This window comes from Citrobacter sp. Cf125, from assembly GCF_030333935.1.
In the GTDB taxonomy this organism is placed as follows: domain Bacteria; phylum Pseudomonadota; class Gammaproteobacteria; order Enterobacterales; family Enterobacteriaceae; genus Citrobacter; species Citrobacter freundii.
Map to the genome: position 1 here is coordinate 57,672 of NZ_JAOWEY010000003.1, position 57,671 is coordinate 115,342.

At 52.5% G+C, this 57,671-nt stretch carries 49 protein-coding genes and 1 pseudogene (2 of these 50 cut by a window edge); 17 read left to right on the top strand and 33 right to left on the bottom strand.

The window, feature by feature from the left end; all coding sequences use genetic code 11:
* A protein-coding gene (gene fdhF / locus OGV89_RS00260) for a formate dehydrogenase subunit alpha (protein ID WP_080602221.1) crosses the window boundary here: on the top strand, window positions 1-1,478 show its 3' portion. Its footprint begins 670 nt before the window's first position; only the last 1,478 of its 2,148 coding nucleotides appear in the window; its start codon lies off the left edge, out of view; it ends in the stop codon at window positions 1,476-1,478.
* A gap of 103 nt (window positions 1,479-1,581) precedes the next feature.
* Entirely contained in the window at window positions 1,582-2,271 is a 690-nt protein-coding gene (yjcO, locus tag OGV89_RS00265; RefSeq protein ID WP_003031775.1) for a Sel1 family TPR-like repeat protein YjcO, read from the top strand.
* Window positions 2,272-2,375: 104 nt separating this feature from the next.
* On the opposite strand, the gene gltP is transcribed toward yjcO, so the two are convergent.
* From gltP to nrfA, 7 genes and pseudogenes are all read right to left on the bottom strand, one after another.
* Window positions 2,376-3,689, bottom strand: coding sequence for a glutamate/aspartate:proton symporter GltP (gene gltP / locus OGV89_RS00270; RefSeq protein ID WP_003031773.1), 1,314 nt, complete (start codon window positions 3,687-3,689; stop codon window positions 2,376-2,378).
* Window positions 3,690-4,033: 344 nt separating this feature from the next.
* Window positions 4,034-4,645, bottom strand: a complete 612-nt coding sequence (gene nrfG / locus OGV89_RS00275) for a heme lyase NrfEFG subunit NrfG (RefSeq protein WP_049003568.1) — start codon at window positions 4,643-4,645, stop codon at window positions 4,034-4,036.
* Window positions 4,645-6,871 (bottom strand): annotated as a pseudogene (gene nrfF, locus OGV89_RS00280) (heme lyase NrfEFG subunit NrfF). The gene nrfG and the pseudogene nrfF overlap by 1 nt, the downstream one beginning before the upstream one ends.
* A gap of 8 nt (window positions 6,872-6,879) precedes the next feature.
* Window positions 6,880-7,836 (bottom strand): cytochrome c nitrite reductase subunit NrfD, encoded by a 957-nt coding sequence (gene nrfD, locus OGV89_RS00285; protein ID WP_003031764.1) that lies wholly within the window; start codon window positions 7,834-7,836, stop codon window positions 6,880-6,882.
* On the bottom strand, window positions 7,833-8,504 hold the full coding sequence (gene nrfC / locus OGV89_RS00290; protein ID WP_003031761.1) for a cytochrome c nitrite reductase Fe-S protein: 672 nt from the start codon (window positions 8,502-8,504) through the stop codon (window positions 7,833-7,835). The genes nrfD and nrfC overlap by 4 nt, the downstream gene beginning before the upstream one ends.
* The gene (nrfB, locus tag OGV89_RS00295) at window positions 8,501-9,067 is read right to left on the bottom strand and encodes a cytochrome c nitrite reductase pentaheme subunit (RefSeq protein ID WP_003031758.1); all 567 of its coding nucleotides are present in this window, start codon (window positions 9,065-9,067) and stop codon (window positions 8,501-8,503) included. The genes nrfC and nrfB overlap by 4 nt, the downstream gene beginning before the upstream one ends.
* A gap of 44 nt (window positions 9,068-9,111) precedes the next feature.
* Window positions 9,112-10,548, bottom strand: a complete 1,437-nt coding sequence (nrfA, locus tag OGV89_RS00300; protein ID WP_003844735.1) for an ammonia-forming nitrite reductase cytochrome c552 subunit — start codon at window positions 10,546-10,548, stop codon at window positions 9,112-9,114.
* A gap of 433 nt (window positions 10,549-10,981) precedes the next feature.
* On the opposite strand from nrfA, the gene acs reads away from it, so the two are divergent.
* From acs to actP, 3 genes are all read left to right on the top strand, one after another.
* A complete protein-coding gene (gene acs, locus OGV89_RS00305; protein WP_130715357.1) occupies window positions 10,982-12,940 on the top strand; it encodes an acetate--CoA ligase in 1,959 nt (652 codons plus the stop codon).
* Window positions 12,941-13,176: 236 nt separating this feature from the next.
* Entirely contained in the window at window positions 13,177-13,491 is a 315-nt protein-coding gene (locus OGV89_RS00310) for a DUF485 domain-containing protein (RefSeq protein WP_003031750.1), read from the top strand.
* A complete protein-coding gene (gene actP, locus OGV89_RS00315; RefSeq protein ID WP_003031747.1) occupies window positions 13,488-15,137 on the top strand; it encodes a cation/acetate symporter ActP in 1,650 nt (549 codons plus the stop codon). The genes OGV89_RS00310 and actP overlap by 4 nt, the downstream gene beginning before the upstream one ends.
* A 45-nt stretch (window positions 15,138-15,182) precedes the next feature.
* Here the strand turns inward: actP and OGV89_RS00320 are convergent, their stop codons facing one another.
* Both OGV89_RS00320 and OGV89_RS00325 read right to left on the bottom strand, forming a co-directional pair.
* Window positions 15,183-15,872 carry an LrgB family protein gene (locus OGV89_RS00320; RefSeq protein WP_003031745.1) on the bottom strand — a complete coding sequence of 230 codons (690 nt, stop codon included), beginning with the start codon at window positions 15,870-15,872 and terminating at the stop codon, window positions 15,183-15,185.
* Window positions 15,865-16,275, bottom strand: coding sequence for a CidA/LrgA family protein (locus tag OGV89_RS00325; protein ID WP_003031742.1), 411 nt, complete (start codon window positions 16,273-16,275; stop codon window positions 15,865-15,867). The genes OGV89_RS00320 and OGV89_RS00325 overlap by 8 nt, the downstream gene beginning before the upstream one ends.
* Before the next feature lie 101 nt (window positions 16,276-16,376).
* Here OGV89_RS00325 and OGV89_RS00330 point away from each other — a divergent pair, with 101 nt between their 5' ends.
* Window positions 16,377-17,267 carry a LysR family transcriptional regulator gene (locus OGV89_RS00330; protein WP_003844732.1) on the top strand — a complete coding sequence of 297 codons (891 nt, stop codon included), beginning with the start codon at window positions 16,377-16,379 and terminating at the stop codon, window positions 17,265-17,267.
* 69 nt (window positions 17,268-17,336) lie between these two features.
* Here OGV89_RS00330 and OGV89_RS00335 read toward each other — a convergent pair whose 3' ends face one another.
* From OGV89_RS00335 to soxR, 4 genes are all read right to left on the bottom strand, one after another.
* Window positions 17,337-17,828 carry an REP-associated tyrosine transposase gene (locus tag OGV89_RS00335; protein ID WP_286557973.1) on the bottom strand — a complete coding sequence of 164 codons (492 nt, stop codon included), beginning with the start codon at window positions 17,826-17,828 and terminating at the stop codon, window positions 17,337-17,339.
* A 138-nt stretch (window positions 17,829-17,966) separates the two neighbouring features.
* Complete coding sequence (locus OGV89_RS00340; protein ID WP_003031737.1) at window positions 17,967-19,613, bottom strand: Na+/H+ antiporter; 1,647 nt, start codon at window positions 19,611-19,613, stop codon at window positions 17,967-17,969.
* Window positions 19,614-19,770: 157 nt separating this feature from the next.
* Window positions 19,771-21,120, bottom strand: coding sequence for a guanine/hypoxanthine transporter GhxP (gene ghxP / locus OGV89_RS00345; protein WP_003031735.1), 1,350 nt, complete (start codon window positions 21,118-21,120; stop codon window positions 19,771-19,773).
* 724 nt (window positions 21,121-21,844) lie between these two features.
* Window positions 21,845-22,303: a redox-sensitive transcriptional activator SoxR gene (soxR, locus tag OGV89_RS00350; protein ID WP_003031733.1), complete on the bottom strand. Its 459-nt coding sequence runs from the start codon at window positions 22,301-22,303 to the stop codon at window positions 21,845-21,847.
* 86 nt (window positions 22,304-22,389) lie between these two features.
* Here soxR and soxS point away from each other — a divergent pair, with 86 nt between their 5' ends.
* Window positions 22,390-22,713 (top strand): superoxide response transcriptional regulator SoxS, encoded by a 324-nt coding sequence (gene soxS, locus OGV89_RS00355; RefSeq protein ID WP_003031731.1) that lies wholly within the window; start codon window positions 22,390-22,392, stop codon window positions 22,711-22,713.
* 2 nt (window positions 22,714-22,715) lie between these two features.
* On the opposite strand, the gene pdeC is transcribed toward soxS, so the two are convergent.
* Window positions 22,716-24,302, bottom strand: coding sequence for a cyclic di-3',5'-guanosine monophosphate phosphodiesterase PdeC (pdeC, locus tag OGV89_RS00360; protein WP_003841054.1), 1,587 nt, complete (start codon window positions 24,300-24,302; stop codon window positions 22,716-22,718).
* A 553-nt stretch (window positions 24,303-24,855) separates the two neighbouring features.
* Between pdeC and OGV89_RS00365 the strand changes: the two genes are divergently transcribed.
* Window positions 24,856-25,137, top strand: coding sequence for a YjcB family protein (locus OGV89_RS00365; protein WP_003844730.1), 282 nt, complete (start codon window positions 24,856-24,858; stop codon window positions 25,135-25,137).
* An 83-nt stretch (window positions 25,138-25,220) separates the two neighbouring features.
* Here OGV89_RS00365 and OGV89_RS00370 read toward each other — a convergent pair whose 3' ends face one another.
* Together OGV89_RS00370 and ssb1 are read right to left on the bottom strand one after the other, a co-directional pair.
* Window positions 25,221-27,530, bottom strand: coding sequence for an autotransporter family protein (locus tag OGV89_RS00370; RefSeq protein WP_003844729.1), 2,310 nt, complete (start codon window positions 27,528-27,530; stop codon window positions 25,221-25,223).
* 481 nt (window positions 27,531-28,011) lie between these two features.
* Window positions 28,012-28,536 carry a single-stranded DNA-binding protein SSB1 gene (gene ssb1, locus OGV89_RS00375; RefSeq protein ID WP_003826621.1) on the bottom strand — a complete coding sequence of 175 codons (525 nt, stop codon included), beginning with the start codon at window positions 28,534-28,536 and terminating at the stop codon, window positions 28,012-28,014.
* A 251-nt stretch (window positions 28,537-28,787) separates the two neighbouring features.
* On the opposite strand from ssb1, the gene uvrA reads away from it, so the two are divergent.
* Complete coding sequence (gene uvrA, locus OGV89_RS00380) at window positions 28,788-31,610, top strand: excinuclease ABC subunit UvrA (RefSeq protein WP_106902790.1); 2,823 nt, start codon at window positions 28,788-28,790, stop codon at window positions 31,608-31,610.
* Window positions 31,611-31,725: 115 nt separating this feature from the next.
* Here the strand turns inward: uvrA and OGV89_RS00385 are convergent, their stop codons facing one another.
* From OGV89_RS00385 to dnaB, 5 genes are all read right to left on the bottom strand, one after another.
* Complete coding sequence (locus OGV89_RS00385; RefSeq protein WP_003031719.1) at window positions 31,726-32,082, bottom strand: MmcQ/YjbR family DNA-binding protein; 357 nt, start codon at window positions 32,080-32,082, stop codon at window positions 31,726-31,728.
* Between the two features lie 127 nt (window positions 32,083-32,209).
* Window positions 32,210-32,923, bottom strand: a complete 714-nt coding sequence (gene aphA / locus OGV89_RS00390) for an acid phosphatase AphA (RefSeq protein ID WP_003826615.1) — start codon at window positions 32,921-32,923, stop codon at window positions 32,210-32,212.
* 248 nt (window positions 32,924-33,171) lie between these two features.
* Entirely contained in the window at window positions 33,172-34,365 is a 1,194-nt protein-coding gene (tyrB, locus tag OGV89_RS00395) for an aromatic amino acid transaminase (RefSeq protein WP_200003219.1), read from the bottom strand.
* A gap of 128 nt (window positions 34,366-34,493) precedes the next feature.
* Window positions 34,494-35,573: an alanine racemase gene (alr, locus tag OGV89_RS00400; protein ID WP_003844721.1), complete on the bottom strand. Its 1,080-nt coding sequence runs from the start codon at window positions 35,571-35,573 to the stop codon at window positions 34,494-34,496.
* 16 nt (window positions 35,574-35,589) lie between these two features.
* Window positions 35,590-37,005, bottom strand: a complete 1,416-nt coding sequence (gene dnaB / locus OGV89_RS00405) for a replicative DNA helicase (RefSeq protein WP_003826610.1) — start codon at window positions 37,003-37,005, stop codon at window positions 35,590-35,592.
* A gap of 64 nt (window positions 37,006-37,069) precedes the next feature.
* Between dnaB and OGV89_RS00410 the strand changes: the two genes are divergently transcribed.
* Window positions 37,070-38,053 (top strand): quinone oxidoreductase, encoded by a 984-nt coding sequence (locus tag OGV89_RS00410; protein ID WP_003841359.1) that lies wholly within the window; start codon window positions 37,070-37,072, stop codon window positions 38,051-38,053.
* A gap of 301 nt (window positions 38,054-38,354) precedes the next feature.
* Here OGV89_RS00410 and pspG read toward each other — a convergent pair whose 3' ends face one another.
* From pspG to OGV89_RS00425, 3 genes are all read right to left on the bottom strand, one after another.
* Window positions 38,355-38,597, bottom strand: coding sequence for an envelope stress response protein PspG (pspG, locus tag OGV89_RS00415; protein WP_003031713.1), 243 nt, complete (start codon window positions 38,595-38,597; stop codon window positions 38,355-38,357).
* A gap of 133 nt (window positions 38,598-38,730) precedes the next feature.
* Window positions 38,731-39,729: a tRNA dihydrouridine(20/20a) synthase DusA gene (gene dusA / locus OGV89_RS00420; protein ID WP_003841361.1), complete on the bottom strand. Its 999-nt coding sequence runs from the start codon at window positions 39,727-39,729 to the stop codon at window positions 38,731-38,733.
* Between the two features lie 107 nt (window positions 39,730-39,836).
* Entirely contained in the window at window positions 39,837-40,325 is a 489-nt protein-coding gene (locus tag OGV89_RS00425; RefSeq protein ID WP_003031710.1) for a cupin domain-containing protein, read from the bottom strand.
* A gap of 115 nt (window positions 40,326-40,440) precedes the next feature.
* Between OGV89_RS00425 and zur the strand changes: the two genes are divergently transcribed.
* Entirely contained in the window at window positions 40,441-40,959 is a 519-nt protein-coding gene (gene zur, locus OGV89_RS00430; protein ID WP_003031709.1) for a zinc uptake transcriptional repressor Zur, read from the top strand.
* Window positions 40,960-41,007: 48 nt separating this feature from the next.
* Here the strand turns inward: zur and OGV89_RS00435 are convergent, their stop codons facing one another.
* The 4 genes from OGV89_RS00435 to OGV89_RS00450 form a co-directional block, all read right to left on the bottom strand.
* On the bottom strand, window positions 41,008-41,217 hold the full coding sequence (locus tag OGV89_RS00435; RefSeq protein WP_003031706.1) for a CsbD family protein: 210 nt from the start codon (window positions 41,215-41,217) through the stop codon (window positions 41,008-41,010).
* 136 nt (window positions 41,218-41,353) lie between these two features.
* Window positions 41,354-42,673: an MATE family efflux transporter DinF gene (gene dinF / locus OGV89_RS00440; RefSeq protein ID WP_003841363.1), complete on the bottom strand. Its 1,320-nt coding sequence runs from the start codon at window positions 42,671-42,673 to the stop codon at window positions 41,354-41,356.
* 70 nt (window positions 42,674-42,743) lie between these two features.
* Entirely contained in the window at window positions 42,744-43,352 is a 609-nt protein-coding gene (gene lexA / locus OGV89_RS00445) for a transcriptional repressor LexA (protein WP_003031703.1), read from the bottom strand.
* Between the two features lie 109 nt (window positions 43,353-43,461).
* Window positions 43,462-43,830, bottom strand: coding sequence for a diacylglycerol kinase (locus OGV89_RS00450; RefSeq protein ID WP_003826594.1), 369 nt, complete (start codon window positions 43,828-43,830; stop codon window positions 43,462-43,464).
* 171 nt (window positions 43,831-44,001) lie between these two features.
* Here OGV89_RS00450 and plsB point away from each other — a divergent pair, with 171 nt between their 5' ends.
* Window positions 44,002-46,422 (top strand): glycerol-3-phosphate 1-O-acyltransferase PlsB, encoded by a 2,421-nt coding sequence (plsB, locus tag OGV89_RS00455; protein ID WP_003841366.1) that lies wholly within the window; start codon window positions 44,002-44,004, stop codon window positions 46,420-46,422.
* Window positions 46,423-46,476: 54 nt separating this feature from the next.
* On the opposite strand, the gene ubiA is transcribed toward plsB, so the two are convergent.
* The 5 genes from ubiA to malK form a co-directional block, all read right to left on the bottom strand.
* Window positions 46,477-47,349 (bottom strand): 4-hydroxybenzoate octaprenyltransferase, encoded by an 873-nt coding sequence (gene ubiA / locus OGV89_RS00460; protein WP_003844715.1) that lies wholly within the window; start codon window positions 47,347-47,349, stop codon window positions 46,477-46,479.
* Window positions 47,350-47,362: 13 nt separating this feature from the next.
* Entirely contained in the window at window positions 47,363-47,860 is a 498-nt protein-coding gene (gene ubiC, locus OGV89_RS00465) for a chorismate lyase (protein ID WP_003844713.1), read from the bottom strand.
* A gap of 180 nt (window positions 47,861-48,040) precedes the next feature.
* Window positions 48,041-48,988 carry a maltose operon protein MalM gene (malM, locus tag OGV89_RS00470; protein ID WP_286557976.1) on the bottom strand — a complete coding sequence of 316 codons (948 nt, stop codon included), beginning with the start codon at window positions 48,986-48,988 and terminating at the stop codon, window positions 48,041-48,043.
* Between the two features lie 113 nt (window positions 48,989-49,101).
* A complete protein-coding gene (locus OGV89_RS00475; protein WP_003031683.1) occupies window positions 49,102-50,457 on the bottom strand; it encodes a maltoporin in 1,356 nt (451 codons plus the stop codon).
* 78 nt (window positions 50,458-50,535) lie between these two features.
* A complete protein-coding gene (malK, locus tag OGV89_RS00480; RefSeq protein ID WP_003031682.1) occupies window positions 50,536-51,645 on the bottom strand; it encodes a maltose/maltodextrin ABC transporter ATP-binding protein MalK in 1,110 nt (369 codons plus the stop codon).
* A gap of 360 nt (window positions 51,646-52,005) precedes the next feature.
* Between malK and malE the strand changes: the two genes are divergently transcribed.
* The 5 genes from malE to nhaC form a co-directional block, all read left to right on the top strand.
* Window positions 52,006-53,196, top strand: a complete 1,191-nt coding sequence (gene malE, locus OGV89_RS00485; protein ID WP_003031680.1) for a maltose/maltodextrin ABC transporter substrate-binding protein MalE — start codon at window positions 52,006-52,008, stop codon at window positions 53,194-53,196.
* Window positions 53,197-53,382: 186 nt separating this feature from the next.
* The gene (malF, locus tag OGV89_RS00490) at window positions 53,383-54,927 is read left to right on the top strand and encodes a maltose ABC transporter permease MalF (protein ID WP_286557978.1); all 1,545 of its coding nucleotides are present in this window, start codon (window positions 53,383-53,385) and stop codon (window positions 54,925-54,927) included.
* Window positions 54,928-54,941: 14 nt separating this feature from the next.
* The gene (gene malG / locus OGV89_RS00495; RefSeq protein ID WP_003031677.1) at window positions 54,942-55,832 is read left to right on the top strand and encodes a maltose ABC transporter permease MalG; all 891 of its coding nucleotides are present in this window, start codon (window positions 54,942-54,944) and stop codon (window positions 55,830-55,832) included.
* Window positions 55,833-56,134: 302 nt separating this feature from the next.
* Complete coding sequence (locus tag OGV89_RS00500) at window positions 56,135-57,313, top strand: MalY/PatB family protein (RefSeq protein ID WP_032948311.1); 1,179 nt, start codon at window positions 56,135-56,137, stop codon at window positions 57,311-57,313.
* On the top strand, window positions 57,306-57,671 hold the 5' portion of the coding sequence (nhaC, locus tag OGV89_RS00505) for a Na+/H+ antiporter NhaC (protein WP_032938203.1). It continues 1,086 nt past the right edge of the window; 366 of the gene's 1,452 nt are visible here — the first part of the coding sequence; the start codon lies at window positions 57,306-57,308; its stop codon lies off the right edge, out of view. The genes OGV89_RS00500 and nhaC overlap by 8 nt, the downstream gene beginning before the upstream one ends.

Genomic DNA, 57,671 nt, shown 5'->3' on the forward strand with positions numbered 1-57,671 from the left:
TCGCGCTGCTCAATGCCATGGGTCATGTCATCATCGAAGAAAAACTGTACGACCAGGCGTTCGTCGCCTCCCGTACGGAAGGATTCGAAGAGTACAGCAAGATTGTCGAAGGCTACACGCCGGAGTCCGTCGAAGATATCACTGGCGTTAGCGCGCAGGATATTCGTCAGGCTGCACGTATGTATGCCACGGCAAAAAGCGCGGCTATCCTGTGGGGCATGGGTGTTACCCAGTTCTATCAGGGCGTGGAAACCGTGCGTTCACTGACCAGCCTCGCAATGCTGACCGGCAACCTCGGTAAGCCAAGCGTGGGCGTTAACCCGGTTCGTGGTCAGAACAACGTTCAGGGCGCATGCGATATGGGCGCGCTGCCGGATACCTATCCGGGCTATCAGTACGTTAAGTTCCCGGAAAACCGCGAGAAATTCGCTAAAGCCTGGGGCGTGGAAAGTCTTCCTGCACATACCGGTTATCGCATCAGCGAACTGCCGCACCGTGCTGCGCATGGCGAAGTCCGCGCGGCGTACATCATGGGTGAAGATCCATTACAGACCGATGCTGAACTCTCCGCAGTGCGCAAAGGCTTTGAGGATCTGGAACTGGTCATCGTGCAGGATATCTTCATGACCAAAACCGCCGCTGCCGCAGACGTTATTTTACCGTCTACGTCATGGGGTGAGCATGAAGGCGTATTCTCCGCGGCTGACCGTGGCTTCCAGCGCTTCTTTAAAGCCGTTGAGCCGAAGTGGGATCTGAAAACGGACTGGCAGATTATCAGTGAAATCGCCACCCGTATGGGCTATCCGATGCACTACAACAACACCCAGGAAATCTGGGACGAGTTGCGTCATCTGTGCCCGGATTTCTACGGTGCCACTTACGAGAAAATGGGCGAACTGGGTTATATCCAGTGGCCTTGCCGCGACACCTCAGAAGCCGATCAAGGGACGTCTTATCTCTTCAAAGAGAAGTTCGACACCCCGAACGGCCTGGCGCAGTTCTTCACCTGCGACTGGGTAGCGCCAATCGACAAACTCACCCCAGAGTACCCAATGGTACTGTCTACGGTGCGTGAAGTCGGCCACTACTCTTGCCGTTCGATGACCGGTAACTGTGCGGCGCTGGCCGCGCTGGCGGATGAACCGGGCTATGCCCAGATCAACACCGCCGACGCAGAACGCCTGGGCATCCAGGACGAAGAACTGGTGTGGGTTAACTCGCGTAAAGGTCGGGTCATTACCCGTGCGGCAGTCAGCGATCGTCCAAACAAAGGCGCGATTTACATGACCTACCAGTGGTGGATTGGCGCATGTAATGAGCTGGTAACCGAGAACTTAAGCCCGATTACCAAAACGCCAGAGTATAAGTACTGTGCCGTTAACGTTGAACGCATTGCCGATCAGCGCGCTGCCGAGCAGTATGTTATTGATGAGTACAACAAGCTGAAAGCCAGTCTGCGCGAAAGCGCGATGGGTTAGTCCGTTTACGTACCTGTTCTGCAACAGCCTCCGCCCGGAGGCTGTTTTTTTATCCATACGATCTCTTTATACTGTTCATTCCGTACCCTAAATAAAACTCAAAATGAAACAACTCATTGCATTGATGTTCTTTATGACATTCTTTGCCCATGCCAGTGATACTGAGCCAGGAAGCCAGTACTTACAGGCCGCTGAGGCAGGGGACCGTCGCGCACAGTACTTTCTTGCCGATACCTGGTTCAGTTCGGGCGATTTGAGCAAAGCCGAGTATTGGGCGCAAAAAGCCGCCGACAATGGCGATGCCGACGCCTGCGCGCTCCTGGCGCAAATCAAAATTACGAATCCGGTCAGTCTGGATTACCCCCAGGCCAAAACGCTGGCGGAAAAGGCAGCCAAAGCGGGCAGCAAAGCAGGAGAACTCACCCTGGCGCGGATTCTGGTCAACACCCAGGCAGGACACACAGATTACCCCAAAGCCATTACCTTGCTGCAAAACGCCTCTGAAGATCTGGAAAATGACTCAGCCGTCGACGCGCAAATGCTGCTCGGGCTGATTTACGCCAACGGCGTGGGGATCCCCGCAGACGATGAAAAAGCGACGTGGTATTTCAAACGCAGCTCCGCCATCTCCCGCACCGGTTATTCCGAGTACTGGGCCGGAATGATGTTCTTAAACGGCGAGCAGGGTTTTATCGTGAAGAATAAACAGAAGGCGCTACACTGGCTGAATCTGAGCTGTATGGAAGGGTTCGATACCGGCTGTGAAGAGTTTGAAAAGTTAACAAACGGGTAATGGTTTGCATTGCCGGATGGCGGCATAAACGCCTTATCCGGCCTACAGTTCACCGTCTTCCGTAGGCCGGATAAGCGCAGCGCCATCCGGCAATCTTTCATTAATTAATGATTAGCGGTCTTATCAAATTTACCCAGCATCTCGCGCTCGTAAGCCAGCGCCTTCTTGCGGTCAAATTTATGCTCCCACTTGGCGATAACCAGCACCGCCAGCGCATTCCCCACCACATTCAGCGCGGTACGCGCCATGTCGAGGATACGGTCAACACCGGCAATAAACGCCAGGCCTTCCAGCGGGATCCCCACGCTACCAAGCGTAGCCAGCAGTACCACGAAGGAGACGCCCGGCACGCCCGCAATCCCTTTCGAGGTCACCATCAACGTCAACACCAGCACGATTTCCTGCCACAGCGACAGGTCGATACCATACAGCTGCGCAATAAAGATCGCGGCAATACTCTGGTACAGCGTTGAACCATCAAGGTTGAATGAGTAGCCGGTCGGCACCACAAAGCTGGTGATTGAAGCCGGTGCGCCATAGGCTTCCATCTTCTCGATAATACGCGGCAGTACGCTCTCGGAACTGGCGGTAGAGTAAGCCAGAATCAGCTCATCTTTCAAAATGCGGATCAGGATCCAGATGCTCAGACCGCAGATACGCGCCACAATCCCCAGCACCACCAGCGCGAAGAACAGGATGGCAAAATGTACCAACAGCACCAGTTTCGCCAGCGGCCACAGTGAGGCAAAACCGAAGTTCGCGACGGTCACAGCAATCAGCGCAAAAACACCGACTGGCGCATAACGCATCACCATGTGGGTCACTTTAAACATGGTTTCTGAAATCGAGCGGAACACAGTCACCAGCGGCTCGCGGTGGGTTGCTGGTAGTGAAGACAAGCCTAAACCAAACAGCACCGAGAAGAAGATAATCGGCAACATATCGCCTTTCGCCATCGACGCGACGATATTAGTCGGCACCAGCGACACAATCGTGCCCATCAGGCCATGCGCGTGGCTCTGCACTTCTGCGGTGGTATTTTGATATTTCGAAATATCCACGGTCGCCAGTTGCGACATATCAATCCCGGAACCCGGCTGGAACACATTCGCCAGCGTGATGCCAAGAATAATCGCTACGGTGGTGATCACTTCGAAATAGAGAATGGTTTTGGCGCCAATACGGCCCAGCTGTTTTGCATCACCCACCCCGGCAATACCAACCACCAGCGTGGAGATAACAATCGGCACGACGATCATTTTGATCAGATGGATAAAGATATCGCCCGCCGGAGACAGCAGGTTGACCACCAGCCATTCGCGGCTGTCGCTATGGTAATGCAGGTAACTCCCTAGCAGAATGCCCAGCACCATGGCGATTAGAATCTGCCATGCCAGGCTGACTTTCAAATTTTTCATAACAACGGACTTCCTCGATGGAGCGCTATTCCACATGCGGTGTGTGGGAATAGTACATACTGAAAGGGTATGAATTGTGTTGCGTTCGTTTATGGAGTTTTTTAACGCTTATTATCATTATCATCTGCATGGCATTCCGCGCAACCCTCTAAGAACAGGGCTTTTGGCTGAATTTATGCATAAAAATGCAATTTTATCGCGGTATTGATGAATAACTTTTTGTTATAAAAGAATTTTAATATGTTCAAAAATGAAGAAGTCATAGCGTGAGTTTTTTTCGCTCACCAGTTCGTTTGCCTGTTTTTTAAACAGGCAAAATGATACAAATCACAAATAAAACAAATTTATTTTTGCCGATTCTGCAACAACTTCGCCATATTAATAGAGTCAACGAGCTGTGCCCGGTTCACCCTCGGCGAGTTTAAATCCATAACTTTTTGCCAAACTGAAATAGCCTGGGCGTAGTCTGCCTGCATAAACGCATCTGAGGCTAACAACATCAGCGCGGTGACCTCTGCCGGGTCCAGCGCCAAGGCCTTATCAATCATCTCGCGAGTGGGCGGCGCCATATGTTGTCCGGCCTGGTAATACAATACCGTTGCCATCGCTGAATAGATCTCAGCATTTTCACCGCCGACACGCAGCGCCTGCTCGTAGGCCAGCAGCGCATTATGATACGCGTTTTGCCAAAGATAGTACTCCCCGAGTTGCGCCCATTTCACGCCGTCCCGTGGATTGGCTCGAATCTGCGATTGCAGCAAAAGCAACTGTTTTTCCTGAATATTTTCATCAGAGAAAGCATGTAAAGGGTCCGCCAGTCGCGTCTGCTCCTGACGAACCGCCTGCCATTTTGGCGTCAACAGGTAGCCTCCAATGCAGGCCACAACCATCAGTACCGCCGCAGCGGTCAGCCGCTTCACGGGCATTGGGCGTAACAGCGGCTCGCACTGGCTCATTATTCACCTTCCTCCGTATGCTGACGTCTTCTCACTCGCCAGACCACGACACCTACCAGCAACAACAACAGGCACGGCAACGCCCACAGCAGCAGCGTTTGCTCATTCAGCGGCGGATTATAACGAACGAAGTCACCGTAACGCTCGGTCATCCAGGTGGTTATCTCAGCTTCACTTTTCCCTTCCGCCACCATGCTATAAACCTGATGGCGCATACTGACCGCTACCGGCGCATTGGATTCCAGCAAATTTTGGTTTTGGCACTGTGGACAACGCAGTTGGCTGGCAATAGACAGCGCTTGTTCCTGCTGCTGCGGGTTGGCAAACGTCCATGTGTCCACAACCTGGGCATGCGTAGCGAAAGTAATGAAAAACAGGACGAGCGTTAAGAGTAATAACTTTCTGCCGGATGGCGCTGCGCTTATCCGGCCTACGGTTTGCGCACCTTGTAGGCCGGATAAGGCGTTTACGCCGCCATCCGACAACGCTGTGATTAATTTACGCATCGCGTTTCCTTCCTCGCCATCCGCTCAGCAGCGCGCCAAAGACCATTAATAGTCCCCCACCCCAAATCCAGCGCACGCCGGTCTGCACGTACAAGCGCATGGCATAACGGTCTGGTCCGGTTTTTTCACCCATTACCGCATACCAGTCATGCATCAGGTTCCAGCGGATCCCCGGCTCCATCATCTGTTGACGACGCGCGGCATAGAAGCGCCTTTCAGGTTGCAGGCTGCCAATGCGTTTCTCATTGTGCCACAGCGTGATCTGCGCTTTTTCACTGGTGTAGTTACCTTTGGCTTCCAGGTCGAGACGCTCAAAACGGAAAATGTAACCCGCCAGTTCAACCTGCTGCCCAGGGCTCAGGTTCAGGCTTATCTCCTGACGGCTACCGCTGGAAAAGACGATCCCCGCCGCAAACACCAGCACTCCGGCATGCGCCAGCAGTGCCGGAAGTTGGATGCGGAAAGACACTTTGCGGCTTCTGACCATTGCCAGCACAATAACCAGCAGCATCAGTAGGCCAAAGGGCAGCGTAGCGCGGTTAAAGTACGGTGCGCCCACGGAAAGCCGCCCCCAGCCGAACAGCCCGTAAATCATCGGGTAGAGCGTGCCAATCAGCACAATCAGCAGCACCGCACTAAAGAGCAGCAGCGCAACCAGAATCAGCATCTCGCGTGACCAACCGCCAAAACGAGCATTCTGCCGGACTTGCTGGCCCCGCCAGGCGTACAGCCCGAGCGACGCCAGACTCAACACGGTAAACAGCGCAAACAGCGGCGCGGCACGAACGTTATCCAGCGCGAAAGCATGCACCGAAACGAGAATGCCGGAACGCACAATCAGCGTCCCCAGCAGCGATAAAATCAGCGTGACGATCGCCAGCAGCAGCGACCAGTGGCGGAAGATCCCGCGCTGGCGCGTGATATACAGGCTATGTAGCAGCGCGCTGGCAGAAAGCCAGGGTAATAAGGAAGCGTTTTCTACCGGGTCCCAGAACCACCAGCCGCCCCAGCCCAGCTCGCAGTAGGCCCACCAGGAGCCGAGGATAATCCCCAGCGTCAGCGCGCACCAGCCGGGCAAGGCCCAGCGCCAGCACACCCAGGCGCTCTGCGCATTAAAGTCACTACGTAGCAGCGAGGCCAGCGCCACGCCTGCCGCCACCATCAAACCACCGTAACCCAGGTACAGCAGCGGTGGATGGAGGATTAACCCGAGATGTTGCAGCATCGGGTTAAGGTCGCGCCCTTCAATGGCTGGCGGAAAGATACGCACGAACGGATCGGACCATACCACCACAAACAGCAGCAGCAGGGCCGTTATCATTGAAAGGACACTGAGCGTCAGCGGAAACAGCGCGTTGGTATTACGCCGATAGCGAAGAGCAAATAGCGCGCTCCAGGCGGAAAGAAACAGCACCCACAGCAGCAGCGATCCTTCATGACCGCCCCACACCGCCGCCAGTTTTAATCCCCACGGCAGCAGGCTGTAGCTGTGCTGGGCAACGTAGACCACCGAAAAATCGCTGGTCAAAAAGCAGAATACCAGAATGGTAAAGGCCAGTAGCAGCAGGGCAAATTGCGTCCACACGCCCACGCTTGCCAGGCGCATCACCCCCTGCCAACGCTGGCGGACACCTACCAACACGGCAAGCGGGGTCAACACGTTGACCCCGAGGCTTAATAACAGCGCCAGAAAACCGGCTTCAGGAAGGAGAACGTCCAGATATCACCTTACGCAACGGTTAGCTGACCCGCATAGAGGATAAAAAAGCGCAGCAGCAGTACGCCGGTCAGGCTAGCGCCGCACACTGCCAGCACGCCATGAAACGTCGAACTGCGGTTGGCCCAGGGTTTTAGCAGCATCGGCAGTATCAACCCAAGCCCAGCCACGCCAAGCCAGAACCACCAGGTCCAGAATCCGCCGCCCAGTGCCGCCGCCAGCGCACGCATTTTGCCGTCATCGCCCAGCGCCAGGCCGACGAAGAACGCCGCCAGCAGGAAGATCTCCAGCCATACGACCGGGACTTCCATGCGATGCACAAAGTGCGCTTCCGTACTGTGCGGGTTGCTACGATGGCGTAACGCCATGGCGATCAGCGCCACTGCCGCGCCGGAGGAGATCCCGGAGAACAGAAACAGCACCGGCAGGATCGGGTTATTCAGGAACGGATAGGATTTCAGCGCCGACAGCAGGAACCCGGTATACGCCCCGAGCAGGACCGCCAGCACCAGCATCAGCGTCTCAAGCGCGCGATGGAACGGCGTGATTAGCGTCAGTAGTTTTGACACAATCGTCAGTCGCGGCACGAACCGCTGTTGCAGGGCAATCACCTCTTTTTCAAAGATTTTTGCCAGCCACAGCACTAACACCACCATATACAACTGGAACAGCATGACCCCCATCGACATCACCGAGGTGAAGCTATAGTGGAACATCAGTTTCCAGAAAGTCCATGGACGCGTCAGGTGGAACACCAGAATCAGCAAACCGAGGATAATTGCCCCCGGCCCTAACACCAGCGTGGTGCGCAGCAGCGTGCTGTCTGAACCGCCCGCCTCCGGATGGAAGCGACGCAGCAGAATCGCCAACGTGACCAGTCCGGCAGAGATACCTATCAGGAACAGATAGATGGCAATGGGCCAGTCCCACACCAGTGATTCAAAATGAAATGCAGAAGCGGATGTCATTGGCTCACCTCCCCAAATTTAAAGGGAACGCGGTAGACCTTCGGTTTTGTACCCAACGCCAGTTTGTAACGGTAGGTAGTTTTCTGCTGCAACAAACGGGATATATCGCTGTTGGGATCGTCCAGATTACCAAACGTCAGCGCCTTCGTCGGGCATGACTCAACGCAGGCAGGCTGTTTGCCCGCTTTCAGGTTGGTTTTCCGGCAGAAATCACATTTATCCGCCGTTTTGCTCACCGGATGGATAAAGCGCACGCGATAAGGACACGCGGCGATACAGTACTGGCAGCCAACGCAAAGGTCCGGGTTCACATCCACAATGCCGCTGGCGGCATCGCGATACGATGCCCCCGTCGGGCAGACGTCAACGCAGGGAGCGTGGTCGCAATGCTGGCACGAGTGACGGAAGAAGCGATACTTCACATCAGGAAATGTCCCTTGCGGCTCACTGCGGATAATCGTCAGACGCGATACGCCTTCCGGCACGTTGTTAACTTCCCGACAAGCATCCATGCAGGCCGTACAGCCAATGCATAAAGACTCATCATGAACCATACCGTAACGCACGCCGTTGATGTTCAGCGTCTTCGCCACAACGCGCCCCGCCGTCCCGCTCACTGCCACCAGCGCGCCGACGCCGGTGATAAACTGGCGACGAGAGCAACTCATGGATGCTCCTTAAGCAACGGAACCGACGCCGGGTTAAAGTTCGGATTGTTACGTTGATCGCTGTGGCAATCGACGCAAATCTTGATCCGTCCTTTATCGCTCAGCGTCTGCATCGTGTCTTGCTTCGGATGCAGTGAGTGACAGCTGGCACACGCCACTTTGGTTACGTGGACATCGTGCGGCCAGAACGCTTTTTGCAACTGCTCAGGCAGGTGACAGGACATACAGACACTGTTCTGCTGCTCCACGTTGTACATCGGCTCATTAAAGCGCATCACATCTTTCACCCCTTCGCGGTGGTTCGGTGACGGCTGGCCGTGACAATTGGTGCAGGTGACAGGCAGTTTGTTATTCGGGTTGATGGCTTCCGCATGCTTACCATGCATGCCTTCGGTATCCGGCTTGTGACAGTCCAGACAGGCGGCATCCGGATTACGCTGTTGGGTAACCGTCCAGCGTTGATCCGACTCCTGCGGCGTTGGCGTGGCAGTGATTCCACTCAGGCTCCATAACAAGCCTGACGCCAGCACCCCAGCAGTTAATAACGAACGTAATACGCTCATATTCACTCCGTTGAGTTATCCGCCCCTTGCGGGGCGAAATGGGGTTATTGGCTTAACAGACCGTTTTTACGCGCCTGATCTTCCCACTGCGGAATCACCGTTTTGATGAAGTCCTGCTTCTCAGCATTGATTTGCTGCATGTTCAGACCAATCGCCGCCTGGGCTTTCTCTTTGGTAGAGATATCCGGTAACGGGATTTCATGCGTGATGCCTTTGGTCGCCAGCAGACGGACCAGTTTGGTACGTGCGTCAGCGGCTTTATCCATTGCGCTACCCAGCATCCGCAGACCTTCTTCCGGGGCATGCATGTGAATACCGTGTGAGGCGATAGACAGGTCCCAACGCCATTGCGCGTGACGGATATCTTCCAGAATCGGCTTCATTTCCGCTTCGGTCGCACCCGCATCCCATGCGGCTTTCGCTTCGAAGTGCGCACGAACAAGCTGGTCTTCAACTTTGATTTTCAGGTCATGAATGGCCTGTTTACGCTCGGCGACCACTTTTTGCAGGGACGCTTTGTCCTGGGTGTGGCAGTTCGCACAGGTCTGAGCGAAGTTATCGAACGGATTACCAATCTTATGGTCGGTGTAAATCTTGCCTTCCGCGTTCTGCACTTTCGGCATGTGGCAGTCGATACAGGTCACATTGTTCTTGCCGTGAATGCCTGCGCTCCAGGTTTCATACTCCGGGTGCTGCGCTTTCAGCATCGGGGTTTTAGACAGGGAGTTGGTCCAGTCAGAGAAGGCGATGGTGTCGTAGTACTTCTCCATGTTCTCGACTTTCATGCCGTCGTCCCACGGGAACTTAACGGCTTTGTTTTTACCGTCGAAGTAGTATTCCACGTGGCACTGGCCGCAGACCATGGATTGCTGGTCAAAGCGACCGGCTTTCTCAAACGGTTTGCCGATGGTTTCCATCGCGCGCTCAGCATAAGGACGCGACAGCGTCAGTTCTGGCTTGCCTTTGGCAAAGTCTGGTGACGCGGTGTTATGGCAATCGCCACAGCCAAGATTATTAACAATTTCAGGACCGCCGCGCGCCCATTTACCGTGGAAGTAGCCATCTTCACCGTCTTTCTGGATCAGACGCGCCACATCCGGGCTTTTACAGCTCCAGCAGGCCATCGGCAACGGACCATCTTCTGCCGTTTTGGGTGCGCCGGTACGTAAGGTTTCACGAACATCGGTCACTGCATACGCGTGCCCGCGCGGTTTGTTGTAATCGCGCGAGAAGGGATATCCCGCCCACAGGATCACCAGACGAGGATCTTCTGCCAGCGCATCTTCACGGGCTGATTGCTCAGACGTGGCTTTCCAGGAGAGATATTGATCGGGATGCTGAGGGGCGAAGACTTCATTCTTCGCTTCAACGGTGACGGTTTTTGCGGGTACGGGGGTTTGTTCAGCGTGAACTGCAGAGATAAATAATAAAGGTACTAACAGGCTGAAGAAACGGCGTACGCGTGATTTTATCCTTGCCATAGGGGTCTCATCCAGATGACGCCATTATCTGCAATGGCGGTTCTTTTATTGTTTTCCATAACAGCAACCACACGAATACTGTCATGACATTGCTCCACCCTATTTGTAACAAGAAACCACACTGAAAATGTTGTCTTTAATCAATTGTAAGTGTATGTAAAATACCACTTTAGAGTTAGTAACTCCCTTTGATTGCACCCTCTTTTGTCTAATTCAGAGACAGATCACCTTTTCAACAATCCTTTAGATAACCACATGTTATCGCGAGATTTAGTCAATTTTGCTAGCTCCCTTCAAAATTCAGTTTGTCGCTAATTTGCACAATTCGTTTATTGCGTGATCTGCCGCGCAAATACTAAACAAAACTCTCAAAGCCCCTACATTTAACGTTTATGAGACATATTATTAACATCCTACAAGGAGAACAAAAGCCATGAGCCAAATACATAAACACGCTATTCCCGCAAACATTGCGGATCGTTGCCTGATAAATCCGGAGCAGTACGCAGAGAAATACCAGCAATCCGTTAACGAACCCGACACATTTTGGGGCGAACAGGGAAAAATTCTTGATTGGATCAAGCCGTACAGCCAGGTGAAGAACACTTCCTTCGCACCAGGCAACGTGTCAATTAAATGGTACGAAGACGGCACTCTGAATCTGGCCGCAAACTGTCTTGACCGCCACCTGCAGGCAAACGGCGATCGTACCGCCATCATCTGGGAAGGCGATGACGCAACCCAAAGCAAAAACATTACCTATCGCGAGTTGCATCGCGATGTCTGCCGTTTCGCCAATACGCTACTGAATTTAGGCATTAAAAAAGGTGACGTGGTGGCCATTTATATGCCGATGGTGCCGGAAGCTGCGGTCGCCATGCTGGCCTGTGCCCGTATTGGCGCGGTGCATTCGGTCATCTTCGGTGGTTTCTCACCGGAAGCCGTCGCCGGACGTATTATCGACTCCAATTCACGCCTGGTGATCACCGCCGACGAAGGCGTACGCGCCGGGCGCGCTATCCCACTGAAAAAGAACGTGGATGATGCGCTGAAAAATCCAAATGTGAAAACCGTTGAACATGTGGTCGTGCTCAAACGTACCGGTGGAAAAACGGAATGGCAGGAAGGTCGCGACCTGTGGTGGTCCGATCTTATCGAGAAGGCCAGCTCAGAACATCAGCCGGAAGAGATGAACGCGGAAGATCCGCTGTTTATCCTGTATACCTCCGGCTCAACCGGCAAGCCGAAAGGCGTACTGCACACTACCGGCGGGTATCTGGTCTACGCCGCCACCACCTTTAAGTACGTGTTTGACTACCATCAGGGCGATATTTATTGGTGTACCGCTGACGTAGGCTGGGTAACCGGGCACAGCTACCTGCTGTACGGTCCGCTGGCCTGCGGCGCAACCACGCTGATGTTCGAAGGCGTGCCAAACTGGCCTACCCCGGCGCGTATGTCGCAGGTTGTGGACAAGCATCAGGTCAATATTCTGTATACCGCACCGACCGCCATTCGCGCCCTGATGGCGGAAGGCGATAAAGCGATTGAAGGCACTGACCGTTCGTCGCTGCGTATCCTGGGTTCAGTTGGCGAGCCGATCAACCCGGAAGCATGGGAGTGGTACTGGAAGAAGATCGGCAACGAAAAATGCCCGGTCGTCGATACCTGGTGGCAGACTGAAACCGGTGGATTCATGATCACCCCGCTGCCGGGCGCCACCGAACTGAAAGCCGGTTCTGCAACCCGTCCATTCTTTGGCGTACAGCCTGCGATTGTCGATAACGAAGGTAATCCGCTGGAAGGCGCGACCGAAGGCAATCTGGTGATTACCGACTCGTGGCCGGGCCAGGCGAGAACGCTGTTTGGCGATCACGAACGCTTTGAGCAAACCTACTTCTCTACCTTCAAGAATATGTACTTCAGCGGCGACGGCGCGCGCCGTGACGAAGATGGCTATTACTGGATCACCGGACGTGTGGACGATGTGCTGAACGTCTCCGGCCACCGTCTGGGAACGGCTGAAATCGAATCGGCGCTGGTGTCGCATCCGAAGATTGCCGAAGCCGCGGTGGTGGGGATTCCGCATAATATTAAAGGCCAGGCGATCTACGCTTACGTCACGCTGAATCACGGTGAAGAGCCGTCACCTGAGTTGTACGCCGAGGTTCGCAACTGGGTGCGTAAAGAAATTGGCCCGCTGGCAACGCCAGACGTGCTGCACTGGACCGACTCACTGCCGAAAACCCGCTCCGGCAAAATTATGCGCCGTATTCTGCGTAAAATCGCGGCGGGCGATACCAGCAATCTGGGCGATACCTCGACCCTCGCCGATCCTGGCGTCGTGGAGAAACTGCTCGAAGAGAAGCAGGCCATCGCGATGCCATCATAACCATAACTGTGAAATGCCCGATGGCGCGCAGCTTATCGGGCCTACAAATCCTATCCCTACCCCTCCCCTGACCGGGAGGGAAATATAAAAACCCTCCCCCAAAGGATTTCGCGTTGCAGGAAGGCGGCAAGCGAGCACATCCCCAGGAGCATAGTTCACTATGTGCCTGGGGTGGGCGAGTGTGGCCAACGCACCTGCGGCGTGAAAAACGAAGGGGGCCTCTGGAGAACTCTGTGATGAATGACCAAATTTATCAGCGGATAGAAGACAGTGCGCGTTTCAGGGAGTTAGTAGAAAAACGGCAACGGTTTGCCACCATTCTGTCCATCATCATGCTGGCAGTTTATATCAGCTTTATTTTATTGATTGCCTTTGCGCCAGGCTGGCTGGGTACTCCGCTACACGCAGGAACCAGCGTCACCCGCGGTATTCCGATTGGGGTCGGAGTGATCCTCATCTCCTTCATCCTGACCGGGATCTACATCTGGCGGGCAAACGGTGAATTCGATCGCCTGAACAATGCGGTTCTGCACGAGGTTAAAGCATCATGAAGAGAGTTCTGACGGCGCTTGCCGCCACGCTACCCTTCGCCGCAAACGCGGCGGATGCTATTAGCGGTGCAGTCCAACGCCAGCCAACCAACTGGCAGGCGATTGTTATGTTCCTGATTTTCGTCATCTTTACGCTCGGCATTACCTACTGGGCGTCTAAACGCGTACGTTCGCGTAATGACTACTACACCGCCGGCGGTAACATCACCGGTTTCCAGAACGGGCTGGCGATTGCGGGCGACTATATGTCGGCGGCATCGTTCCTTGGAATTTCCGCGCTGGTATTTACCTCCGGTTATGACGGGCTGATTTACTCACTCGGCTTCCTGGTCGGCTGGCCAATTATCCTGTTCCTTATTGCTGAGCGTTTGCGTAACCTCGGTCGTTACACCTTTGCTGACGTTGCTTCTTATCGTCTGAAGCAGGGTCCAATCCGTATTCTGTCGGCCTGTGGTTCCCTGGTAGTGGTCGCGCTGTATCTGATCGCCCAGATGGTCGGCGCAGGTAAACTGATTGAGCTGCTGTTTGGTCTGAACTATCACATCGCCGTCGTGCTAGTTGGCGTACTGATGATGATGTACGTTCTGTTTGGCGGCATGCTGGCAACCACCTGGGTACAGATCATTAAAGCTGTTCTGCTGCTGTTCGGCGCCAGCTTTATGGCCTTCATGGTAATGAAGCACGTCGGCTTCAGCTTCAACAACCTGTTCACCGAAGCGATGGCAGTACACCCGAAAGGCTCCGCGATTATGAGCCCGGGCGGTCTGGTAAAAGATCCGATATCCGCTCTGTCGTTAGGTCTTGGATTGATGTTCGGTACAGCAGGTTTGCCGCATATTCTGATGCGTTTCTTCACGGTCAGCGATGCCCGCGAAGCGCGTAAGAGCGTATTCTATGCCACCGGTTTTATGGGTTATTTCTACATCCTGACCTTTATCATCGGCTTTGGCGCGATCATGCTGGTAGGTGCTAATCCAGAGTACAAAGATGCTGCAGGCGCACTGATCGGTGGTAACAACATGGCGGCGGTTCACCTGGCGAATGCGGTGGGCGGTAACCTGTTCCTCGGCTTCATCTCTGCAGTGGCGTTTGCCACCATCCTGGCGGTGGTTGCCGGGCTGACGCTGGCTGGCGCTTCGGCAGTTTCTCACGACCTGTACGCCAACGTATTCCGCAAAGGCGCAACCGAACGTGAAGAGCTGAAGGTGTCAAAAATCACCGTACTGGTACTGGGTGTGATAGCCATCCTGCTCGGCGTGCTGTTTGAGAACCAGAACATCGCCTTCATGGTGGGTCTGGCGTTCGCCATCGCGGCCAGCTGCAACTTCCCGATCATCCTGCTTTCCATGTACTGGTCGCGTCTGACCACCCGTGGCGCAATGCTGGGTGGCTGGTTAGGTCTGTTAACAGCGGTAGTATTGATGATTCTCGGCCCAACCATTTGGGTCCAGATCCTCGGTCACGAAAAAGCCATTTTCCCGTATGAATATCCAGCGCTGTTCTCCATCAGCATAGCGTTCCTCGGGATCTGGTTCTTCTCTGCTACCGACAACTCAGAAGAAGGCAACCGCGAACGCGAGCAGTTCCGTGCTCAATTCATCCGCTCCCAGACCGGGTACGGCGTAGAACAAGGTCGCGCGCACTAACCTCCCCTCTCCTCCGGCTTTCGGGCCGGAGGATTACATCCTTTCTTAGAACATCAGCCTCGCGACCAGCGGCGCCACCAATACCATCACCACACCGGAAAGCATCATCACCAGGCTGGCAACTACGCCCTCTTGCTGACCAAGCTCATAAGAGCGCGCCGTGCCTGCCCCGTGCGATGCGGCGCCAAATCCTGCGCCTTTCGCCATTCCTTCACGAATGGAAAGGCGTAAAAACAGCACATCGCCGACCGCCATGCCGAATACGCCGGTCACCACCACGAACAAGGCCACCAGGTCCGGCTGCCCGCCCAATGGCTCTGCCGCTGCCAGCGCAAATGGCGTGGTGACGGAACGCACCGCCAGACTGCGTTGGATCTCATCAGGCAACATAAACAGACGCGCCAGCCACACGGAACTGGTGACGGCCACCAGCGTTGCCGTTACCACGCCCGCCGTCAGCGACATCCAGTGACGCTTAATCACCGCAAGGTTGTCATACACCGGAACGGCAAAGGCGATGGTCGCCGGTCCTAACAACCACAGCAACCAGTGCGATTCACCAATATAGTTTTGCCAGGAGATATGGCCGAAGACTAGCATCAGCACCAGCAGGGCCGGGGTGAGAACTAATGGCATCAGCGGTAATTTACGAAAACGGCGATACAAACGCTTATTAGCAAAGTAGATACCCAGCGTAATCACCAGACACAGCACGCTTAGCTGAAAATTACTCACGGTTTAACCTGCTCATTTCATAGCGATAAACTTTATCCACCACCCACGCCGTTGCGCCGAGCACCATCAGCGTACTGATCGCAATGACGGCAAATATACGCCAGCCATCAACCAGCAACAGCTGCGTGTAGTTCACAACGGCGACCACCGCCGGGACAAAAAATAGCAGCATTTCAGCCAGTAACCAGCGAGCACCTGCGCGAATCCAGTTCAGCGGGATAACCCGGCAGACAATTAACGCCAGCATCAGCACCATCCCTACCAGGTTGGCAGGAAGCGGCAGATGCAGCCAGGAGACAAGATATTGAGCAAATACAAAGAGACCTGCGTACAACAGAACCTGAACGGGGATCTGGAGTCGATGAATAACAGCAGGCGTCACGCGGCTTATCGCCACAGCCATGAGGGTATGTCCTTAAAAAATAGAGAGCGCCAGTATAGAGAGCCCCCGTCCAGGACTGAAATGAATTAAACTCATTGCAGGCATAGTCTTAAGGAATAATCATGGATATCAGAACGCTGCGATATTTTGTTGAGGTGGTTCGTCAGCAGAGCTTTACTCGCGCAGCGGAGAAGCTTTTTGTCACCCAGCCCACCATCAGCAAGATGTTGAAGAACCTTGAAGACGAGCTTAATTGCACGTTGCTCATCCGCGACGGGCGGCGGTTGTTGTTAACCGACACCGGGCAGGTCGTTTTCGAACGCGGCCTGGCGATCCTCGCTGAGTTTCGCCAGCTTGAAGCCGAACTTAGCGACATTAATCACCTCAACAGGGGTGTGCTGCGCCTCGGTATCCCGCCAATGGTCGGTATGTTGATGGCCGGGCCTATCAGCCTGTTTCGCCAGCGCTATCCCGGCGTTGAGCTGAAGGTCTCTGAATTTGGCGGCTTAACCGTCCAGCAGGCTGTGATGAACGGCGATCTGGATGTCGCGATGACCGCGCTGCCGGTTGAAGAAGAGAGTGGTCTGGCGACCTTACCGCTTTTCAGTCATCCGCTCTGTGTGCTGGTCCCCCGCTCCGGTCAGTGGACAACATGCGAATCCATTTCCCCCGAGGCACTGGCGGAACATCCGCTACTGATCTACAACGAAGATTTCGCGTTGAGCCGCCAATTGCTTGAGCTGTTTAGCCAACACAACGTCAAGCCGCGCATCGCGGTACGCAGCGGGCAGTGGGATTTTCTGGCTGCGATGGTACAAGCCGGAGTCGGGATTGCCATTTTACCGGAGCCGATTTGCCAGCGCCTGGATAAGCAAACATTGCGCTGGATCCCTCTGGAGAGTGATTTACGCTGGCAATTGGGCATGATTTGGCGCGAAGGCGTGTATCTGTCGCACAGCGCCCAGGCGTGGCTCAAATGCTGTGAAGGGTTTTGGCTACCGCAAGCGTCGTAAAATGCCGGATGCGGCGCAAACGCCTTATCCGGCCTACATCGGTTTTGTAGGCCTGATAAGCGTAGCGCATCAGGCACGTTCACCCATATTAAAATCCATTATTTCACCTGCCCAATTTTGTGGGAACAAACCACGCCTCACATCGCGATGAAATGTTGAAAAAGGCCATATCTGTACCTGTTTTACCCACCCGTGCTTCACTGGGTTAATGTAAATATAATCAACATGCTGTCGATAATCGTGCTCATCGCGGATGGTATGTTCCCAAAAGCGAGGTTGCCAGATATGTCGGGCAGACAACGATCGCGTGAAATGCTTCTTAATTTCCCGCCAACGGGATGAAAAATCAGCGTCATTTTCAGGCAACGTCCAGATGCAATGCATATGCTCAGGTAATACGACCCACGCATTGATATAAAAAGGTTTCATTTTTTGTACCGCAGAAATAGCACAACGTAACCGATCAATTTTTGATATCAGAAGCTGGCTTCGACGGTCCTGCAGATTTACCGTAAAAAACCAGGTTCCTCCGTTGATGTAATTTCGTCGATAGTTGGACATGTTTCCCCCTTTCCTCAAAGGTATGGAGAAAAGAGGGAACAGACAAGACAAACAGATCAGTTCAGGAAAGCGGCTCGCAAATTACACGATGAATATTTTATGTAGGCCTGATAAGCGTAGCGCATCAGGCACTCTCGTTTATTGGTTCTCGATCAACAGCGCTTCCAGCAAGTCCAGATCGTGCAGCAGCTTTTGCAGCGTTTCATTGCTGATTTCCCGCGTCGCGCGCAGGTGATAAAGCTCTGCGCGTTCTGAACGCAACGCTGCCAGGCGGAAACGTCGCTCGAGGTTTTCTTCCTGCATCGAGCTTTCCACATCGTTGCGTCCGTCGGCGCGACGACGCAGGTTACCAATCACGCGGGAACTCACCTCGGTGAGTAACTGGTTATCGATGTTCTCTTCGGTGTCCGCGGCCAGTCGCTCCTCCATTTTCTGGATCGCGACAATCGCCACTTCTGCCGTAGCAGCGCGAGCAATACGTTCCTCTTTCTGCTGCTGCGAGTGGTCTGCCACTTCCAGATGTTGTAGCAGAATCGGCAACATCACCACGCCAACAAACAGCGAGAACAGAATCACGCCTGCGGCAAGGAAGATCAGCTCATATCGCGCCGGGAATCCGCTACCGTCCGGTAACAACAGTGGAATGGAGAGCACACCGGCGAGGGTAATTGCCCCGCGCACGCCCGCAAAAGAGGCAATCAGGATTTCACGCGTTGTCCAGGAGCCGAATTCCATTGGTTTTTTCTTCAGGAAGCGCAGACTGAATTTTTTCATCGTCCACAGCCAGCCAAAACGTACCAACATCAGCGCCACGTAAATCAGCACGATATCGGTAAACAGCATCCAGATTTCAACGTTCGGATCGACCTCTGCCGCCGCTAAGGAAGACTCCAGAATCCCCGGTAACTGTAGCCCTAACAGCAAGAAGACCATGCCGTTAAACACAAACTCCAGCATTGCCCAGGTACTGTTAGCACGTAAACGCATCGCCAGCGGTGCGCGGCGCATCACCCCGGAACGGGTGATCGTCATCCCGGCAGCGACCGCCGCGAGGATACCGGAAACGCCGATGTGTTCCGCAATCAGGTAAGACGCAAACGGCAGCAGGAACAGCAGGACGATTTGCGTTGCTGGCTCGTCACCGCCCCAGCGGCTGAGGAAGCGCAGGGAGCGCCCGTACAGCCAACTGACGACAAAACCAGCCAGGATGCCGCCAATCGCCACTTTGAAGAACTCAAGCGTTGCGCCACCAACGGTAAATACCATCGTCCCCATCGCCACGGCGACGGCAAACTTCAGAGATACCAGACCGGAGGCGTCGTTCATCAACGCTTCGCCCTGCAGGATGCCCATGATTTTCTTCGGTATGCGCCCCTCCCCCACAATGCCGGAAAGGGCAACAGCATCGGTTGGCGAAAGGACGGCGGCCAGCGCAAAGGCTGGGATAAGCGGTATCCCCGGCACCAGCCAGTAAATCATAAATCCAATGCCGACCACCGTGACCAGCACCAGCGCCAGCGCAAGGCCGAAGATCTCTCGCCCATGCTCGAGAAACTCACGCGTTGGCGTCTTCCAGCCATCGGCAAAGAGCAGCGGCGGGATGAACAGCACCAAAAACAGCTCAGGATCGAATTCCACATGCAAACCAAACGTCGGCCACGCCAGCAAGGCGCCGATGGCGATCTGCATTAGGGGTAAAGGGAGTTGGAAGGGCAATACGCGAGTAAATACCCCCGACAGCGAGACCACAAGGGTCATGATGAGTATGGTGAAAAAGATTTCCATGCGTTCCCTGTTTGCGATGTTTCTTATGATTGGTGATGAGAGGCGTCGTGCCTCAATTCTATCTAATTGAGAGTAACGCAAAAGACAACGAGTGTGTTCTGAAAATAAAAACGGGCGGCCAAAGCCACCCGTTTTGAGGATCTTTATCGAATAAAAATCAGATAGCCCAGCCGCCCGCGTAGAAGGCCACCAGCGCGATAGCGATAACCACCGTGCCGATATTCAGCTTGCGCCATTCGCCAGAGACAAGACGGCCAATCACCAGGGTAGCAAAACCAATCATAATGCCGGTAACGATGTTACAGGTCAGCACGATAAATACGGCCGTTACCAGACCCGCCATTGCGTCGACAAAGTCAGCAAAGTCGATTTTCGCAACGTTGCTCAGCATCAACAGGCCCACATACATCAGCGCAGGCGCCGTTGCGTATACCGGTACAAGATACGAGAGCGGAGAGAGGAACAGGATCAGCAGGAACAGGACGCCAACGGTGATCGCCGTCAGGCCAGTTTTACCGCCTGCCGCCGTACCCGCTGCGGATTCAATGTATACCGCCGCAGGAGCCGCGCCCACCAGACCAGAGAACACGCTGCTCAGGGAGTCGGTGGTCAGCGCTTTGCCGCCGTCGATAATCTGTCCGTCTTTATCCAGCAAATTTGCCTGTCCGGCTACGGCACGGATGGTGCCGGTCGCATCGAAGACGGCGGTCATGACCAGCGCCAGCACGCTCGGCAGAACGATAGGATTCAGTGCGCCCATAATATCCAGGCTGCCGATCAGCGAGTTGCCGTTTTCGTCGCTCAGAGACGGCATGGCAAAAATACCGGAGAAATGCACGGCCGGGTCGAAAATCAGGCCAACAATGGAAATACCGATAATAGTCAGCAGGATGCCGCCCGGTACTTTCAGTTTTTCGAGGCCAATAATCACCGCCAGACCAACCAGCGACATTATCACTGGGAAAGTATCGAAGTCGCCCAGCGCAACCGGCAGACCGTCCAGCGGATTCTTAATCACCAGACCAACGCCGTTTGCCGCAATCAGCAGCAGGAACAGGCCGATACCGATTCCCGTACCGTGCGCAACGCCCTGCGGCAGATTGCGCAGGATCCAGCTACGAATACCCGTCGCGGAAATGATGGTAAACAGGACGCCCATCAGGAACACCGCGCCCAGCGCAACGGGCACGCTGATATGTTGCCCCAATACCAGGCTGAATGCGGTAAACGCCGTCAGAGAAATGGCGCAACCAATCGCCAGCGGCAGATTTGCCCACAGGCCCATGACAATAGAACCGACGCCCGCGACCAGGCAGGTTGCCACAAATACAGCGGCAGGCGGGAATCCGGCTTTACCCAGCATCCCTGGAACCACAATAACGGAGTAAACCATGGCGAGGAACGTCGTTAATCCGGCAACGACTTCCTGACGAACGGTACTGCCGCGAAGCGAAATTTTAAACCAGGCGTCGAGTGAACCGCCGGTACGCGCTGAAGGCGTAGACATAGAAAACATCCCCTGAGAGTTTATTTTTTCGTCATTATGCGTGCTGGACAATCCACTGCCTGCTAAACGTTTTCTCCATGTGCCAGGTTTGCGTCATTAGGGGTGTCGCAAAAAAGCAAACGTTTAGCTCCGCGCATAAAAAACGGGTGGTAAAAAAAAGCAAACGATTATCCAGCGATCATACGCCGGTTTTCAACTGAACTTTGCCGCTTTTTACTCATTTCTTCTTATAACGCACAATAAACAACCAGTCGATGCGCAAACGTTATCGTCAATGCGCAATCTGGTAACAAATTTCGCCAGATTGTCGCAACAATCGTTCTTATTTTTCGCGCAAACTCGCGCAAGAAAACCGGTGAAGATGCGGTAAATTTTTTGGCTAAAAAATCATCGTTTCACTGGCAAATGGAGGGAGGTAGCTTACACTTACATTATCAACACAGGCCGGAACCTCCCCTAATGTGCTCGACTGAGGGGTGTTGATGTCGGGGGAAACCCTCCCGTGAACCAGCGGGATAGAGTGAAAGACAAAGACCGGAACCAAACTAAAGCGCCCTCTGTGGCGCTTTAGTTTTATACCCGTCATACTTCACGTTGCAGGTGTGTTGGCTGCGTTTACTCACCCGAATCACTTAGTTTACTAAGCTCATCGGGATTCGTGCTCTTGCCGCCTTCCCACAACGCGAATTATTTAGGGTATATATCCGTCATATATTTAAACCAATCAATCATCTTCCAGCAGACGCGCCCCGGTTCCTTGCTCGCCCAACTGATCGCCTGGGTTACGCAACGGGCAATCGCTGCGCGACAAGCAGCCGCAACCAATACATCCATCCAGCTCATCACGTAGCGACACCAAAGTATGAATGCGTCGGTCCAGCTCTTCACGCCATTGCGAAGAGAGCTGTTTCCACTCTTTAGCGCTAAGTGAATGTCCTTCAGGTAATACGCCCAGCGCGTCGCCAATCGTTGCCAGCGGGATCCCAATACGTTGAGCAATCTTGATAATCGCCACGTAACGCAACACATCACGTTTGTAGCGACGCTGATTACCGCTGTTGCGCATGCTGCTAATTAACCCTTTGCTTTCATAGAAATGCAGGGTCGAAACTGCCACGCCGCTACGCTTTGCAACTTCACCTGGCGTGAGCAGCGCTTTTATCCGGGGTAATTTCTTTTCCATAAATCGCTTTACCTCAAGTTAACTTGAGGAATTATACTCGCCCACAGACAAAACGACGAATCGAATACTGAGAAAGAGGCAGCCCTATGTCCCATCAGCAGATTATTCAGACCCTTATTGAATGGATTGATGAACATATCGATCAGCCGCTGAACATTGAGGCGGTTGCGAAAAAATCAGGTTACTCGAAGTGGTATTTACAGAGAATGTTCCGCACGGTGACGCGCCAGACGCTGGGTGACTACATCCGCCAGCGACGACTTCTGCTGGCGGCGGTTGAACTGAGGACGACTGAGCGACCTATTTTCGATATCGCGATGGATCTTGGTTATGTATCGCAACAAACCTTTTCGCGCGTGTTTCGCCGCGAGTTTGATCGTACCCCCAGCGATTACCGCCACCGCCTGTAAGCTTATTGCCCGCTCTGCGTCAGTATGGCGGGCGACCGTTGTATCCAGTGCATGAACTCCTGCGACGGCAGCGCCTTCGCAAAATACCAGCCCTGACAATACTGTACGCCGCGTTCAAGCAGCCATTCGATTTGTTCCTTCGTTTCCACCCCTTCCGCAATCGTCTTCAGGTGTAAGCTTTGCGCCATCTCAATAATATGTTCGGCAATCAAGTGACTGGTGCTGTTAGTGGACAACGTGCTAATAAACGATTTGTCGATCTTCAGGATATCGACATTCAGCGCTGACAAATTATGCAGATTGGAATATCCCGTGCCAAAATCATCAAACGCCACTTCATAACCCGCCTTGCGGAACGCCTGAATTACTGGGGTCATTTTATGTACATCTATGAACCCCCGCTCCGTCACTTCGACTTTAATTTGCTGGGCCGCCACGGAGTACTCACGATTTTTGTCGTTAATCAGAGCAATCAATCGGGATGAATGAAAGTCAGAAGCGGAAAGGTTAATCGAGATATAAAGCTGAGGATGCGCCGAAAGAAAATACCCCAAATCGTTGAACACCTCTTCAACGACATAATCCGTGATCCGCTCAATCATTCCCTCTTTTTCAGCCAACGGAATAAACTCCGTCGGGCTCATCACCTCACCTTTACAACCCGGCCAGCGCAGCAGAGCTTCAGCACCAACACATTGTCCATTCTTAATATCAATGATCGGCTGGTAATGCAGGCAAAGCTGACGTTTTTTGATCGCGCGTTTTAGTAAGCGCCGGGGAGATAAGTATTCCTGGCGCGTGCGCCACCACATTAGCAGTATCAGTATGCTGCAGATAATCCCGAAGGGAATGGTTAACGCCGCCTCGTGATAAAAAATCTGACTTACGCGGTTGTCTGAGGTCGACACAATGATCGCAATTGGGCGTTTTTCTGAATGCACGATGGTGTAAAAGCGATCGTCTTGTTGAAAGGTCGAGGCTTCACCGCGTACGAGAGGCGCGAATTGCGCAATATTTGCCGCTTCGCTGGCGGAGAAAAACGTATCTGTTACTGTGTCATATACGCCCCAGGACAGATCCGGATCATCTGACATGACTTCGCTGTAGGATAATGGATTTATGACTGCGACGTAGTTCCCACGTTGCATGTACGTCATTCTGTAGCCAGCGAAAAAAGGGGTATCGCGGTAGTAATAGATGGCGATATCCGGCGTACGTTTATAGTCTGCGGTCGGCATAATATAGGTAACGGGTGGCACCATCGACGTAGAGCACAAAAAATGATCGCCCTGCGCATAAATTAGCTCGCTGATATATAAACGACCGCGAATAATATTCAGCATACTTTTCTGATGTGCCGGGGTACACATCTTACCCTGATACAACTGGGCCATATCACGCGCCAAATCGGCTTGCAGGATTACCAATTCTGTTTTATTTAACACCAGTTGAGCAAATGAGCGGAGTTGATTACGGGTTTCGGACATAGCCCGAATTTGAGCAAACCATAATGCCAGCACCACGGGGAGCAATACCACCATGAATGTTCCCAGCAACTTCAGCAGCTTGCGTCGCGCACTGTGATTCATGTCAGCCTTATGTCCCTGTTTTGTCTATGCCAGTACCTGTCACGGCAGGATGCTATAAACACCAGCTAGTTAACTTGCATGAATCTATCAGTATTAGCAACAGACGTCTCTATGTAAAAGTCTGATAATAGTTGATGATGATATTATTTTTCCGTAAGGCAAACTTAAAGTTACGCTTATTTCACAACGTTATTATCCCTAAAACGTAAATTTTTTATGAGCACTATCCTGGTTGCATTTAAGAAATTCATTAAATTTTTTTAACACAAAATTTAGGATAAATTAAACCGGTGGTCTAAATGCACCTTTAAGATTGATTATTTAGTGTCAAAAACCTTTTTGAATATAACCACACATTAAGAGTGGTTATATTCCTGTAAAAATAACGTCCAGTACTGGTGAACAAACGAGCACTTGTGATATAGTTCACAAAAATCATGTAACAGAAACAATGTTTCATTCATGTTATTGCCCGTCGATAGCCAGAGTACTACACCCTCGGTGAACACCCCCGCGCTGTCCTGGGCATCCAGACTTTCTGAGGACGTTTTTCATGGCAACGATAACAACTGGCGTGGTTCTTCTGCGGTGGCAATTACTCAGTGCAGTGCTGATGTTTTTAGCCAGTACGCTCAATATCCGTTTTCGTAAATCAGATTATATTGGCCTGGCCGTCATTAGCAGCGGTTTGGGGCTGGTTTTTGCCTGCTGGTTTGCGACTGGATTGCTCGGCATAACCCTGGTGGATATGTCTACTATCTGGAAGAACATTGAAACCGTGATGGTCGAAGTGATGAGCCACACACCGCCAGAATGGCCGATGGTGTTGAACTGATAACAACAGTGTGTCCGACCAGAATATACCCGGTCGGACACGGTTTTAAGCAATAACGATTCTACTGACGTTCCGGTAACCGTTTACCACTCCATACGGAACCCTGCGTTCACCTGCCAGTTCATATCAATGTCGCCTCCAGCCGATCTTTCCAGGTCAACATACAGTCGGGAGTTATTGTTCTGAGTGAGGTGGATATTGGTACCAATACCGTAGTTAATCCACGAGTCACTTCCTCCCTCGCGAACCGTCATGGACGCGTCTTTACCCCACACAGTGACATCACGATCGCCGGCAAACTCATGCAGCAGATCCAGCTTCACATAAATGTCGCTGTCCGGGCGTTCTTCAAATCGATAACCTCCTCGCAATCCGACACGACCGATCACGCTATCGATATCATTCTGACGAACCCGTAGTCCGCTGCTGGTGGTATAACGAGCCTCATCCAACCGGGTATACACGAGCTGCGCTTGCGGTTCGATGAAAGAGGATTCTCCCAGACTAAACTCACGACCGTATTCTGCGCTGGCGCTAATTGACCACGTACTGCTATCCGCCACCCCCATATTGCCGTACACATTTCGGTAGTTAAAATCACTCTCATGGCGGCTATATTTCAGCACCAGATCCAGGTAGTCCTGTTTCTCCGGACGGTTCCATGCAGCATAAAGTGAACCACCGTAGCTCTTGTTATCACCCGTGCCATAAGTAAAGTCAGCGTTACCTCTCATGTAATGCGCCGCAATGCCTCGCGTCCAGACTGATTGTTCACCTTCTTCTTTATTGTCATAACCAAGTTGCCAGAAGCTGTACAGGTTTTTGAAGTAGCTGCCATTATCGCTTTCCATTTCGCCGCCTTTATAGCGTATCCACAGACCATTTTGCTGTTGGTTCTGGCGTAATTCCCCTAAACGCTTATTCAGGCTGTCGATTTCGAGACGGGCGGTGGCCGCCGCGTAGTTTAACCCAGCATTGGCAATTGCGGTGTTGCTACCCGCACTGGCTTTCGTTGAAACCCCCGTGATATACCAGTTTGTGCCATACTGGCTTACCGGATCGCCTTCCCGAATATCAGAACGCAGTAGCGGTTTATAGTCGTATACATACTCGTTAGTGATATCGATTTTATCGTACGCTGCGAACGTCACATTGCTGGCGGCATCGGCAACCCAGATATCTTCTTGCAGATTGCTGAGCTTATTAATATTTAACGCCTCAATGGCATGAGTTCCCCCCGCGCTACTCTTAACGACCTCGATAAAGTCGCTCCCATTACGCCGCTGCTCATCGGTTTTATTTGTATTTACATCAATCAGGAAAATACCGTTGTTGCCTTTCAGATCGTGAATCTTCACGGTTTCGTTGATACTCTGATTGGTATGCAGGTTAAAACCATGCAGGTTTATCGTCCCGCCGTCTTGCAAGGTAATGGCGCTGATCTGAGCGTCTTTGCCATCCGGGATCCAGTAAGCATTATTCATCAGCGTCAGATTCAAATCTCCCGCCCATTTACCGCTGGCAGTTTCCAGGAAGTTCGCTTCATGCCCATGCCAGAATGACTCTGCACCATTGAGAGTAATATTCATCTGGCTGGTATTAGCATATATTTTATCGCCGAAGTCGATATTTCCTAACAAATTAACCTTGTGCTCACCTGACTGATTAATATTTACGACACCACCATCTTTAGCACTAACTGCATCACTTTTTGATGAGCCATCAGGATAACCACTATTGTTCTCCAGCAGTTCTTTGAAATTACTGGCGTATGTATTAATGTAAACATCGCCACCGTTAGCTGTAATAGTTGAACCTGCACCGCGCGCATAGACTCCATTATTTGCCAGCGTGGCGTCTTTCCCCTCGTTGCTGTGTTCAACCTCTGAACGAATGTACACATTACCGTTTACAGTGATATCCGCACCGCTTCCCGCATACAACGCAGTATTGTTATGTGTATACTTAGAGCCAATTAAGAAAGTGTTTTTCAGGCTAAAGTTATCGACGGTGACGTTGGTGTCCTGACCTTCGGCGGATAAGCCAAAAAAGGCCAGACCGGCGCGGTGTTCCTGTTGCGTAGTTCCGCTAATATTCACGTTGTAATTGCCAATTTGATAATCTCCCGCCTGGGCTTTGGTGATACTGCCAATCTTCACCTCAAGGCCATTACCTTCACCTCGCACAGGGTTATCAATATTTACCGTGATATCATAGCTTTTATCATCTGCAATCGTATCCTGAATGATGATCCCTTCCTGACCACCATTAACATCTATATAATTTAGTTCATAGTTTTTTGCACTCGCAAATCCGGCGCAAACCAACTGCGCTGCGGTAAATGATAGTGTAAAAGGTATTATTGCTTTCGGGTTTATCTTCCTGTGATACATAGTAAGCTCCATAACAAATAGTTTACCAACGCACTTATTAACACCCCACCAATAAAAAGCAGCCAATAATAAATATATTTTCATTAATGAAGAATTGATAAGCTAAAAGCATTATTTAAAGCCATGCATTAATTTGTCAATATTTACCACACAGCAAATTACATTTTTTTCTTTAAATTAATTTAATATTGCTCTCCAAAAACTATCTCAAACTGAAAAAATCAAAAGTGCAATATAAATCCATTAGTTATTATCGTCATTTTTAATGTTATCATTCGGTAATACCTACATTGATTTTCATTCCCTGTAACAATCAATAAATATTATCGAATATTAGCGTAAATCAGTTCGTATTAAATGAATAATAAAGCTGCGATGATAAACCAGAAAATACCGAATAATTAATTCTGAATAAGAGATGTAAAAAAACCCCGTCGCAACGGGGTTTTTTTACATTAGAACGTTAATGCGTTCAGCTATCTTAGAACGGAATATCGTCGTCGAAATCCATCGGCGGTTCGTTAGACGGCGCTGCCGGAGCGGACTGCTGCGGACGAGACTGCGCGCCGCCGCTGAACTGATTGCCGCCCTGCGGCTGCTGAGGCTGACCCCAACCACCCTGCTGCTGGCCGCCACCTGCCGGAGCACCACCGCCCTGACGACCGCCCAGCATTTGCATGGTGCCGCCAACGTTAACAACAACCTCAGTGGTGTACTTTTCTACGCCGGACTGATCGGTCCATTTGCGGGTACGCAGCTGACCTTCGATATAGACCTGGGAACCTTTACGCAGATATTCACTGGCCACTTCCGCCAGTTTGCCAAACAGCACAACGCGGTGCCATTCAGTCTGCTCTTTCATTTCACCGGTCGCTTTATCACGCCAGGATTCGGAAGTAGCCAGCGTAATGTTGGCAACTGCGCCACCATTCGGCATATAGCGTACTTCCGGGTCCTGGCCCAGATTACCGACGAGAATCACCTTGTTTACGCCTCTGCTGGCCATGATCGTGTCTCCTGAAAAACGTTACTGAATAAGTGTAAGCGCGGGATTGTAGCATTTCCAATAGCGCTTTTACTACGTTGCGAAGTTGATTCCAGTAAACAACCCCCGCCAGACATTGTTGCACAGGAACATGCGTTTTGCATTCCAATACTGTATATCCATTCAGGTCAGGTTGTGTCATAATTAACCGTTTGTGATCGCCGGTAGCACCATGCAGCCAGGCAAAAAAGCGTTTAATCCGGGAAAGATGAATGGATAAGATCGAAGTTCGGGGCGCCCGCACCCATAATCTCAAAAACATCAACCTCGTCATCCCGCGCGACAAGCTGATTGTCGTCACCGGGCTTTCGGGCTCAGGCAAATCTTCGCTCGCTTTCGACACCTTATATGCCGAAGGGCAGCGTCGTTACGTTGAATCCCTTTCCGCGTACGCGCGTCAATTTCTGTCGCTGATGGAAAAACCGGATGTCGACCACATTGAGGGGCTCTCTCCTGCCATCTCAATTGAACAAAAATCGACGTCCCATAACCCGCGATCCACGGTAGGTACAATTACCGAAATTCACGACTATCTGCGTCTGCTGTTTGCCCGCGTTGGCGAGCCGCGCTGTCCGGATCACGACGTTCCCCTGGCAGCGCAGACCGTTAGCCAGATGGTGGACAACGTCCTGTCGCAGCCGGAAGGCAAACGTCTGATGCTGCTGGCGCCGGTAATTAAGGAGCGTAAAGGCGAGCACACCAAAACGCTGGAAAACCTGGCGGGCCAGGGCTATATCCGCGCCCGTATCGACGGCGAAGTGTGTGACCTTTCTGATCCGCCCAAGCTTGAGCTGCAAAAGAAACACACTATTGAAGTGGTGATTGACCGCTTTAAAGTACGCGACGACCTCACTCAGCGACTGGCTGAATCCTTTGAAACTGCGCTGGAACTGTCCGGTGGTACGGCGGTGGTCGCCGATATGGACGACCCGAAAGCGGAAGAGCTTCTGTTCTCCGCCAACTTCGCCTGCCCGATTTGCGGCTACAGTATGCGCGAACTGGAACCCCGCCTGTTCTCGTTCAACAACCCGGCGGGTGCATGCCCAACCTGTGACGGTCTCGGCGTGCAGCAGTATTTCGATCCTGACCGGGTGATTCAAAACCCGGAACTGTCGCTGGCTGGTGGTGCTATTCGTGGTTGGGATCGCCGTAACTTCTATTATTTCCAGATGCTTAAGTCTCTGGCTGAACACTATCAATTCGACGTTGAAGCCCCATGGGCCAGCCTGAGCCCTACCGTGCATAAAGTGGTGCTGTACGGTTCGGGTAAAGAAAATATCGAATTCAAATACATGAACGATCGCGGCGATACTTCCGTACGTCGTCACCCGTTTGAAGGTGTGCTGCACAATATGGAGCGCCGTTATAAAGAGACGGAATCCAGTGCGGTACGCGAAGAATTAGCCAAATTCATCAGTAACCGACCGTGCGCCAGCTGTGAAGGGACGCGTTTACGTCGCGAGGCCCGCCACGTATTTGTTGAAAATACGCCGCTGCCTGCAATTTCTGACATGAGCATCGGTCATGCAATGGATTTCTTCAACAATCTGAAGCTTGCGGGTCAGCGGGCGAAGATTGCCGAGAAAATTCTTAAAGAGATTGGCGATCGTCTGAAGTTCCTGGTCAACGTCGGCCTCAACTACCTGACGCTATCGCGGTCGGCGGAAACGCTATCCGGCGGAGAGGCCCAGCGTATTCGTCTGGCAAGCCAGATCGGCGCGGGTCTGGTCGGTGTAATGTACGTGCTGGATGAACCGTCTATCGGTTTGCATCAGCGCGATAACGAGCGTCTGCTGGGTACGCTTATCCACCTGCGTAATCTGGGTAATACCGTCATTGTAGTCGAGCACGATGAAGATGCGATTCGCGCCGCTGACCACGTTATCGATATCGGCCCCGGCGCGGGTGTTCACGGTGGTCAGGTCGTCGCCGAAGGGACGCTCGACGACATCATGGCAGTGCCTGAGTCGCTGACCGGCCAGTACATGAGCGGTAAGCGCAAGATTGAAGTGCCTAAACAGCGCGTTGCGGCTGACCCAGAGAAAGTGCTGAAGCTCACCGGCGCACGCGGCAACAACCTGAAAGATGTCACCCTGACGCTGCCGGTAGGTTTATTTACCTGCATTACCGGGGTTTCAGGTTCGGGTAAATCGACGCTGATTAACGATACTCTGTTCCCAATTGCGCAGACGGCGCTGAACGGTGCGACGCTGGCGGAACCTGCGCCGTATCGCGATGTTCAGGGTCTGGAACATTTCGACAAAGTCATCGATATTGACCAAAGCCCGATTGGCCGTACGCCGCGTTCTAACCCTGCGACCTACACCGGGGTATTTACGCCGGTGCGCGAACTGTTTGCCGGCGTGCCGGAGTCACGTGCACGCGGTTACACCCCAGGGCGTTTCAGCTTTAACGTCCGCGGCGGACGCTGTGAAGCCTGTCAGGGCGACGGCGTGATCAAAGTCGAAATGCACTTCCTGCCGGATATCTACGTGCCGTGCGATCAATGTAAAGGCAAGCGCTATAACCGCGAAACGCTGGAGATTAAGTACAAAGGCAAGACTATCCACGAAGTGTTGGATATGACGATTGAAGAAGCACGCGAGTTCTTCGATGCCGTTCCGGCGCTGGCGCGTAAGCTGCAAACACTAATGGACGTTGGCCTGACGTACATCCGACTGGGTCAGTCCGCTACCACACTCTCGGGCGGCGAGGCGCAGCGCGTGAAGCTGGCGCGCGAACTGTCAAAACGCGGTACTGGGCAAACGCTGTATATTCTCGATGAGCCGACCACCGGTCTGCATTTTGCGGATATTCAGCAACTGTTGGACGTGCTGCATCAGCTCCGGGATCAGGGCAACACCATCGTGGTGATTGAGCACAATCTGGACGTGATTAAGACCGCTGACTGGATTGTCGATCTCGGTCCGGAAGGTGGCAGCGGAGGCGGCGAAATTCTTGTCTCCGGCACACCAGAAACAGTCGCTGAGTGTGAAGCCTCACACACGGCACGTTTCCTCAAACCACTGTTGTAATTACGCAACACTTATCAGGCCCACAGAACAGGCGTAAAGCTTGTAGGCCTGATAAGGCGCTTGCGCCGCATCAGGCAACGGTTGTACCTGATGGCGCTACGCTTAACAAGACCGTTCAGGGCTGCGTCAGTATCCGCCGTTTATCAGCAGGCAGCGTGTTCACAGCCTGCTGATAAGAGGCGTCAACCAGATAATAAATCTGTGAATCCGGTAGCGAGCCGTCCAGATACACCGTACTCCAGTGCGCCTTATTGAGATGCCTGCTTGGCCGAACATCGCTATGCTGCTGGCGCAACAACTCTGCCAGTTCTGGGCTGGTTTTCAGAGACACCGCCGGGCGTTCTTCCACCTCTTTTACCATGGCAAAAAGCACATCTTCGACTTTGATTTGCGTGGCCTTCCAGTCACTGTGAACGCTCTGCTCCGCGCCCATTTTTGCCATGCAGTATTGCAGCAACTCCGAATTCGTCATCTTTATTCCCCTTACCAGCATATTGCCTAATGAGAACATCATTTATTCAGTGTGCAGCAAGTCCGCAAAAGGTAAAAGCCAGCAATGTAAATTTGTTTAAAAAAACAGCAATCCGCAGCCAGTGTCCTCAATATTCCGAGTTGACGATCACCTCTTCACCAAACGCACCGGCCTGTGGCAGCGGCTTATAAGTGGAGTTAGAGGCGCGCAAAATGCGAATACCACGAATGCCCACGTCGCGAGCGGCAGTGATGTCATTATCGGAGTCACCGTAAAACATGCGGATATTTTTATCCTGTAACCACTGCGTTTTGGTGTTCTGGCCCGGCTTATCGCCGGCAAAAATGACCGGATTCATATTGCCTGCCGGGATGTGAAAGTTATCAGACAACGTTTTCGACACCGTTTCAGTCTTCGTCTGGCTACGCCCGGTCACGAAAAAGATGCTGTCACCACGACGCACATGCATATCAATTAGCTGGCGCGCGACTTCTTTTGGAATACTGAACTCGTCCCAGCCGTTATTCATTTTTTCCCAGAAGGCCGGATTCTTCAGGTAATCCTCACTGTCCGGAGAATACGTTTTTTTACCGCGCCAGAAGCCTGGGCTGGAAAAGAGGACAGTGTCATCGATATCAAACCCGACCGCCATCGGCGGACGTCCGGTCAGGCTGTTTTCAATTTGTGCCACGGAGACCCAGTGAATGGGAGCCTGCTCAGCGAGCTTTGCAACATTGGTGCCTGGATTGAGCTGAGAGGGAGAAGAAACGAGTGCCTGGGCTGGCTGATTTAGCGTGAACAATAAACAAACGGCACTCAGTGCCAACGTAAACTTGCGCATATTTTTCCCTAAGTAGTCAGTTAGTTATCATTTTTTTATTAACAACTGGTCAAAAAACTATCTGACCTTACCCCTTAGGGGGAGGGAAAGGAAGGATTTTCTCTGGTTTTGCTCTGGAAAAGGAGCACGATCACACAGGAAAACGTGCCTGATAGCACGACGCTTATCAGGCCTCCAAACGAAAATCTATATACCTTTGTAGGCCGGATAAGGCATTTACGCCGCCATCCGGCAATATACAAAGCCGGTTACATGACGGCGGCAAATGCCTTTGCCACGCGCTGCACGTTACCGTGATTCAACCCAGCTACGCACATGCGACCGCTGGCAATCAGGTACACACCGAACTCATCGCGCAGGCGATCAACCTGGGCTGCGCTAAGCCCGGTATAGCTGAACATACCGCGCTGTTGCAACAGGTAGTCAAAGTTACGGCCCGGGATCTCTGCATTCAATACGTTAACCAGCTCCTGACGCATCGCCAGAATGCGGGTACGCATCTCTTCGACTTCTGCCAGCCAACTGGCTTTCAGTGCGTCATCACCCAGTACCGCGGCAACTACCTGCGCACCAAAGTTTGGCGGGCTGGAGTAGTTACGACGCACCGTCGCTTTTAGCTGCCCCAGAACGCGGCTGGCGGTATCAGCATCTTCACATACGACAGACAGTCCGCCGACACGCTCGCCGTACAAGGAGAAAATCTTCGAGAATGAGTTACTGACCAGAGCGGGCAAACCGGCGCTGGCAATGGCGCGAATCGCATAGGCGTCGTCTTCTATTCCACCACCGAAGCCCTGGTAAGCAATGTCCAGGAACGGAATCAAATCGCGTGCTTTCAGGATCTCAATAACGCTATCCCACTGCGCAGGCGTTAAATCCGCGCCCGTCGGGTTATGGCAGCACGGATGCAGCAGCACGATGCTGCGCGCCGGTAAGGTATTCAGCGTTGCCAGCAGGTCGTTGAAACGCACGCCGTTAGTCGTGTCGTCATACCATGGGTAAGTGCTTACTTCGAATCCAGCCCCCTCAAAAATCGCGATATGGTTTTCCCAGGTCGGATCGCTGACCCATACGCCAGAATCAGAGAAATAGCGTTTCAGGAAGTCTGCGCCAACCTTTAACGCACCGGAGCCGCCCAGCGTCTGAATAGTTGCGACGCGCTGCTGCTGGAGAACCGGATGATCTGCGCCAAACAGCAGCGGCGCAATAGTATGACGATACGTGTTCAGACCTTCCATCGGCAGATACAGCGAAGCACCATGCGGTTTGGCATTAAGTCGAGCTTCCGCTTCCGCCACCGCTTTAAGCTGAGGAATAATTCCGTCTTCGTTGTAATACAGGCCGATGCTGAGGTTCACTTTGTCGCTACGTGAATCTTCTTTGAAGCGCTCCATGAGCGATAAAATCGGGTCGCCGGCGTAGGCGTCAACTTTTTGAAACACGTGTGGTTCTCCAGGTTTACAGGCAAGGGTTAAGAACACAATAAACCGGAAGCGGGAGAAGATCGAGAGGATGTTGAGGGTAATATTGCCGGAAGGCGGCGTAACCGCCTGTCCAGCACATCATTCTGCTAATCGATATACTTCATCGCCACCCTTGAGGTCAGGCGCGTAATAAGTTCGTAAGCACTTACTTTCGTCATTTCAGCAATGCGTTCAACGGGCAGTCCCTCACCCCACAGAATCACCGAATCGCCGGCTTTATCCTGCGCTTCGGGGCCTAAATCGACGCAGATCATATCCATCGCAACGCGACCGACGATCGGCACTTCACGGCCATTGACCAGTACCGGCGTCCCAGACGGCGCCGCGCGCGGATAACCATCACCATAGCCCATTGCCACCACGCCCAGACGCGTGTCGCGCTCGCTCAACCAGGTACCACCATAACCAACCGGCTCGCCCGCTTTGTGCTCACGCACCGCAATCAGGCTGGAGGTCAGCGACATCACCGGCTGGCAGCCAAAATCAGCACCGATGGAGTGGTTTTCCAGTGGCGACACACCATACAGAATCAGTCCCGGACGCGCCCAGTCGAAGTGAGACTGTGGCCACAGCAGAATACCGCCCGATGCGGCAATCGAACGCTGCCCAGGTTTGCCCTCGCAAAAGCTGTTGAAGATATCGAGCTGTTTTTCGGTCGCACCGCATTCAGGTTCGTCTGCGCGCGCAAAATGGCTGACGATATTGACCGGCTGGCGCACATTTTCACATTGCGTTAGGCGCTGATAAAACGCCTCGGCCTGCTCAGGGCGTACGCCCAGGCGGTGCATACCGGTATCGAGCTTCATCCAGACGGTAACGGGTTCAACCAGATTAGCGGCTTCCAGGGCTTCGAGCTGCTCCTGGTTATGGACGGCTGTATGCAGACGCTGCGCGGAAATAGTCGGCAGATCGGAGGCATCAAAAAATCCCTCCAGCAGCAGGATGGGCTGAGTGATCCCTCCCGCTCGCAACCGCAGGGCTTCTTCAAGACGAGCGACACCAAAAGCGTCCGCATCGGGGAGCGTTCGCGCGGTCTCTAACAGACCATGGCCGTAGGCGTTCGCTTTCACGACCGCAACCAGTTTACTGGCAGGGGCCAGTTCACGCAGACGTTGCAGGTTGTGTCGCAGAGCGCGGCGGTTAATGACTACAGTTGCCGCTTGCATTTGTATTCCTTAGAAATTACTCATCATCATATTGAGGACCGGCATAGTTGTCGAAGCGGGACCACTGTCCGTTAAACGTCAGGCGCACCGTACCGATCGGACCGTTACGCTGCTTACCAATAATAATTTCGGCGATGCCTTTTAAGTCACTGTTTTCGTGATAAACCTCATCACGATAGATAAACATGATTAAGTCGGCATCCTGTTCGATGGAGCCGGATTCACGCAGATCCGAGTTAACCGGACGCTTGTCGGCGCGTTGTTCCAGAGAGCGGTTAAGCTGCGACAGCGCCACCACCGGCACATGCAATTCTTTCGCTAACGCTTTCAGCGAGCGGGAGATTTCTGCAATTTCCAGCGTACGGTTGTCGGAGAGCGACGGCACGCGCATCAGCTGCAGGTAGTCGATCATGATAAGTCCGATACCGCCATGTTCACGGGCGATACGACGGGCACGCGAGCGCACTTCCGTTGGCGTCAGGCCGGAGGAATCATCAATATAGATGTTTCGTTTCTCCAGCAAAATACCCATTGTTCCGGAAATTCGTGCCCAGTCCTCATCATCCAGTTGACCGGTACGGATTTTGGTTTGGTCTACGCGTGAGAGCGAGGCCAGGGAACGCATCATGATCTGTTCCGAGGGCATTTCAAGACTAAAGATAAGAACCGGCTTATCCTGCAACATCGCCGCATTTTCGACGAGGTTCATCGCAAATGTTGTTTTACCCATCGACGGACGCGCGGCGACGATAATTAAGTCTGACGGCTGCAAACCAGCCGTCTTTTTATTGAGGTCGTCATAACCGGTGTTCACCCCGGTGACGCCGTCGTGCGGCTGCTGGAACAGCTGCTCAATACGCGCGACGGTGGCGTCGAGCACATCAGTAATATTTTTCGGCCCTTCGTCTTTATTTGCGCGGCTTTCCGCGATTTTAAAGACACGGGATTCAGCAAGGTCCAACAGATCTTCACTGGAACGGCCTTGCGGATCAAACCCGGCTTCCGCGATTTCGTTCGCAACCGAAATCATGTCACGAACAACAGCACGTTCGCGGACGATATCCGCATAAGCGCTAATATTCGCCGCACTTGGCGTATTTTTAGATAACTCAGCCAGGTAAGCGAAACCGCCGACGCTATCCAGTTGTCCCTGAACCTCCAGCGACTCTGCCAGTGTGATCAGATCGATGGGTTTCCCCATCTCCTGCAGGCGATGCATTTCCGTAAAGATATGCCGGTGCGGCCGGGTATAAAAATCTTCCGCCACCACACGCTCGGCGACATCGTCCCAGCGTTCGTTATCCAGCATTAAACCGCCCAACACCGACTGTTCCGCTTCAATCGAGTGCGGCGGTACTTTCAGCCCGGCGACCTGGGGATCGCGCTCACGAGCATCAGTCTGTTGTTTGTTGAAGGGTTTATTTCCTGCCATAGTGAATGGAGTTACCGAGATAATGATTGGGTCGAAAGATTACCACATTTCTTTTGGAGGAAGCATGGCAACACGTATTGAATTTCACAAGCATGGTGGCCCTGATGTACTCAAGGCGGTGGAGTTTACACCCGTAGACCCGGCGGAAAACGAAATCCAGGTCGAGAACAAAGCTATTGGGATCAACTATATCGACACCTACATCCGCAGTGGTCTTTATCCGCCGCCATCTCTGCCCAGCGGCCTGGGTACCGAAGCTGCCGGCGTAGTCAGCAAAGTCGGCAGCAAAGTGACACACATTAAAGCTGGCGATCGCGTGGTGTACGCCCAGTCTGCCCTTGGTGCATACAGCTCAGTGCATAACGTTCCGGCCGATAAAGCCGCCATCCTACCCAACGCTATCTCATTTGAACAAGCCGCAGCCTCATTCCTGAAAGGGTTAACCGTTTTCTATCTGCTGCGTAAAACCTATGAAATTCAGCCTGATGAGCCGTTTTTGTTCCACGCGGCTGCGGGCGGCGTCGGGATGATTGCCTGCCAGTGGGCAAAAGCATTGGGCGCGAAGCTGATTGGTACCGTCGGCAGTGCGCAAAAAGCGCAAATTGCGCTGCAGGCCGGCGCATGGCAGGTCATTAACTATCGTGAAGAAAGCATAGTTGAGCGAGTGAAAGAGATAACCGGCGGAAAAAAAGTACGGGTGGTGTATGACTCGGTGGGGAAAGATACCTGGGAAGCCTCGCTGGATTGTTTACAGCGCCGGGGACTAATGGTCAGCTTTGGTAATGCTTCCGGGCCGGTGACTGGCGTGAACTTAGGTATTCTGAACCAGAAAGGTTCGCTGTACGTGACCCGTCCTTCACTCCAGGGGTATATCACCAATCACCGCGAATTAACCGAAGCCAGCAATGAGCTATTCTCGCTAATTGCCAGCGGAGTAATCAAAGTGGATGTCGCGCCTGGTCAGACGTTCGCACTGCACGATGCACAGCGTGCTCATGAAGTACTGGAAAGCCGGGCAACGCAGGGATCGAGTTTGCTAATCCCATAATGCTTCGACTTCCCCTAAATAATTCAAATTGCAGGAAGGCGGCAATTGAATGAATCCCCAGGAGCTTACTGGAGTAAGTGACTGGGGTGAATGAAAGCAGCCAACACACCTGCGGTTTGAATTATGACGGGGAAGTAAAGAATTAGGGCTTCCCGTGGGAAGCCCTTTCTTTTTTTAGTTCGGCTGTATGTAGGGTACAGCTCGATGAATTCGTTAACCCGGCAATAGTGACAGATTTGATAATCAATTCCTATTTGGTTCTAAAGGCAATGTTGCAGGTTGTGACGCACCACTCAATACCTTAGTAAAATCGACGGTTATTGCGCTGATACTGTGGGACTTTTGGCGCTTTTATCGCCTTGATAACCCACACCACGGCAACAGCCAGTAGCAGCCAGGGCAACAGTTTAATCATCAAGGCAAATAGTCCGCCCAGAAACATCACTGCGGTGGCTACGACCAATGCAGCCAGAACGCCCAGTAAAGATACGCCGGTGACCATCAGCATGATAAAAAATCCAATCACAAAAAGTAGTTCCAGCATGGCTCTCTCCCGAAATGAAATTCTCTCCATTGCTTTACAAGAAACATGCCAAAAATAATGCATTGATTTATAAAGAAAACGCCCCGCGACAAAGCGCAGGGCGTGGTGAAATTAACTAACTTTTGGTGAAAACTTAACGCTTGTCTGCCACCAGCTTCAGCGCGTGCTCCAGTACGTTAATATCTGCCCCGGCTTTATGCGCATTTTCGCTCAGATAGCGACGCCACTGACGAGCCCCAGGGATCCCCTGAAACAGCCCCAACATATGGCGCGTCACATGTCCCAAATAGGTCCCCTTACTCAGTTCACGCTCAATGTACGGGTACATGGCGCGCACCACGGCAACTGGATCGGCATCTTCGGTGGCAGCAGCAAAAATCTCACGGTCAACGGACGCCAGAATACCTGGGTTTTGGTAAGCTTCACGCCCCACCATCACGCCATCCATATGTTGCAGATGAATTTTTGCTTCTTCCAGCGATTTAATGCCGCCGTTGATCGACATCGTCAGATGCGGGAAATCACGCTTTAGCTGATAAACACGGTCATAATCCAGCGGTGGGATCTCGCGGTTTTCTTTCGGGCTTAACCCGGATAGCCAGGCCTTGCGGGCGTGAATAATAAACATCTCACATTCGCCGTTGCCAGATACCGTGTTGATGAAATCGCACAGGAATTCGTAGCTGTCCTGATCATCAATGCCGATACGCGTTTTCACCGTTACCGGAATCGACACCACGTCGCGCATTGCTTTGACACAATCGGCGACCAGTTGCGCATTCCCCATCAGGCAGGCGCCAAACATGCCATTCTGCACGCGGTCGGAAGGACAACCCACGTTGAGATTGATTTCGTCATAACCCCGCTGTTCAGCGAGCTTTGCGCACTGCGCCAGCGCCGCAGGATCGCTCCCGCCCAGTTGCAATGCGACCGGATGCTCTTCTTCGCTATACGCCAGATAATCGCCTTTACCATGAATGATCGCGCCGGTGGTTACCATCTCCGTATAGAGCAACGTCTGGCTGGACAGTAAGCGCAAAAAGTAGCGGCAGTGTCTGTCCGTCCAGTCGAGCATCGGCGCGATAGAAAAACGATGAGCGGGAAAAGCGGTAGACTGAGATTCAGGCAGCATGGCGAATATTCAAGCATCCGGTTAAAAAAGGGGCGCTACTATAGCATAGACCGTTACGATAGTGAGCCACATCCTCGCGGCTCACTCCCCCTGCCCCTCAACGAACGCTATTTACGCCCCGGTTTTCCGTCGTGTGATCCGAAAAACTGCGGCGGATGGTCGACCCAGCGATCCTCACGTGTAGCGGCATAGACCGGGTTAAGCGGATAATAAATGCGGTTATATTTTTTGTTCGCCTCACCCACGACTAACAGACGCACCTCTTCACTGGTGTTATTGATAAAGGTATGGCACACGCCTGTACCTGCCGGGAAACCGACGCTGTCGCCCGGCTCTAGCTTCCATAAATACCCGTTAATCCAGGCCTCAGGATAACCTTCCAGCACATAGATAAACTCTTCCTCATCGCTTTCAGCGTGCGGGTACGACGTGCGCCGACCCGGTGGCAGGCGTTCATGATGAATGCCGAGTCGTCCTAACCCCAACTTGCGGGCAAGCGGCGCGCCAATAGCAAATAGCTCATCGCTGTCGGGATAAGTGGAGTCATCAGCCCCCTCAACCTCACGCCAGTGGCGAATACAATCGGGTCTTTTCATGGTTATTTTCCAGTATTGCGATGCGTCAGGTATAGCACACCGCGGTGGATCTCGGCGTTTTAAGCAGAACATGTTAAAGTAAGGGATTAACCTTCCACGCAAATCGAGGCGCCAAATGGACAAAACCACTACGCAAGAGTTATTGGCTCAAGCTGAAAAACTCTGTGCGCAACGCAACGTGCGGCTTACGCCACAGCGTCTCGAAGTGTTGCGCCTGATGAGCCTGCAGGAAGGGGCTATCAGCGCCTATGACCTGCTCGACCTGTTGCGGGAAACTGAGCCGCAGGCCAAGCCGCCAACCGTGTATCGTGCGCTCGATTTTCTGCTGGAACAAGGGTTTGTGCATAAGGTGGAATCCACCAACAGCTATGTCCTTTGCCATCTGTTCGATCAGCCAACGCACAGTTCCGCGATGTTCATTTGTGACCGCTGTGGTGTGGTAAAAGAAGAGTGCGCAGAAGGTGTGGAAGACATCATGCATACGCTGGCGGCCAAAATGGGCTTTGCTCTGCGACATAATGTTATTGAAGCACACGGGCTGTGTCCGGCCTGTGTAGAAGTTGAGTCATGCCGCCATCCTGGCGAGTGCCAGCATGACCATACGATTCAGGTGAAGAAGAAAGTGGGGCGCTAGGTAAGCGGGAGAGCGTACATCCTTGTACTCTCAGGAGGGAGGGGTTAATTACCAGCGGTAATCATTACGTTTTTCCCAATCGTTAACTTCTTTCTCCGCCTGATCTTTCGCGTAACCGTAACGCTCCTGGACTTTACCGACCAGTTGGTCACGTTTACCTTCAATGACCGTCATATCATCATCGGTCAGTTTGCCCCATTGCTCTTTCACTTTACCTTTAAACTGCTTCCAGTTGCCGCCGACTTCGTCTTTATTCATCATCAAGTCCTCATCGTTAGGTTGTGAATAGCGAGAGTGCCATGTCCAGACACATGCTGTTTTTGCTGGACGTGAGAATAAGTGTAGTCAGTGATTCTGGGTTTTATTTACTATTCGGAATTTTTAACCATCCAGATTAGGCAAACCAGGTTCCATTACGCCAGTGACGCCGCCAGATAAAGGCCAGCGACAGCCCGCGCAACGCGAGGAAAACGGTTAACGCCAGCCACAAACCATGATTTCCCAGCCACGGCAACGTCAGGAGCGTTAAGGCGAATCCCACTGCGGCAACGGCCATACTGTTGCGCATTTCTGCAGCCCGTGTCGCGCCAATAAACATTCCGTCGAGCAGATAACACCAGACACCCACCAGCGGTAACACCACCTGCCAGAAGAGATAGCGATCGGCCAGTAGTTGGATTTGCGGCAGCGAGGTCAGTAGCGCAACAATCTGCTCGCCAAACAGGGCATAAACCAGCGAAAACAGAATAGCCACAATACCGGACTGCCGACAGGCCGCCCGCCAGACGTCCAGTAACTGGCTACCATCTCGCGCCCCATAGGCCTGGCCCGAATGCGCTTCCACGGCATAGGCAAATCCATCCAGCGCGTAGGCGGTAAAGGTTAGCAGGGTCATCAGAACGGCATTAACCGCAATAATATCGCCTCCCAGACGTGCACCCAGCACCGTGATAGCGCCAAAACAGAGCTGCAGCAGCAGCGAGCGCAACATGATGTCACGGTTAAGCGCCAGCAAACGACGGAAGTTGCCACGCCACGCCTGCTTCAGCATTGCCAGCGATATTCCGCGCATATGCAGGACTTTGCGCACCATCATCAGGCCGATCAGTAAGGTGGCATATTCAGCAATCACCGTCGCCAGTGCCGCACCTTGCACGTTCATATGCAGGCCCATCACCAGCCATAAATCGAGCACAATGTTAAGAATATTGCCAACAATCAACAGGATAACCGGCGCACGCGCATACTGAACGCCAAGCAGCCAGCCGAGCAGCACCAGATTAGCCAGCGAGGCGGGTGCGCTGAGCCAGCGAATTTCAAGGAAACGCCGGGCTTGTTCCAGTACCGCTTTACTTCCCCCGACAATATGCAGCGCTACATCGATAATCGGCGTACGAAACAGTGCGATAAGCAACCCCGCTCCCAGCGCCAGCATTAGCGGCTGCACCAGTGCGCGCGCCAGCGCCTGTGGATTTTTCGCACCAAATGCCTGGGCAGTAAGACCCGTGGTGCTCATGCGCAGAAAAAGCAGCAGCATAAAGAGAAAACTGGTTGCCGTAGCACCAACCGCAACACCGCCAAGATAGACCGGACTATCCAGATGACCAATCACCGCGGTGTCCACCAGTCCCAGCAGGGGAACGGTGATATTGGAGAAGATCATCGGTAAGGCGAGGTGCCAGAGTGCTTTATCAGAGGAGGTAAAGAAAGGCATACAGGAAAGCCTGATGAAAAGAAGTGAAAACTAACTGTGGCGCAGAATGCGCCACAGTATTAATACATGATTACAGCCATTCACCGTTACGAATGACACCTACCGCCAGCCCTTCAATGGTGAAGCTTTGCTCACGCAGGTCGACAACGATAGGTTTAAATTCGCTATTTTCTGGCAGAAGTTCAACCTTGTTGCCCTGCTTTTTCAGGCGCTTAACCGTAACTTCGTCATCAATACGGGCAACAACAACCTGTCCGTTACGCACGTCCTGAGTTTTATGCACCGCCAGCAAATCGCCGTCCATAATACCGATATCTTTCATCGACATACCGCTGACGCGCAGCAGAAAATCGGCGTTCGGTTTGAACAATGAGGGATCGACCTGGTAGTGGCCTTCGATGTGCTGCTGCGCCAGAAGTGGCTCGCCTGCCGCCACACGACCGACAAGCGGTAATCCCTCTTCTTCTTCCTGCAGCAGTCTAATACCGCGCGATGCGCCGGAGACAATTTCCAGCACACCTTTACGCGCCAGCGCTTTCAGATGTTCTTCAGCGGCATTTGGGGAACGGAACCCCAAACGCTGCGCGATCTCCGCACGCGTCGGTGGCATACCTGTCTGGCTGATGTGATCTCTAATGAGATCAAACACCTCTTGCTGCCTGGCCGTTAACGCTTTCATTCCGCCCCCTGGGTGTATATACAGTTATGCTGTGAGTATATACAGCTAAAGGTGATTTTGGAACCGCAAACTGCACAAAAAGCAGGAGATTTATGAAGATGTGGAATCCTTATCGCAAATGCGACCACAACAGGATGCCCCAGGTAATCAGAGCGACAAAAATAGACAACAATACCGCCGCCGACCCCATATCTTTCGCCCGGCCGGAAAGTTCGTGATACTCAGAGCCTATACGGTCAACTACCGCCTCAATCGCACTGTTGAGGATTTCAACGATCATCACCAGCATCACGGAACCAATCAACAGCACGCGAGTAATCGCATCGACGTCCAGCCAGCAGGCGATAGCTACGCCCAGCAGTACGGCAACGCTTTCCTGGCGGAATGCCGCCTCATTGATCCATGCGGCGCGAAAACCTTTCCAGGAATAGCCTGCAGCTTTGATAATTCGGGTGAATCCAGTGGTATTATTGGCCATCAAAAAGAACCTTTTTACATTATTAGCGTCAATGTCATTGTAACGTTACCCCGTTTGTTTCAGGGTGTGGCAAAGCAGCGCGAAGTATGACGGGATACCACAGAAATTCACTAAACTTTCTGATATCCTTGCAGCGCATTTGCATTATTAACCAGAGGCTTTACATCGTTTATGTCCGGCTGGCCACGAATTTACTACAAATTACTGAATTTACCATTAAGCGTCCTGGTAAAAAGCAAGTCTATTCCGGCAGAACCTGCCCCGGAATTGGGGCTCGATACGTCTCGTCCCATTATGTACGTCCTACCGTACAATTCAAAAGCAGACTTGCTGACGCTGCGTGCCCAATGTCTGGTGCACGATCTCCCCGATCCCCTGGAACCGCTGGAGATAGACGGGACTTTACTGCCGCGCTACGTGTTTATTCACGGCGGCCCGCGTGTGTTCACCTATTACACGCCAAAAGAAGAGTCCATCAAGCTGTTCCATAACTATCTCGACTTACATCGCAGCAATCCAGACCTGGATGTGCAGATGGTGCCGGTTTCGGTGATGTTTGGCCGTGCGCCAGGGCGTGAAAAAGGTGAAGTTAATCCGCCGTTACGTATGCTAAACGGCGTACAGAAATTCTTTGCGGTTTCCTGGCTGGGTCGCGACAGTTTTGTCCGCTTCTCCCCGTCGGTCTCTCTGCGTCGTATGGCGGATGAACACGGTACGGATAAGATCATTGCCCAGAAGCTGGCACGCGTGGCGCGTATGCACTTTGCTCGCCAGCGTCTGGCCGCTGTCGGCCCGCGCCTCCCTGCCCGCCAGGATCTGTTTAATAAGCTGTTAGCTTCAAAAGCGATCGCTCGCGCGGTAGAAGATGAAGCGCGCAGTAAAAAAATCTCCCACGAAAAAGCGCAGCAAAATGCCATTGCGCTAATGGAAGAGATTGCCGCCAACTTCTCCTACGAAATGATCCGTTTGACGGACCGTATTCTGGGCTTTACCTGGAACCGTCTGTATCAGGGGATTAACGTTCACAATGCTGAACGTGTACGCCAGTTGGCGCACGATGGGCATGAAATCGTGTACGTTCCGTGCCACCGCAGCCATATGGACTATATGCTGCTGTCGTACGTTCTGTACCACCAGGGTCTGGTTCCGCCGCACATCGCAGCCGGTATCAACCTGAATTTCTGGCCAGCGGGTCCGATTTTCCGTCGTCTGGGCGCATTCTTTATTCGTCGTACCTTCAAGGGCAACAAGCTCTACTCCACCGTATTCCGCGAATACCTGGGCGAGTTGTTCAGCCGCGGCTACTCGGTTGAGTACTTTGTCGAGGGTGGACGTTCACGTACTGGTCGTTTGCTCGACCCGAAAACCGGCACCCTGTCGATGACTATTCAGGCGATGCTGCGCGGCGGTACGCGTCCTATTACTCTCGTACCGATCTACATCGGTTACGAGCACGTAATGGAAGTGGGCACCTACGCAAAAGAGCTGCGTGGCGCGACGAAAGAGAAAGAAAGTCTGCCACAAATGCTGCGTGGCTTAAGCAAGCTGCGTAACCTGGGTCAGGGCTATGTCAACTTTGGTGAACCAATGCCATTGATGACTTACCTCAACCAGCATGTGCCAGAATGGCGTGAATCTATCGATCCTATCGAGTCTATCCGTCCGGCCTGGCTGACGCCGACGGTGAATAACATTGCCGCCGATCTGATGGTGCGCATTAACAACGCAGGCGCGGCCAACGCCATGAACCTGTGTTGTACCGCGCTGTTGGCTTCCCGCCAGCGCTCTCTGACCCGTGAACAGTTAACCGAGCAGCTCGACTGCTACCTGAGCCTGCTGCGCAACGTGCCGTACGCGGCGGACTCAACCGTTCCTGCGCAAAGTGCCAGTGAACTGATCGACCACGCCTTGCAGATGAACAAGTTTGAGGTCGAGAAAGACACCATCGGTGACATCATTATTCTGCCGCGCGAGCAGGCGGTCTTGATGACGTACTACCGCAATAACATTGCGCATATGCTGGTTCTGCCTTCGTTGATGGCAGCCATTGTGACTCAGCATCGTCGTATTTCACGCGTCGCGCTACAGCAGCATATTGATGCGTTGTACCCGATGCTGAAAGCCGAGTTGTTCCTGCGCTGGGAGCGCGATGAGCTTGCCGGGGTGATTGACGAACTGGCCAGCGAAATGCAGCGCCAGGGGCTGATTACTCTACAGGATGGCGAGCTGCATATTAATCCTGCCCGCTCCCGTACGCTGCAGCTGTTGGCTGCGGGTGCTCGCGAGACGTTGCAACGCTACGCTATCACCTTCTGGCTACTGAGCGCCAACCCGTCGATCAACCGTGGCACGCTGGAGAAAGAGAGCCGCACCGTGGCACAACGCCTCTCAGTGCTGCACGGCATTAACGCGCCGGAATTCTTCGATAAAGCGGTGTTCAGCTCTCTGGTGCTGACACTGCGTGACGAGGGATTCATTAGCGATACCGGGGATGCCGAGCCGGAAGAGACGATGAAGATCTACCAGATGCTGGCCGAACTGGTCACATCGGATGTGCGTCTGACCATCGAGAGCGCCACACAGGGCGAATAAGCATAAAAAAACCGGTCGAAATGACCGGTTTTTATTTTGCAGGCTAAGCCAAACTCAAAAGTGCCAGTAGCTCATCGCCAGTCCTAAGAACAGTACCAGGCCTACATAGTTATTGTTCATAAACGCTTTAAAACAGGCATCACGCTCACGATTAACGATCAGCTTCTGCTGATACACAAACAGCGCACCCGCCACCAGCAGAGACCAGTAATAGCCCGGTCCCAGCCCGTTTAGCCAACCCACCAGTGCCATCAGCGTCAGTACACCGACCTGCAGAATACCAATAATGAGTTTGTCGTTCTGGCCGAACAGGATCGCGGTCGATTTAATGCCAATCTTCAGGTCATCATCCCGGTCAACCATCGCATACTGTGTGTCATAGGCCACCGCCCAGAGAATGTTGGCGAGGAACATCAGCCAGCAGCTCAGTGGTACAGACTCGCTCACGGCGGCAAACGCCATCGGTATAGACCAGCCAAACGCCGCGCCCAGCACCACCTGCGGCAGATGCGTGTAGCGTTTCATGAAGGGATAGACCCACGCCAGCGCTAGCGCCGCAACGGACAACAAAATGGTCATCGTGTTGAGTGTCAAAACCAGCAGGAAGGCCAGCAACACCAATACGACGAACAGCGTTCGGGCTTCTTTTTCGGTGACGGCACCGCTCGGCAGCGGTCGGTTCGCGGTGCGTTTAACGTGGCCGTCAAATTTCCTGTCGGCATAATCATTTACCACGCATCCAGCGGCGCGCATTAACCAAACGCCGGCGACAAATACCGCCAGGATCCACAGTTGCGGCATGCCTGGGGTCGCCACCCACAATGCCCATAGCGTTGGCCAGAGCAGCAGTAAGGCGCCGATCGGCTTATCCGTACGCATCAAGCGGTGAAACGCCAGCAGCTTATTCTGCGTCAGACTCCACTCCATCTTTATCTTCCTCTTAGTACAACGGCGATGCAGGCAGAAAAAGCTCGGTAAGCATCAGCGGCTTACCGCTCAGCCGTAGGCGGGAACGACGCCCCCATAGCGCTGCATCGCGGCCAATCTCAATAAAATCTCGGGTCAATGTCGATGACGTAAACAGGTAGCGTCCGAGCGGGGTTTTCCCCAGGTTCTGTAAGGCCAGTTCAGGGCCGCACAAGGTTGATTCAGGCACCACGGTCCGTCCGGCAAGCCAGGGTTCACCATCCGCACATAACAGGATTTCACGTAACCAATAGCGAGACTCTTTAGGCAGCAGCGTCAGTTCTTCAGCCACCTCATTTTGCCCAACGAATTCTTCGCGAATCAACGTTACGGTGACCTTTTTCCCCTGCAGCTCAAAACGTTTGGTCATGGAATCTTCCAGTAACAACCAGTCGAGCAGTTGGGGGTCCAGCGCTGGGATCGCATCAAAATAACGCAGCGCACGCAGTTGCGTTAACGCAGGGTGTGGCATGCCTTACTCTCCGATTTATAACCTGAAGGCATTGTATCGCAGAAAATGCATTACGGGGTGAGCAAACACAATTAAGTGATCGTCAGAGCAACATAAGTGTAACAATTAGCACCGAAGGATAAAAAAAGGTGCGCCAGGAGACGCACCAGTTGTTGCAAAATCAGCACTGCGGGGAGACGTTTACCCCTTGCCTTTTACACTGCTGATAAAGGTGGATCGGGCAGATTTGGATCCCAGACGTTCAGCTTCATCAAGCAGCTTCAACGCTTTATCGACATCGCCTTTCGCCACGGCATCCTTAATGCCCTGGTTAAAATAACTTTCCGTGTCATTTAACATCGGCTCACTTTTCTTCACCGGTTGTGGCGCTGGAGCAACAACGGCTGCCGCCGGAGCCGCATAAGTAACTGCAGGCGCTGCGGTATTACCCACCGTGACAGGGCCAGGGCCGGATGAGCCAAACAGCGGCCCTACCAGCACGCTGGAGGAGGAACTGGTTTTGACTTTCAGCTTCAGCAGACCGTCGGTGGTATGACGGGCGATCGGGTCAGGAATATCCGGAACAGCGTTACCTACACCCTTGGCATAGGCTTTTGCCGGGTCAAGCAGGGTCGTGGTCTGCTGGAGATCTTTATCTGTGGTAAAGACCAGAACATAGAGCTTTTGCTGGCCCAGCGCTGGCGTCAGACGCATTACGCCTTCCAGACGATCGGCACTCATCACGCCGGGTTCCTGGTAGGTGAAATAGCTGCTGGGGAAGAACGCAGATGGCGTCATGTTCTGATCAAGAATTAAAACGTTTGGTGCAAATACACTGGTTTGTTTGTTGACTTCACTGGTCAGCGTCAGGGTTAACTCACCAATATTCGCGGGTACGCTGTACGCGGCGACTGGGCCAGTAATACCAGCAACATCCAGACGCTGACCCGCTGTCGCTAGCTGTGTCGACTGGGTTTTGGATTGATCAACCGGCGTCCAGGTTAACTGTTGTAGCGCAGCAGTGGGAATAGCTGGAGCCGCGGTGGTGTTCTGCGGAACAATATTTACATCGGCCAGGCTGATGCCAGGCGCGCTGGCAAATAACCCTGCAGATAAACAAAGGGCAACGAGACTTTTCTTCATTTTCATTGTTATCACCTCAGATAGCATGGGTTCAGCGGTGGCCAGGCAATAGCGCGCTAAACCGTAATCAAGAGGGGCTGGCGCCCCTCTTTCGGTCTTTACGTCAGGTTAGTGCTGAATTACCACCAGATTTCCATCTGAGCACCGAAGGACCACTCATCGCTGTCGCCACGGCTGGTTGTGCTGATACCAGAGTTGGTTGCAGCGGCGTATTTGGTTACGTCGTTACCATTTTTAACGTAGCCCCACTCTTCATCCCATTTGGCATAGGTTGCAAAGACACGAATTGCCGGGCGGGACCAGATGCTGTCGCCAGCCTGCCACTGTTGCGCCAGGGTGATTTTGTACTGGCTGTTGCGATCGCCAGTTTGCTGAGATTTGACGTTGTCGTAACCGACTTCCAGCAGGGTGCTCATGATCGGTGTCCATTTGTACATCGGACGAATACCGACGGTGTACCATTCGGTCCCCAGGTCGTTATCCATATCGAGGTTCTGGTACATACCGACGTACATCAGATCCCATTTGTCGCCCAGGGAGATTGCACCGTGGTCAAGTACGCGGAACAGGCTACCGTTGTTATTAATAACGTTATTGGCGTAATTCGTTTTACTACCGTCTGGGTTAGTAACGGTGAAGGAGGATGAACCGTAAGACCCTTGGTTCAGACCTTTACCCTGAGTGGTCATAGAATCTGTCGCGTACTGAACAACAAACTTGTTGTAGCCCTTCAGCATGCTCTGGGTATGTTCAGCGGTGAACATCCAACCATCTTTAGATGCGCCGTCTGCCAGGTGGTAATCATCGGTGGTATTCGCACGGCCATAGTCAACGCCCAATTCCAACATCCCATCCGGGTTAGTTGCCAACTGTGCTAAACGAACGTCAAATACGTCGTTGGCGGTGTCTTTGGTACGATCATAGATATTCTGGCTGCTGAAAGCATATGAACCACCCGCTTCCTGTGAACGGCTCGCGGCCAGAGACAGTTTACCGAAGCCCAGATCGATGTTTTCAATACCAGCACCAGGACCTGAAATATCCCAGTAGTAGAAGTCGATCATGTGAACATCATGACGCTGATAGAAGCGCTTACCTGCCCAGATAGTGGAGCCTGGCAGCCATTCAATCAGGTTTTTACCCTGCACGTTGGCTTCACGGAAGGCCGGGTCAGTCCCTTCCCAGTCATTCTGCTGTGCGACGGAATAGGCAACGTTAGTGTCGAAGTAGAAGCTCTTATCGCCCTCTTTCCACACTTCCTGACCTAATTTAATTTCCGCATAGGTTTCACATTCGTTACCAAGACGGTATTTACTTTGGGCGCCGGTTGCCTGGAAACACTGTTGTTCACCGCCGCTACCCGTCCAGCCAATACCGGAACGTGCATAGCCATGGAAATCCACAGCCATTGCCTGAACAGACATAATGCCTGCCGCCACAGCAACCGCCAGAGGGAGTTTGCGCAGAGTAATCATCGTTCTATCTCCTGAGATCATTGCTTTTCTTTAAACGCTTCACCTTGACGGTTTTGCGCTTTTTTTTAATGGGATACCTTAAACACCCGGCTCTTGATGCAACCGACGACATGCACTGCCATCCTCACGGAACAGATGGCAACGCTCTGGCGGCAGGCCGATAGCGAATGTGGCACCCTCTTCTACCAACACCACGTCGTTCTGGCGGTAAACCAGATTTTGACGGATGGCGGGGATCTGGATATGAATTTGTGTTTCGTGACCAAGCTGCTCGACCACCTGCACTTCACCTTCGAGGGTGACATCGGCGATATCGCTGGGCAGCAGATGTTCCGGGCGGATACCTAAAGACATGTTGGCACCAACCTGCACCGCATGGCTGTCTACCGGGAGCCATATTTGCTGGCGGTTAGGCAGTTCAACCTGCACCTGATCGATGGCCGTCCCGGTGACTTTCACCGGCAGGAAGTTCATCTTCGGCGAGCCAATAAACCCGGCAACAAAGCGGTCAGCCGGGTAGTGGTATAGCTCCAGCGGTTTACCGACCTGCGCTACGCGACCGGCATCCAGCACCACAATTTTGTCAGCCAGGGTCATCGCTTCGACCTGATCGTGGGTGACGTAAATCATCGTGCGACCAAGACGTTTATGCAGGCGGGAGATTTCAATTCGCATCTGGACGCGCAGCGCGGCGTCGAGGTTTGACAGCGGTTCGTCCAGCAGGAATACACGCGGTTCGGCGACCAGCGTACGGCCAATCGCCACACGCTGACGTTGTCCGCCGGAAAGCGCTTTTGGTTTACGCTCCAGCAGGTGTGCCAGTTGCAGAACTTCCGCAACTTGGTTCACACGTTGGTTCATCACCTCTTTTTTCGCCCCGGCCAGTTTGAGGCCGAATGACATGTTTTCCGCGACAGATAAATGGGGGTATAACGCGTAGGACTGAAAGACCATACCCACACCGCGTTCGGCGGGCGGAATGTCGTTCATCCGGGTCTCCCCGATAAACAAGTCACCACTGGTGATGGTTTCAAGCCCGGCGATCATACGCAGCAAGGTCGACTTACCGCAGCCTGACGGTCCGACAAACACCACGAATTCCCCTTCGTGAATGTCGAGATTGATATCTTTCGATACCACCACGTCACCCCAGGCTTTTGTTACATTTCGCAGCTGTACGCTCGCCATGCCCTTCTCCCTTCGTTACAACCTGTCATCGACAGCAACATTCATGATGGGCTGACTATGCGCGATCACTTGACTGCGTGAATCCTCCACCCCCCGGCTTTTTTATGGGGGAGGAGGCGGGAGGATGAGAGAGCAGCGTCTGAGACCCAGGCTACCCGCCGCAGAGGAATTTCGTGATGCAGCCTGCAAAAATCGGTGGGTTTTTATGTGCGCCAGTACGCAATACTCACATTTATGTAACACAGATCACATAAAGAGCGGGTGGGGCGTAGGGGTAAGGAGGATGGAAAGAGGTTGTCGTATAAAGAAACTAGTAACCGTTAAGCCACCTCTGCAAAATCACCAAACAGGATGGGAACTATGAAAATCAAAACTGGCGCACGCATCCTCGCATTGTCTGCATTAACGACGATGATGTTTTCCGCCTCGGCTCTCGCCAAGATTGAAGAAGGTAAGCTGGTTATCTGGATTAACGGCGACAAAGGCTATAACGGCCTCGCTGAAGTGGGCAAAAAATTCGAGAAAGACACCGGGATCAAAGTCACTATTGAGCACCCGGACAAACTGGAAGAGAAATTCCCGCAGGTTGCCGCGACCGGCGACGGCCCGGACATCATCTTCTGGGCTCATGACCGTTTTGGCGGTTACGCTCAGTCTGGCCTGCTGGCTGAAATCACGCCTGACAAAGCGTTCCAGGACAAACTCTATCCGTTCACCTGGGATGCCGTACGCTATAACGGCAAACTGATTGCCTACCCGATCGCGGTTGAAGCGCTGTCGCTGATTTACAACAAAGACCTCGTGCCAAACCCACCGAAAACCTGGGAAGAAATTCCTGCACTGGATAAAGAGCTGAAGGCGAAAGGTAAATCCGCGCTGATGTTCAACCTGCAAGAGCCGTACTTCACCTGGCCGCTGATTGCCGCCGACGGCGGTTACGCATTCAAGTTTGAAAACGGCAAGTACGATGTGAAAGACGTGGGCGTGGATAACGCCGGCGCGAAAGCGGGTCTGACCTTCCTAGTTGACCTGATCAAGAACAAACACATGAACGCGGATACCGATTACTCCATCGCCGAAGCGGCCTTTAACAAGGGCGATACCGCGATGACCATCAACGGTCCGTGGGCGTGGTCCAATATCGACAAGAGCAAAATCAACTACGGCGTCACGCTGCTGCCAACCTTCAAAGGTAAAGCGTCTAAACCATTTGTTGGCGTTCTGAGCGCCGGTATCAACGCCGCCAGCCCGAACAAAGAACTGGCGAAAGAGTTCCTCGAAAACTACCTGCTGACCGATCAGGGTCTGGATGAAGTGAACAAGGACAAGCCGCTGGGCGCCGTTGCGCTGAAATCCTTCCAGGATCAGTTAGCAAAAGACCCACGCATCGCCGCCACCATGGATAACGCCCAGAAAGGCGAAATCATGCCGAACATCCCACAGATGTCCGCATTCTGGTATGCCGTTCGTACCGCAGTGATCAACGCAGCCAGCGGCCGTCAGACCGTCGATGCCGCGCTGAAAGATGCACAAGGTCGTATCACCAAGTAATACGGTTTCCCTTATTTCTTAGGGAATCAGGTTTATTGAATACGTTGTTACGCGAAATCATTCGCGCTACATCGAGGCGGCAAGGAGGCAAATCCCCAGGAGCTTACATAAGTAAGTGACTGGGGTGCGCTTGCGTAGCCAACAAAGAGGTAGTGCGAAGGATAAAGCGTAAAGAGGAAGATCCCCATGGATGTCATTAAAAAGAAACACTGGTGGCAAAGCGACACGCTGAAATGGTCAGTGATGGGTCTGCTTGGGCTGCTGGTCGGTTACCTTGTTGTTTTGATGTACGCTCAGGGGGAGTACCTGTTTGCCATCATGACGCTGATTTTAAGCTCTGCTGGCCTGTATATTTTCGCTAACCGTAAAGCCTATGCCTGGCGCTATGTTTACCCGGGCGTTGCCGGTATGGGGCTGTTTGTCCTGTTTCCGCTGATTTGTACGATCGCCATTGCCTTTACCAACTACAGCAGTACTAACCAACTGACCTTTGAACGTGCTCAGGAAGTCCTGATGGATCGTTCGTATCAGGCTGGGAAAACCTACAACTTTGGCCTGTATCCGGCGGGTGATGAGTGGCAATTGGCTCTCACCGACGGTGAAACCGGCAAGAATTATGTTTCCGACGCCTTCAAATTTGGCGGCGAACAGAAACTGCAACTGAAAGAAACGGATGCTTTGCCAGCGGGCGAGCGTGGGACGCTGCGCATCATCACGCAGAATCGCCAGGCGCTGAACCAACTGACCGCCATCCTGCCGGATGAAAGCAAAGTGATTATGAGCTCGTTGCGCCAGTTCTCCGGCACGCAGCCACTTTATACGCTTGCTGATGACGGTACGCTCACCAACAACCAGAGCGGCGTAAAATACCGCGCCAATAACGATATTGGTTATTATCAGGCGATTAACGCTGACGGTAGCTGGGGTAGCGAAAAACTCAGTCCAGGCTATACCGTTGCCATCGGCTGGGATAACTTCACTCGCGTGTTTACCGACGAAGGCATCCAGAAACCGTTCTTCGCCATCTTTGTCTGGACGGTGGTCTTCTCCGTTCTGACCGTGATCCTCACCGTTGCTGTGGGGATGGTGCTGGCCTGTCTCGTACAGTGGGAGTCTCTCAAAGGCAAAGCGATTTACCGTGTCCTGTTGATTCTTCCGTATGCCGTACCGTCGTTTATCTCGATTCTGATTTTTAAGGGCTTATTCAACCAGAGCTTTGGTGAAATCAACATGATGCTGAGCGCACTGTTTGGCATCAAACCGGCCTGGTTCAGCGACCCAACCACCGCGCGTTCGATGATTATTATCGTCAACACCTGGCTCGGTTATCCATACATGATGATCCTGTGCATGGGTCTGCTGAAAGCGATTCCTGACGATCTGTATGAAGCCTCGGCGATGGATGGTGCAGGTCCGTTCCAGAACTTCTTTAAGATAACGCTACCGCTGCTGATTAAGCCGCTGACACCGCTGATGATCGCCAGCTTCGCCTTTAACTTTAACAACTTCGTGCTGATTCAGCTGTTGACCAACGGTGGCCCGGACCGACTCGGCACCACCACGCCAGCCGGTTATACCGACCTGCTCGTGAGCTACACCTACCGTATCGCCTTTGAAGGCGGCGGTGGTCAGGACTTCGGTCTGGCGGCGGCGATTGCCACGCTGATCTTCATGCTGGTGGGTGCGCTGGCGATTGTGAACCTGAAAGCCACACGTATGAAGTTTGATTAAGGGAGACAACGAACATGGCTATGGTACAACCCAAATCTCAGAAACTGCGTCTCTTAACAACGCACCTGCTGCTGCTGATTTTCATCGCGGCGATCATGTTCCCGTTGCTGATGGTTATCGCTATCTCGCTGCGCGAAGGTAACTTTGCCACCGGCAGTTTGATCCCGGAAAACATCTCCTGGGAACACTGGAAACTGGCACTGGGCTTTAGCGTTGAACACGCGGATGGCCGCGTGACGCCACCGCCATTCCCGGTATTGTTATGGCTGTGGAACTCGGTGAAAGTGGCCAGCATTACCGCGATCGGTATCGTGACGCTTTCCACCACCTGTGCTTACGCCTTTGCGCGTATGCGTTTCCCGGGCAAAGCAACCCTGCTGAAAGGGATGCTGATTTTCCAGATGTTCCCGGCGGTGCTGTCTCTGGTCGCGTTGTATGCTTTGTTTGACCGCCTGGGTCAGTACATTCCGTTTATCGGCCTGAACACGCACGGCGGCGTGATCTTCGCCTATCTTGGCGGTATTGCGCTGCATGTATGGACGATTAAGGGTTATTTCGAAACCATCGACGGTTCGCTGGAAGAAGCGGCCGCGCTGGATGGCGCAACGCCGTGGCAGGCATTCCGCCTGGTGCTGCTACCACTTTCCGTTCCGATTCTGGCGGTCGTGTTTATTCTGTCTTTCATTGCCGCTATTACCGAAGTACCGGTCGCGTCACTGCTGCTGCGTGATGTGAACAGCTATACCCTCGCGGTAGGTATGCAGCAGTACCTCAATCCACAGAACTATTTGTGGGGCGACTTTGCCGCCGCAGCTGTACTTTCAGCCATTCCGATCACTCTGGTGTTCTTGCTGGCGCAGCGCTGGCTGGTCAACGGACTGACGGCAGGTGGTGTGAAAGGTTAAGTTTTACCGAAGTAACTGCCCGGCAACGGGCAATGCCACTGCAACCCTCAACTTATGTTATCCCAACCTGTGACTGTTATTCGGCGCTCTACGGAGCGCCCTTTTTTTATGTAAATTACAGGCGGTTAAGCGATGTAAAACGTTTACACTCGCCGGATTATTTTTATTGACAGATAGTTAACATCTTTGTGATAAGCATCACATATGCAAATTTTCATAATGACGAAAACAAAATACAGAATAACACTTCCACCCTCGAAATATTACATTACTCTAAAGATGAAATCGGGCGAGTAACAAATATGAAAGTTTATAATTTTGATAAAGTTATTTCACGCGACGGAACCTATAGCGCTAAATATAATAACAAGGGGCGTGAAATCATCCCTCTATCTGTAGCTGATATGGATATCCCGGTAGCTGATTTTATGGTTTCTGAATTATCAGTCGCAAATCAGAAAGGTATCTACGGTTATACATTATTAAGTGATGACTGGCAGCAAGTGACAGCACAGTGGTATCAACGCCATTACTCGTGGAAGGTCAACCCTGAACACATTGTTTTTTGCCCACGAGTGGTACAAGCCGTTTCATTATATATCCAGAATTTTACCCAACCGGGAGATGCTATTGTCAGCCTGGCACCAGCCTATCATCCTATTAGCCATGCAGTTGAAGTCAACCATAGAGTATTGCTGGAAAGTGCGTTGCTTTATCGTGACCGCTCCTATGAAATAGACTTTGCGGATCTCGAAGATAAGTTTAAAACGGCTTGTTGTTTCATTCTAATATCGCCGCATAATCCAACAGGAACAATCTGGTCAGAAGATAATCTAAGAAAAATAGCTTCATTAGCAGAGAAATACAACGTTTTTATTATTTCTGATGATGTTCATGCAGACTTCAATTTCATCAAAAAACAACATCAAACAATTTCTTCGATAAGTTCATACGTTGCACAAAACTCATTTATTTGTACATCTCCGGCAAAAACATTCAATATGGCCGGACTTGAAATCGCCAATATTGTTATTGCTAATGATAAGTGTCGAGAAAAGTTTAAATCAGCTCTTATTGCAGCAGGTATCCATAATCCTGGTTATTTCTCTGTTCCTGCATTTCTCTGTGCTTACCGCCATGGTGATTCTTGGTTAGCAGCATTAAAAGATTATTTAGCCGAAAACAGGAGCTGGGTTCAATCCTTTTGCCAGACTCATTTTCCAGACTGGGTTTTAGCCTCTGGTGGCGGAACTTACATGTTGTGGATTGACTACCGAGCGATGAACATCAGCGAAGAGCAGCTACGCCATTGGTTTGTTTCGCTCGCAGGTGTTGAGATGAGTTGGGGATCAGATTTTGGCGATGAAGGACTTGGTTTTTTCCGTGTGAACATTGCCACGCCGAGAACCATTCTTAAAGAAGCATTTGAACGGATTTATCAGAGCATACCCTACACTAAAGGAGTTTCCCTCCATGAATAATAACAATACTCCAAGAACACCAACTCTGGTGGAATCAATGTTACCGATACTGGCGATGGTCTTATTGCTGGGGGTTGGTTATGCGGCTTTCGATCTACCACCTGAGCCATTAATGGTCCTTTCGACCGTCATTGCGGCACTATTGGTTAAGCGTTTGGGGTACGGCTACAACGCAATCCTTGAATCAATTTCGCAGAAAATCGCCAAAACGATGCCCGCTCTCTTAATTTTGATCAGCGTGGGCCTACTGATTGGGACATGGATGATAGGCGGTACTATTCCGCTGATGATTTATTACGGCCTTAATCTGATAAACCCTTCAATGATCTATGTGACAGCCCTGCTTGTCACTGCAGTC

Coding starts and splice junctions, on each gene's coding strand:
- yjcO (WP_003031775.1), top strand. CDS start 1,582: ATGAAACAACTCATTGCATTGATGTTCTTTATGACATTCTTTGCCCAT.
- gltP (WP_003031773.1), bottom strand. CDS start 3,689: ATGAAAAATTTGAAAGTCAGCCTGGCATGGCAGATTCTAATCGCCATG.
- nrfG (WP_049003568.1), bottom strand. CDS start 4,645: ATGAGCCAGTGCGAGCCGCTGTTACGCCCAATGCCCGTGAAGCGGCTG.
- nrfD (WP_003031764.1), bottom strand. CDS start 7,836: ATGACATCCGCTTCTGCATTTCATTTTGAATCACTGGTGTGGGACTGG.
- nrfC (WP_003031761.1), bottom strand. CDS start 8,504: ATGAGTTGCTCTCGTCGCCAGTTTATCACCGGCGTCGGCGCGCTGGTG.
- nrfB (WP_003031758.1), bottom strand. CDS start 9,067: ATGAGCGTATTACGTTCGTTATTAACTGCTGGGGTGCTGGCGTCAGGC.
- nrfA (WP_003844735.1), bottom strand. CDS start 10,548: ATGGCAAGGATAAAATCACGCGTACGCCGTTTCTTCAGCCTGTTAGTA.
- acs (WP_130715357.1), top strand. CDS start 10,982: ATGAGCCAAATACATAAACACGCTATTCCCGCAAACATTGCGGATCGT.
- OGV89_RS00310 (WP_003031750.1), top strand. CDS start 13,177: ATGAATGACCAAATTTATCAGCGGATAGAAGACAGTGCGCGTTTCAGG.
- actP (WP_003031747.1), top strand. CDS start 13,488: ATGAAGAGAGTTCTGACGGCGCTTGCCGCCACGCTACCCTTCGCCGCA.
- OGV89_RS00325 (WP_003031742.1), bottom strand. CDS start 16,275: ATGGCTGTGGCGATAAGCCGCGTGACGCCTGCTGTTATTCATCGACTC.
- OGV89_RS00330 (WP_003844732.1), top strand. CDS start 16,377: ATGGATATCAGAACGCTGCGATATTTTGTTGAGGTGGTTCGTCAGCAG.
- OGV89_RS00335 (WP_286557973.1), bottom strand. CDS start 17,828: ATGTCCAACTATCGACGAAATTACATCAACGGAGGAACCTGGTTTTTT.
- OGV89_RS00340 (WP_003031737.1), bottom strand. CDS start 19,613: ATGGAAATCTTTTTCACCATACTCATCATGACCCTTGTGGTCTCGCTG.
- ghxP (WP_003031735.1), bottom strand. CDS start 21,120: ATGTCTACGCCTTCAGCGCGTACCGGCGGTTCACTCGACGCCTGGTTT.
- soxR (WP_003031733.1), bottom strand. CDS start 22,303: ATGGAAAAGAAATTACCCCGGATAAAAGCGCTGCTCACGCCAGGTGAA.
- soxS (WP_003031731.1), top strand. CDS start 22,390: ATGTCCCATCAGCAGATTATTCAGACCCTTATTGAATGGATTGATGAA.
- pdeC (WP_003841054.1), bottom strand. CDS start 24,302: ATGAATCACAGTGCGCGACGCAAGCTGCTGAAGTTGCTGGGAACATTC.
- OGV89_RS00365 (WP_003844730.1), top strand. CDS start 24,856: ATGGCAACGATAACAACTGGCGTGGTTCTTCTGCGGTGGCAATTACTC.
- OGV89_RS00370 (WP_003844729.1), bottom strand. CDS start 27,530: ATGTATCACAGGAAGATAAACCCGAAAGCAATAATACCTTTTACACTA.
- ssb1 (WP_003826621.1), bottom strand. CDS start 28,536: ATGGCCAGCAGAGGCGTAAACAAGGTGATTCTCGTCGGTAATCTGGGC.
- uvrA (WP_106902790.1), top strand. CDS start 28,788: ATGGATAAGATCGAAGTTCGGGGCGCCCGCACCCATAATCTCAAAAAC.
- OGV89_RS00385 (WP_003031719.1), bottom strand. CDS start 32,082: ATGACGAATTCGGAGTTGCTGCAATACTGCATGGCAAAAATGGGCGCG.
- aphA (WP_003826615.1), bottom strand. CDS start 32,923: ATGCGCAAGTTTACGTTGGCACTGAGTGCCGTTTGTTTATTGTTCACG.
- alr (WP_003844721.1), bottom strand. CDS start 35,573: ATGCAAGCGGCAACTGTAGTCATTAACCGCCGCGCTCTGCGACACAAC.
- dnaB (WP_003826610.1), bottom strand. CDS start 37,005: ATGGCAGGAAATAAACCCTTCAACAAACAACAGACTGATGCTCGTGAG.
- OGV89_RS00410 (WP_003841359.1), top strand. CDS start 37,070: ATGGCAACACGTATTGAATTTCACAAGCATGGTGGCCCTGATGTACTC.
- pspG (WP_003031713.1), bottom strand. CDS start 38,597: ATGCTGGAACTACTTTTTGTGATTGGATTTTTTATCATGCTGATGGTC.
- dusA (WP_003841361.1), bottom strand. CDS start 39,729: ATGCTGCCTGAATCTCAGTCTACCGCTTTTCCCGCTCATCGTTTTTCT.
- OGV89_RS00425 (WP_003031710.1), bottom strand. CDS start 40,325: ATGAAAAGACCCGATTGTATTCGCCACTGGCGTGAGGTTGAGGGGGCT.
- zur (WP_003031709.1), top strand. CDS start 40,441: ATGGACAAAACCACTACGCAAGAGTTATTGGCTCAAGCTGAAAAACTC.
- OGV89_RS00435 (WP_003031706.1), bottom strand. CDS start 41,217: ATGAATAAAGACGAAGTCGGCGGCAACTGGAAGCAGTTTAAAGGTAAA.
- dinF (WP_003841363.1), bottom strand. CDS start 42,673: ATGCCTTTCTTTACCTCCTCTGATAAAGCACTCTGGCACCTCGCCTTA.
- lexA (WP_003031703.1), bottom strand. CDS start 43,352: ATGAAAGCGTTAACGGCCAGGCAGCAAGAGGTGTTTGATCTCATTAGA.
- OGV89_RS00450 (WP_003826594.1), bottom strand. CDS start 43,830: ATGGCCAATAATACCACTGGATTCACCCGAATTATCAAAGCTGCAGGC.
- plsB (WP_003841366.1), top strand. CDS start 44,002: ATGTCCGGCTGGCCACGAATTTACTACAAATTACTGAATTTACCATTA.
- ubiA (WP_003844715.1), bottom strand. CDS start 47,349: ATGGAGTGGAGTCTGACGCAGAATAAGCTGCTGGCGTTTCACCGCTTG.
- ubiC (WP_003844713.1), bottom strand. CDS start 47,860: ATGCCACACCCTGCGTTAACGCAACTGCGTGCGCTGCGTTATTTTGAT.
- malM (WP_286557976.1), bottom strand. CDS start 48,988: ATGAAAATGAAGAAAAGTCTCGTTGCCCTTTGTTTATCTGCAGGGTTA.
- OGV89_RS00475 (WP_003031683.1), bottom strand. CDS start 50,457: ATGATTACTCTGCGCAAACTCCCTCTGGCGGTTGCTGTGGCGGCAGGC.
- malK (WP_003031682.1), bottom strand. CDS start 51,645: ATGGCGAGCGTACAGCTGCGAAATGTAACAAAAGCCTGGGGTGACGTG.
- malE (WP_003031680.1), top strand. CDS start 52,006: ATGAAAATCAAAACTGGCGCACGCATCCTCGCATTGTCTGCATTAACG.
- malF (WP_286557978.1), top strand. CDS start 53,383: ATGGATGTCATTAAAAAGAAACACTGGTGGCAAAGCGACACGCTGAAA.
- malG (WP_003031677.1), top strand. CDS start 54,942: ATGGCTATGGTACAACCCAAATCTCAGAAACTGCGTCTCTTAACAACG.
- OGV89_RS00500 (WP_032948311.1), top strand. CDS start 56,135: ATGAAAGTTTATAATTTTGATAAAGTTATTTCACGCGACGGAACCTAT.